Source organism: Acinetobacter pittii (genome assembly GCF_022449185.1).
GTDB classification, from domain to species: domain Bacteria; phylum Pseudomonadota; class Gammaproteobacteria; order Pseudomonadales; family Moraxellaceae; genus Acinetobacter; species Acinetobacter pittii_I.
Map to the genome: position 1 here is coordinate 1 of NZ_JAKUKO010000012.1, position 49,783 is coordinate 49,783.

A 49,783-nucleotide genomic window follows, 5' to 3' on the forward strand; every position below is an offset into this window, starting at 1 on the left:
TCGAGTAATTTAAACCAATCAATCAATGAAAATTATTTCGATTAATCAATCAGTAAAAATCCACACAAGTTGTTCTTCAATTCTCTTAATGATTTTTCTGCTCTTCGTCAGAGACAGAATTCAACGCAATACAAAGCTTTCATCTTAACCCTGTAAGCTAAGATATTCTCGTGTATCGCGTCGGGATGAGTGCATTATAGGGAAAAAAAACTGGTACGCAAGCACTTTTATAAATATGCACGTTCGACCGATTCTTTTTCAGCCAAATAAAATCTCAAAAATAAACAAATAATTGATTTATATAGTTAATTTATTTTTGGAGAGTTTTAAACTTTATATCTACTATCTTTATAGACTGTTTTGGTACGTTTTGATGCATGCCATAGTTAGATGTAGGGACCTGAACAATACGGTCAACCACATCCATTCCTTTAATTACTTTTCCAAAAACTGCGTAACCCGCATTACCCGCAGAACGATTTAAAAAATTATTATCTGCAACGTTTATGAAAAACTGACTAGTAGCTGAGTCAGGATTTGCAGTACGAGCCATCGCCAACGTTCCGCGTGTGTTAGCAATTCCATTTCTAGCTTCATTTTTGATAGGTGCTCGCGTAGTCTTTTCCTGCATATTTGCAGTAAGTCCACCGCCCTGCACCATAAAACCAGGAATTACGCGGTGAAATATCGTATCTTTATAAAAGCCTGACTTTATATAGTCTTTAAAATTCTTCACACTGTTTGGTGCTTTATCATCATAAAGTTGTATTTCAATGTTGCCTAAATTTGTTTGCATTTCAACTAAAGTGTCAGCCCAGACTGAATGGCTGCTTATACCCAAACAACATAACATTAATAATTTTTTCATATCTTCCTACAATAAAATGCAAAACTTAATGATGAAGGATAAATTTAATCATCTATATAAAAGAATTCTAGTGAGTATTTATTATCTTTTATTTAGTACTTTATATTTTAGATTTGAGTATTAGTCCACGTTCCACGTGAAACATGGACTAAGCTTTTGTTTAACTATTTTTATCCCAGAACTTTCTGAAGTTCTTACTGATCTCGATAGTATATCTTTTTGCCTTTTTAGAAATAGGTGTCAAATTTATAAAACCATGGGTTTGATCTGAATATTCTTCATAATGCATTTTGACGCCATTTTGTCTTAGCTTATAGCTATAAATTTTCGCTTCATCATGCAATACGTCATGACCAGCCGTAATCACGAAAGCTGGCGGGTTCTTTTTCAAATTACCATAGGTTGGAGAAATAATCGGATCGTCTAATTCTACATTATGCTGAGTTGCATAATATTGGGTAACATAATTGATATCATTATCTGTTAAAACCAATCCTTCATTATAGGCATAGAAAGAAGGATGTCGGCTTTTAAAATCAACTGTAGGGTAAATGAGAAGCTGTGCTTGTGGAGCATAAGGTTTGTTTACTGATCGTTGAGCCACAACCGTACTGATATTGCCGCCTGCACTATCCCCTGCTACAGCAAGACGATTTTTTAATATTTTTAGTTGTCTACGATTTTGATATACCCAAGCTAATGCATCTTCACATGATTGGATTAAATGTTGAGGTGAGACCTCAGGTGCAAGTGGATAATCAATACTGAGTACTTGTACTTTTGCATATTTTGCCAATATACGACAAACCTCATCATGAGTATCTAAACCACCCACAACGAACCCTCCCCCGTGATAGAAAACAATCAGAGGTAATTTTTTATTCGGTGAAGGATGATAGTGTCTTGCGAAAACAGTTCCACTTTGAAGCGGCAAACGAATGTCTTCTACTGAATCAATTTCAGTTGATTTCTGGCGTATAGCCAACATTTGTGTATCAAACTGCCGTCTAGACTCAATAGGATCTGAACCAATGAAACCAATACGTCCCTGTTTAATTTGTACGGCCATCATACATTTAGTAAACGAGTCGAGCTCTGGGTATTGGTAGGCATATCCAAGGATTTTGGCAAGTGATTCTTGAGCTAATCGAGGTAACTTATCAAGAGCTCGAGCAGCAGGCCCTTGGCCCTTATCTAGCAATGTTTGAATTTTTTGATTAAATGCTGTCATGCCTATCTCCATGAATTCCTCTTATCCTTCATATTTTCTACAGAATTCTTTGTTGTTTGACTATATTCGCATACAACTCATGTAATCAAGATACAAAGTAAAAACCAATCTACGCTAATCTGATTTATAGCAAATGTCATTAACAAATCTGTCGTTTAAAACAGGACTTTTTTGCCAATTATCGTTAACAGACAAAAGGAGATTGTGCTATGTCAGCAAAACTAGTTGTTACTTTATTAGCAACCAGTCTTTTAACTGTAGGTTGTGTTGCTTATACAGATGATCCTTATTACCGCGGTGGTTATGGTTACCATGATCATGATGATGATCGCTATGACCGCAATGATGGACGTCGCTATAGTGACTGGGAACGAAAACGTTGGGAAGAGCGTAAGAGAATATACGAACAACAACGTAAGGATGCTCGCGAACAGGATAGAAATCGTCGTGAGTGGGAAAAAAGACACCGTCAATGGGAGAAGAAAAGATTAGAAGATCGTGATCACAATCATAGAGATTATCATGATGATGACTAAAATCTATTGGAATATGGAAGCCCCAAAGAAAAAATCTCTTGGGGCTTTTTTGTTGAGAAATCCACATTCTCTTGACTATAGAATAATGAGTAGCAGCTCATTTCATATATAAATCGGCATCTTGAATATATGTACTCTATAATCTTTTAACTGTTCTTATCGCTAAGAATTACTGAGCAGTTGCAGAACCTGAAACAGAACCAGAAGCACCAGCATCAACTTGACCTGGTTGTGCTTGACCAGAAACACCTGCATCTACACCAACACCAGCTTGTACGCCAGATGGGCTAGCGCTAGTTTGAGCTGAACCTGATGCATTTAAGCCAGCTTCAGATGCACAACCAACAGCTGTAAAAGCAACACCAGCAAGTACTACAGAGATAAGACCTAATTTTTTCATAATCACTTTCCTTTCATTACGACAAACATTTAAATGCAAAGTTCATCTTCGCGCTGCCTATAATTCACAATTTTTTTTTCTGGCGTGCGTATCATTGGTTGTCTTTTGTAGTAATAGAAGTACAAATTGTGCAATTTTTTATTAAAACCTCTTCCTTAGCCTCACCTCTACCTTTTATATAGAAGCTATAACTTAAGCTTTTGTTTATTTTTATCAATTTCTAATTTTTATCTTAGCCTTTTACTCTCGTTAAAAATTTTCTCTTCATAGAAACGCTATATAAGGTGCGTAGAATGTTACAGAGACTTTTTACTTGAAAATGCCTTATTTCATAAAAAAAGCCGGGGATAGACCACGGCTTTTTAGAAAATTTATGGTGTTTCGATTTTAATTATGGCCATTGCATCTCACCTTTTACAACTTTTGCACCTAGTTCTAGGCTATCCACACTCTTTAATGTTGGATATTGTTTCTGCATGAGCTGACTTAGCTCACTCGCATTTTTACTTACTTTGACCGCTTTCTCATAGCTCTTGAGATAGTCGATAGAGAAGTTAACCGCATCCAAACCTTGTGGAGCTCCCTCAACCATATGAGCTGGAACAACAGTTTGAGGTTGGAGTGATTTAATACTTTCTAAAGCTTGAATCACTTCATTGCGATCTTTAACTTTTGGCGTATCTGCCATCCATAAATGAATACCTGAAGAGACAGGAATACCGCCTACAACTGCTTTTGAAGAAGGAATCCATAAATAAGTAAGTTCTTTCTTACCTTTAATCTCGATTGACTCATTCTCTAGTTTTAAAGTTTTAGCAGCATAAGCTTGAGGCACAATAATTTGGCTAGGCGCATTTGCACCCATTTGTGGGCCCCAGTATTTCACTTTAAGCGCTTGAGTATCTTGGATATGTTTAACAGTTTCTGGTGTTGCAATGATTTGTACATTTGGGAAGTATTGTTTAAATACATCTAAGCCAAAGTAATAGTCCGGATCGCCATAACTTACGAAAATTGTCTTTAATGTTTTACCGCTATCGAGAATATCGGCAGCAATACGTAATGCTTCAGATTTTGAGAATTGCGCATTTACCAACAGAACTTCTTTATCGCCTTCAATTAAAGTAGAAGTCACACCAAAATGTTCGGGTTTAGCCAAGAAACTTTGGATTTTCAAATCTTGCGCAAAAGCTGAGGAAGTTACTGTTAAAGCGGTAGCAGTTGCTAGGACTGAAGCAGTTAATTTAAAAAATTTCATTATGTATTCTCCAAATTCATGAGAAATACTTTAAATTGCAATTCTTGTAAGGTAAATGCACTAAATTAAGATAAACTGTTGCATATATTGTAATAATGATAAAGCATATGGACACATTAAAAGCCATACACGTCTTTGTTTCTATTGCTCAGCATGGCAATTTAACCAAAGCCGCCGAACATCTAAATTATTCCCGTGCGATGGTTTCTCGCTATCTTGAGCACCTAGAGTACACCTTCTCAACTCGACTATTTCAAAGAAATACCCGAAAAATATCTCTCACTCCAGCGGGTGAAAAAGCCCTACTCTACTGCGAGAATATTTTACAACAACAGCAACTTTTACAAGAGTTAGCCGCACCCGAACAACATAACGGTACGATTCGCTTTACCTGCGGTTTGTTTTTATTTCAATTAGGGGTCGGGGAATGTATCCGCCAATTTAAACAGCAACACCCACATATTCAATTTGATGTATATCTTACTGAAAATACTATGGATTTAATTGATGCTCAGGTCGATTTAGCCTTACGTATAACGCAAAAAGTTGCCGATGGTTTAATTGCACGACCTGTTTGTCAAATCGAATCTGTATTCTGCGCTCACCCGGATTATTTAAAGCAACATAGTCCCCTCTCCCACCCAAGGCAACTTATTCAACATGAATGTTTAGCCCACCATAGCCAACATCAATTTTGGACACTTTTTGATACTGAACAGCAACCTCAAAACTATCCTTTGAACGTTACCTTTAAAAGTAATGATGTAAATGCTGTTTATGACATGTGTGCACATGCTCAAGGTGTGGCAATGTTACCTACTTTATTAGTTAAAAAAGATTTAAAAGAAAAACGATTAGTTCCTTTATTTGAAAACTTTTCGGCTCCTGAGTTAAGTTTGTCTGTGGTATATGCTTCAAGACAACATTTGCCCAAAATAACTCAGGAATTTATTGCTTTTATGATCGAAAATTTAGATTTTTACTTAAAACCGCAAAATTAAAAGTTTTAAATTGCCGTGTACGCTTGAATTTTTAGGCAATGCCCATACTTCATCCCTATTAATGAATTACAGCATATGCATGGCAGTTCAGGTTTTACCCAGTAAATGCTGATGCCAAAAGGACTGTACATGTTTAAAAACCCATTTAAACGGAGATCATCAATGGCTAATGAGCAAAATGAGCAAGCTCAAGACATTCAACACGAGCAAGCAGAGCAATCTAATGAGCAAACTCAGGCTGAAGGTGTAGAGCAAGCAAACGACGTTACCGTTGAATCTTTACAAGCGCAAATCACCAAATTAGAAGAAAGCCTAAAACTTGAAAAAGCACGTACTGCAAATGCAGTTTACGAAGCACAAAAAAGTGTAGAGCGTATTCAACGTGAGTCTGACAAGCATAAAGAGACTGTGCTTGAAAAATTTGCAAAAGAGTTACTAGATTCGGTTGATAATTTAGAGCGCGCAATTCAAGCGGCTGGTGATGAAGAAACGCCAGTACTTGAAGGTATTAAACTGACCTTGAAGTCGCTGTTAACCACACTTGAAAAATTTGGTGTTGTAGAAGCTGATACGAAAAATGGCTTCAATGCGGATTTACATCAAGCTGTAGGTATTGATCCAAATGCTAAAGCGAATGAAATCGGTAGCGTTTTACAAAAGGGCTATACATTAAACGGTCGCTTATTGCGCCCAGCTATGGTTATGGTTGGTCAATAAATAATTTTTTGAGAGTTTTTAGATTTTTTTTCGCTAAAACGCTTGAAAAAAATAGATTCACTCTCATATCGGATAACAAGCAAAAACATTGCAAAAGAATTTTTGAGGAAAACGTCACATGGCAAAAATTATTGGTATTGACTTAGGTACTACCAACTCATGCGTTGCTGTACTTGAAGGCGATAAAGTAAAAGTAATCGAAAACGCTGAAGGCGCACGTACAACTCCATCGATCATTGCTTATAAAGATGGCGAGATCTTAGTAGGTCAAAGTGCTAAGCGTCAGGCAGTAACTAACCCGAAAAATACATTATTCGCTATCAAGCGTTTAATTGGTCGTCGTTATGAAGATCAAGCGGTACAAAAAGATATCGGTCTTGTACCTTATAAAATCATCAAAGCAGACAATGGCGATGCTTGGGTTGAAGTAAACGATAAAAAATTAGCACCTCAACAGGTTTCTGCTGAAATCTTGAAAAAGATGAAGAAAACTGCAGAAGACTATTTAGGTGAAACAGTTACTGAAGCAGTTATTACTGTTCCTGCTTACTTTAACGATGCTCAACGTCAAGCAACTAAAGATGCGGGTAAAATCGCTGGTTTAGACGTTAAACGTATCATTAACGAACCAACTGCTGCTGCGCTTGCGTTCGGTATGGACAAAAAAGAAGGCGACCGTAAAGTTGCAGTTTACGACTTAGGTGGTGGTACTTTTGACGTATCAATCATTGAAATCGCAGACCTTGATGGCGACCAACAAATCGAGGTGTTATCAACAAACGGTGATACTTTCCTTGGTGGTGAAGACTTTGATAACGCATTAATTGAATTCTTAGTTGAAGAATTTAAGAAAGAACAAAGTGTGAACTTGAAAAATGATCCACTTGCGTTACAACGTTTGAAAGAAGCTGCTGAAAAAGCAAAAATCGAGCTTTCTTCATCAAATGCAACTGAAATCAACCTTCCATACATCACTGCTGATGCAACTGGTCCTAAACACTTAGTGATCAATGTAACACGTGCGAAACTTGAAGGTTTAGTTGCTGATTTAGTTGCTCGCACTATTGAGCCTTGTAAAATCGCACTTAAAGATGCTGGTCTTTCGACTTCAGACATCTCTGACGTGATCTTGGTTGGTGGTCAGTCTCGTATGCCACTTGTACAACAAAAAGTACAAGAATTCTTTGGCAAAGAGCCACGTAAAGACGTAAACCCTGACGAAGCAGTTGCAATCGGTGCTGCGATTCAAGGTGCTGTATTGTCTGGTGACAAAACTGACGTTCTTTTATTAGACGTAACTCCATTAACTTTAGGTATTGAAACAATGGGTGGTGTATTAACACCAATCATTGAGAAAAACACGACGATTCCTGCGAAGAAATCGCAAGTGTTCTCTACTGCTGCTGACAACCAGCCTGCTGTAGACATTTCAGTTTACCAAGGTGAACGTAAGATGGCTCAACAAAACAAATTGTTGGGTAACTTCCAATTAGGCGACATTCCACCTGCTCCACGTGGTGTGCCACAAATTGAAGTATCTTTCGACATCAATGCTGATGGTATCTTGAAAGTATCTGCTAAAGATAAGAGCACTGGTAAAGAGCAATCGATCCAGATTAAAGCGAACTCAGGTTTGTCTGATGCTGAAATCGAAGCAATGATTAAAGATGCTGAAGCGAATGCTGAAGAAGATCGTAAGTTTGAAGAACTTGCAAAAGCGCGTAACGAAGCTGATGCATTAATTTCAAGCTCGAACAAAGCTGTTAAAGATCTTGGTGATAAAGTTACTGAAGATGAAAAAACAGCTGTAAGCACTGCCGTTTCTGAACTTGAAGCAGTAACAAAAGAAAATGATGTAGAAGATATCAAAGCGAAAACTGAAGCTTTACAAAACATCTTGATGCCTATCACTCAACGTGCTTATGAACAAGCGCAACAAGCTGGTGGTGCTGAAGGCTTTGATCCAAATGCATTCCAAGGTGGTGATGCGGGTCAACAAAAAGCAGATGATGGCGTTGTAGATGCTGAATTCACAGAAGTAAAAGATGACAAAAAATAATTTGTTTCTTTAATAAAAAACCGCGCTTAGGCGCGGTTTTTTATTGTTTACAAAAATTAACAATAAGTTTTTTAATGATATTATTCAAATATTTCTGTCAGAAAGATCAATCATAAAAACTAAATATTTAATTTTAAATAATATTTTTTTATTAAAAAACCAATATTATTTACTACATTAATTATTTGATTATTGCCAAGTCTGAGAACATCTTTTTTAATTTTTCGACCAATATCACAAAGCTCACCCACTTTCCTGTACTTTTTATCATTTTGACGAATTAAATTAAGTAGCTAACAATAAGATTTATTTATATTTTTTTATTTTGCCATGAAAAAATTTCTATGGTGGGGATTGAGCTTATGCTTATGTATGGGCTTACAAACAACACTTTTTGCTCAAAGCAATCTGCCAATTAAGTCATCTCATCAACCTTTAAAATACCGAATTGCCTTTATTGATCCACGGTTTCAACTCACTAAAGAACAATTAGTTGAGGTAAGCCAACAAGCTGCTGAAATCTGGCAAAAAGAAACTGGGAAGACCTATTTTATTTATGATTCACAGGCTCAATTGTCAATTAACTTAATCTATGATGATCATCAAATGCTTAAAGATGAACAACAAAACAATTTGGATGCACTTTTGCAAAAGCAGGAAGCTTGGCGCATTAAAAATGAAGAAATTGTTCTAAACAAACAGCAAGTTGCTCAACTATCAAGTGATTTAAACAAGAAAAAGGTCAGTCTAAAAGTTGAGTTTGAACAATATCAACAAGATGTAACTCGCTTTAATCAAGGAGAACAGCAGTACTCTAGTGCCAATAATTTAAAAGAATGGCAAAAACAACTAAAGCAAAAATCGGAAGATTTACAAAATGAATCCAACACTCTAAACCTTAAGATTCAATCACTTAACTTAAAAATTAAAGAGCTAAATCAAGAGCAAAGTGATTTAAGCGCTTTAAAAACACAATTCAAACTAGAGCAGAAAACGAGTATTCAACCCTTCCATAAAGGTTTATTCAGTCAAAACCAAATCCAGATTTACGGCTATGCTTCTTTAAATGACTTACGTTTGACCCTTGCTCATGAACTTGGGCATGCTTTAGGACTAAAACATACTAGCAACCCAAAATCTTTAATGTATCCCTATTTAAAAGAGCAAGATATTCATAACTTTAAATTAACAGATTCAGATTTAGATTTATTAGGTTCAATTTATAGACCAAATTAAGGAAAAATCGTTAAAGTTAAATGATTAAAAAAACTAAATAAAACGGAATATATTAAATTTTTTCTAAAAAATAATTTGGCATTTGGTAAAAAATAATGAGACTAAAGTCTCATTTATTTTCCTAATTTGTACATTTTTTGATTGATTTTTCATTTTATATTCTTATAATACGTTTTTTTTAAAATCTCCCCCCTTCAATTATGCGTTTAACATCTTTGTTATTAGGCGTAGCCTTTGCTTTTTCTAATTTTCAGGCTAATGCTAATCTTGCAACTCCAGCACATACTCAAATCCAGCAAAAAACAGGTCAACATTTGACTTATAAAATTGCTGATATTGATCCACGTTTTGGTTTAAGCCAAGACCAATTAATTCAAATTAGTCAACAAGCTGCGGACATTTGGAAACAAGGTACTGGACAGGATTATTTTACTTATGATCCAAATGCAAAGTTAGAAATTCGTTTAGTTTACGATAATAGTCAAAGCCGTTCTGAACAGCGTCAAAAAATTGCAGCTCAGTTCCAACAAGAACAGCAACGTGTAATTGATGAACAGCAACAAATTAAGCAATTGAAGCAAACTCTTGGTCAAACTCAGTCTGAGCTTGAAAATAAGAAGCAGATTTTGAATGGCAAATTGAAAAATCTTGACCAACTAATGATGGAGCTTAACCAAGGCAAATTAGCACCTGAATACAGCGCTAAATCTTTGGCTAAAACTCAGAAAGATTTGCAAAAACAAACTGTTGCTTTAAAGAAAGAAATTGCTGCATATAATCAGCAAGCTAAAGACTTAAATGTCAAAGTGACTCATTTTAATCAGATTAATAATGAGTTTAATAATTCATTGAACCAATTTAAGCAAAATGCTCAAGCGGATGTCTTTAAAAAAGGTATCTATAACGGCAAACAAATTGTGATTTATGAGTTTAAGTCTATTGATGATTTACGCTTAACGATTGCTCATGAGTTAGGACATGCACTTGGTTTAAAACATAGTGATCAACCAAATGCATTAATGTACTCAGTACGTAAAGATGGTGACAAAAAAATCACTGGAATTACTGATGCTGACCGTGATCTATTAAGTGCTTTACCTCAATAATTAAAAGCTTGATATAAAATGATATATCTATTTCTATTCAGATACATCGAAATTGATATCAAAGTCATGTTATTGTGGTCATAAGAGCTAACGAAAATAGAATGGAGATCAAGATGAGTTATTATCATATCCTGATTGAAGTAAATGATCATATCAGCACGATTGAACAAACTCGTGATATTGAACTGTTTGATATTATTGAAATTAAACCATACCTCCATTCTATTTTAATTCCCTTTTTCAATGAGCATGAAATCGAGCTTGAGGATGAAAATATCGAATATAAAGATATTCTTCATCTTGAAGTAAAACAGACTCTGTTACCGATTGAACATTTAATTGAAGAAGAGCAAAAGCAATTACCAAGTGATACTGATGTCACGATCACTGCGTATGAAATCTTTAATGATCGTGATTTAAGCCAAGATGTTACGTCAGTTATTTTTGATATTTTGGAAGCAGTTAAATTAGAGTAATCATCTTATATAAGTATCTATAAAAAAGGTCTGCATGAGCAGACCTTTTTTATTATTTCTAGTTTATTGCATCATTTTCTGAGCTTGTTCTTGACGGAATGCGCGTAAAATTTTCTGCCCTGCCCGTCCTGTTGGATTTAAACCTAAACGAGTCTGCTCCTGACGAATAGCTACGCGGGTTTTATCTCCAATAAGACCGTCAACTGCACCAATATCATAGCCACGATTAATCAAAAACTGTTGGATTTCACGACGTTCTGCACGTGAAGTTCCCGGATCATCAGTTGGCCAAGACGAAACAAATGGACCAGCACCTTTTAAACGATCAGATAAATGTGCAATCGCAAGTCCATAGCTTTCCGCAGCGTTATAGCTGTAGATAGCATCAAAATTCTTAAATACTAAAAATACTGGACCATTTACACCTGCAGGTGCCATTAAACCTGCTGAAGTACTGCTAGATAAAGCCCCTTGAACAAGTGGAGAACCATCAATTCGAGTAACGCCTCGTGCACTCCAACTATTTAAAGATTTCTTTGAACGTCGCCCTTCTCCATCAATTGACATACCCTGGGGAACTTTGACTTCAAAACCCCACGGCATTCCTGTTTGCCAACCTGCTTTATTTAAGAAATTAGCCGTTGAAGCCAGTGCATCAGCTGTACTCGACACTAAATCTCGACGGCCATCACCATCAAAATCAACAGCTAAACGTTCATAGGTAGATGGCATAAATTGAGTATGACCAAATGCCCCAGCCCATGAACCTTTCAGTTGGCCTTCGGTTAAATCACCACGTTGTAAAATACGCATAGTGGCAAAAAACTCAGTGCGGAAATAACTTTGTCGACGCCCTTCACAACTTAAAGTCCCGAGTGCTTGTAATAAAGGATATTTTCCAGAAATATCACCAAAATTACTTTCAACACCCCACACTGCTACAATTGTTTCCGGCGGCACACCGTAGGTTTGAGAAGCACGGTTTAAAACATCTCGATGTTGCGCCAGTTTTTGTTTACCAAGCTCAACGCGCTCTTCATCAACTAGACCAGAAAGATAATCCCAAATTGGTGTCGAAAATTCTGGTTGATAGTTTAATTTATCAATAACTGAATAATCTGGGATCAAGTTTTGAGTATAACGGTCATAAGTTGTACCCGATACTCCAGCAGCAATTGCTTGAGAACGTAAATTTGCCAAACAACTTTGGAAATTATTATTAGGCGTATAATCTTCGCTCGTCACTACTGGAACAGTAGCACTGCTAGATATTGTAGAACCATTAATTACGAGCTCTGCTTGAGCCTGAGTCATCGCCAAAAATACAGAGCCAACAATACAAGAAAAACGTCGCATATTATCCTAGTTCGATTTTTAAATTTAAATTTGTAAGTACCATACCATTATGAGTCCAAAATTTCAGAGAGAAAACGTAAATTTGAATTCATAATATCTACTTTAAATTCATTTCCCATGTTTTAAATTCAAATTTCTACTTTATTTTTGAATTTAAAATTCTCTAGATCCAAACTATTAGTTTTAAATTCAAAACCAATACTCAAGTTTAAATTCAAAAGTAATTCTTTAAATTTAAACTACAAGCCCTTCTTTATTGTGGATAACTTTATCCACAACAGAGCAAAAACACTTCTATTTCTCAATCCTATTCTATATCACCTTATTATTTATTATAGGTTGGAACCAATCACCACAGAAATTCGTATTTTTTTAAATTTAAAGATCAGCCAAAAATTTTAAATTCAAAACCCCATACCAATAGACTTCTATTTTTGAATTTAAAAAGGCACATCCAACCCTATCATTTAAATTTAAAAATACTTTTGTGGATAACTAATTTTAAATTCAAAAGCACCCAAAACAGTTATTTGTGGTTTTAAATTCAAATTACAGTAGCTTTTTTTAAATTCAAAAGTTTAAATCAGAGTTATCCACAAACATAAAATATGCATGTTCTATTATTTTTTAAATTTAAAAGATAAAAAAAGCGATCTGAAGATCGCTTTTTAGAGTATTAAATATACTTTTAGAGGGTCATATTTGCCTTTAAAGCGAGTGGTTCTGGCAAAATTTCTGCCAATTGACGGCATAAATTCGTCAATTCATTACTATCCACGGGCATTAAAGTGATATGGCCTAATTTGCGGCCAGCACGTTCAGACTTGTTATAAAGATGTAGATGAGCACCATTTAAGGCAAGTACATCTTCAGTTTTAGGATGCTGACCGATGATATTGATCATGACCGTTGGACGAACAACGTCTGTTGAACCCAATGGAAGACCTGCAACAGCTCGAATATGGTTTTCAAACTGGGAACAGACCGCGCCTTCAATTGACCAGTGGCCTGAGTTATGCACACGTGGTGCCATCTCATTTGCACACAAACCTTGTTCTGTTACAAATAGCTCTAGAGTCAGCACGCCAACATAGTTGAGATGATTCAGCAAACGTGTAATGTAGTCTTGAGCAACAGGTTGCAAAGCTTCACTATTTGGTGCCGGAACAATTGAATGCGATAAAATACCATTATGATGATGGTTTTCAGCCAGAGGCCAAGTTTTTACTTCACCATTTTGGCCACGCACCGCAATAATTGAAACTTCGCGAGAGAATTTAACAAAGCTTTCGGCAACTAGACTTTTTGCAGGACCAAGCTCAGCCCAAGCAGTATCAATCTGGTCTTCTGAACGAAGTACAAACTGGCCTTTGCCGTCATATCCACCAGTTGCAGTCTTAAGCACGATCGGTAAACCAAGCTCAGCCACAGCCTTTTTCAAGCTTTCTAAGCTATCTATAGCACGATACGGCGCAACAGGAATATTAAGCTCATCAAACAATGCTTTTTCTGACAAACGATTTTGCGCAGTTGCTAAAGCAACACGGGGAGGGTGCAATGTTTTAGTTTGTGTCAAAACATCCACATCCTCAACTGGCGTATTTTCAAACTCAAGACTGAAAACATCAGCACTTTCAATAAACTGCTTTAAACCTTGCTCATCTTGACTAGAAAAAACTTGGCCTAAAACACCTGCTGGACAATCTGTATTTGCTTCAAAAAAAGTACATTGAATATTTAATGGTAAAGCTGCTTGCGCCATCATACGGCCCAATTGCCCACCACCAAAAATACCGATAGTTTTATCCATTTCAGCCTCTTACACCTGACCCGGAATATTGTTGCTTGCAACTTTATCAGTTTGCGCAGCACGGAAATCAGCAACATTTTTTGCGATTTCTGGACGAGTTAAACCTAAGATTTGTGCAGCCATAATCGCAGCATTGGTCGCACCAGCTGGACCAATCGCTAAAGTACCCACTGCTATACCTGCTGGCATTTGTACGATTGAAAGTAATGAATCTACACCATTTAAAATTGATGATTTAACTGGTACACCCAACACAGGTAAGTCAGTTTTTGCGGCACACATACCTGGTAAGTGCGCAGCACCACCAGCGCCTGCAATAATCACTTGAATACCGCGATCACGCGCAGTTTCTGCATATTCAAATAAACGGTCTGGAGTACGATGAGCAGATACCACTTCCGCTTCAAATGGGACACCAAGCTGTTTAAGCATATTGGCAGTATGTTCAAGCGTTGCCCAATCGGACTGGGAACCCATGATAATTCCGACTAAAGGTTGGGTATCTGTTGCGACCGCGTTCATTGGCATTTCCAAAGCGTAAAAATGGTAAAACTCGACTTGTACCAAGCCAAGCATGAGAGAAAAAGATGAGGGAAATATTATAGCTGTTTTTTCACTCACCCCAAAGCCCAAGTTTATGAGGAAAAAGCATCAATCCGATGGATTTAACAACGATCTATCTGAAAACAGGATTCTGATTAATTTTACTGGCTTCTAAATACGAAATAAACACAACCAAATAGGCATAACATTGCCCATAAGTAATCGAGTTTAAAAGGTTGCTTAAACAAGAAAATCATAAAAGGTACAAACACGACCAATGTAACCACTTCCTGAGTGATCTTCATTTCACCGAGTAACCAGCCTTGTGCACTTAGCATACGAGTGGCTGGAATCATAAAACTGTATTCAAGTAAGGCAATAATCCAACCGAATAGAATCGCTTGCCAAAGTGGAGCATGGTGCAAAAATTTAAGATGCCCATACCATGCAAGTGTCATAAAGCAGTTAGAAATAATTAATAGCGTAAAAGCTAAAACCGTTGGGCTCAAAGGCACATCCTTCATCATCACGATGATTTAAGTATTTTAACGATACAAAACATTATAAAAGATAAAACTGTAATTCAGCTTAAATCTAAAAAATAAAGCTGTAGTTTTATTAGGGTCTCAAACACATAGAACAACAACGATTTTTGACTATCTTTTCGAGTTTAGCCTTGCTATCGTTGCTGGCAAATTTATCAATAATGCACACACAGCAATTCATCTTAATGTTGTGTACAAAAGCAGTGGAGAAGGCGAGCAATGCATCTGCATATCTTGGGTATTTGTGGCACTTTTATGGGCTCTTTAGCACTTTTGGCTCGTGATTTAGGACATAAGGTAACTGGTTCCGATTTAAACGTTTACCCACCGATGTCTACCCAGTTAGAAAATGCAGGCATTACACTCATGCAAGGCTATGACCGTAGTCATTTACAGCCTCATCCGGACTTGGTTATTGTCGGCAATGCCATGAAACGTGGTATTGATGCTGTTGAATATATGCTAAACGAAGGCCTGCCATATATTTCTGGTCCACAGTTCCTTGCCGATCATGTTTTACAAGGTAAACATGTACTTGGTGTCGCCGGTACTCATGGTAAAACCACGACTACCACCATGCTAGCTTGGGTACTTGATCAGGCTGGTTTAAATCCAGGCTTTTTAATTGGTGGTGTTCCACTTGGTTTTAGTGAAAGTGCTCGTTTAGGCGGTGGAAAATACTTCTGCGTTGAAGCCGATGAATATGACTCTGCTTTTTTTGATAAGCGTTCTAAGTTTGTTCATTATCATCCAAAAACGGCGATTTTAAATAACCTTGAATTTGACCATGCCGATATTTTTGATGACCTAGCAGCGATTCAAAAACAGTTCCATCATCTTGTGCGTACCATTCCAAGTGAAGGCCGCATTATTGCGCCAATTACTGAAACTCATATTGATGAAGTGCTTGAAATGGGTTGCTGGACACCAGTCATTCGTACAAGTTTAGAAGCAAATGAAAAAGCTGCTTTATCTGCCGAATTAATCTCAATTGATGGCAGCCATTTTAAAGTACTCGAAAATGGTCATATCGTTGGCGAAGTGAAATGGAGCATGACAGGGCAACATAGTGTAGCAAATGCTTTGGCAACCATTGCAGCCGCTCAACATGTAGGTGTTACGCTTGAACAAGCTTGTGAAGCTTTGTCTAACTTTGGCGGTGTGAAACGTCGTATGGAGTTACTCGGTACAGTCAATGGTATTGAGGTTTATGACGACTTCGCTCACCATCCAACAGCAATTGACACAACTTTAGATGGCGCACGCAAACGCTTAGGTGAACGCCGTTTATGGGCCATTATTGAACCACGTTCAAACACCATGCGTATGGGCAGTCATAAAGATGGCTTAGCACACTCAGCACGCTTAGCAGACGAAGTCATCTGGTATCAGCCAGAAGGCTTAGATTGGGATTTACAACCAGTGATTGAAGCTGCTTCTAACCATGCTCAAGTGAGCCGTTCACTTGATGAAATTATTGAGCGTATTGTCAATGAAGCAGGTGAGGGCGATGCCGTTGTGATTATGTCTAATGGTGGCTTTGGTGGCTTACATCAAAAATTAATGAGCACATTAAAAGCAAAAGCTGCTTAAATTTCGCTTTAGATGATTCAATAAAAAATGGGTTTCAAATTGAAACCCATTTTTTATCAGTGACTTTTAAATCTTTTCTGGCTCTATATTGGCCATGAATTTATTAGAAACCATTAAACGTAAACTATAGACAATGCCCATCGCAAAAACGCTATATCCCACGTTATTACAAATAAACGGAATACATAAAATAATGAGCGCTGTGATCGGGTAAAACCATTTCGTGATTCCAGATAAGCATTGGAACTCATAAAGTATCCAAATACAGGTGGTATAAAGCACTACACTCACCGCAACAACTATTCCCATATATAAATCAGAAATATGCGCATGATGGGTTGTAACATCCACGGCAGCACCTACTGCAGCAATACTCACAAAGACAAAATAATGGCCGTATCCCCAAACAAATGGGCGCACACCTTTAACATGATGGTGCTGTTCGCTACGGTCAAAATAAGCCCACCACATTGCGAACATCAACATCAATCCACCGACCATTAAGAAAATGGCAGGGATATTCATTGATTGAGCGGCTAAAGCATCACGTATGGCATTAAAACTACCGACAATCGACTCACCCAACACAATAATTGTGAGTAGGGCATAACGTTCTACAATATGATGAGGATGCCACGGCGTTGGAGAATATTTTTCTGCATAGATTGGAACAAATAATTCCACTACAACCAGAAATAAAAATAGAGGTATTGAAAGTACATGAGCAAAGTTAGCGACAAGCCAGCCAATTTGTACTAAGACTATACCTATTGCATAGCGATAAGCCGTAACTCGCCGTTCAGGATCATGTTTTGCTGCTCTGAGCCACTGAGTCACCAAGGCCATGCGCATAATCACATAACCGATAATGATTACATCAAAATCCTGACTACGAAATACATCAGGGATACCCGCCGCCATCACCAATGAACCTACAATCTGCACAAAGGTAAGGCATCGATACAATGCATCATCGTTATCGTAAGCCGAGGCAAACCATGAAAAATTCATCCATGCCCACCACAGCGCAAAAAATACCATCAGGTAGCTTGGTAATGCATGCCAGAGGTGATTTTCAATAATTGCATGATGTAACTGCTGACCCGCTGTTGCAATCGCGACCACAAAAATTAAATCGAACAATAATTCGAGTGGAGTCGCTGCTCTATGCTGCTGATCAGGATCTCTTGGGGATAGGGGCCTCAAGCTTAATTTTTTCTGTTTTTCTTGAGTAGTCATAAAATAACGTTCTCGAATAAAGTGCCAACACGTTAACACTTTAATATTAACACCCAGAACACGCATTAAAAATTATCTAGACCTGCTGTTTAATCTTTACTCACAAACAAACTATATTTCATTTTTGTGACAATTCTTTATCAAGACCTTAAGCTTAATTCTTTATCATAGCTCACGTTTTTGTTCTTGTTTGGAATATGAATGTCTTTAGAAACACTCAACCTTAGCTTATTCCATGTGATTAATGGGGCTCAGGATGCGAGTCAATTTATCATTCGTCTTGCTATCTTTTTTGCTAATGATCTCCTCTATATTCTCTTATTCATCCTTACATTTTTATGGTTTTATGGCGATCAAGATTTAAAAAATAGGGTCATTAAATCTGTCTTTTTAACCTGCGTATCACTTTTAGTCGGTTACGTTATTTCTCTGTTTTACCATCACGCAAGACCGTTTGTCATGGGTGTGGGTACGACTTTTATTGAACATGCACCAACAGCATCTTTTCCAAGTAATCATATGCTGATTTTCAGCACCATTGCTTTATCTTATTTGTTTGCTCAGCGCAAAATGATTGGAATTATTCTTTTATTTTTATCATTTGTAGTGGCGTGGTCACGTATTTATTTAGGTGTGCATTTCCCTTTAGACATGTTAGGGGCTTTTATTGTCGCACTACTAGTCAATACAGCAGGTTATTACTTCTGGAATGCTTACGGTACAAGTTTGACGGCATTCTGTATTCACCTTTATCAAATTATATGCAAACCACTTTTAGACCGCGGTTTGATTAAATAACCTATAGATTTTTTTTGCATTAAAACCACCACATTAAGTTCAGTTGCGTAATACAAAAAAATCTGCCATTCTATGTGAACTTGGATATGTTTTATCCAAAACAGAATTTAGTTTGACAAGGGGAGTAGCCTCCTCCAAACATAACAGCAATGTTATGTGTCAGATATCGTCAATACACTTTTATTAAAAAGTCGGTATCTGAGCATCGTGAAATTCATGATGTAGGCAAGACCTTGATCATGTTGATACAGATGTTTAATTCATCTGGCAACTGGTCGAGGTTTTTTTATGCCCAATTGCCGGATGTATGGAGGATTTATGGAAACAATCGGCAATTTATGGCTGTACATAGCATTCTTTGGCATAGTCATTGTCATGCTCCTGATTGACTTTTTAGGCTTTAAGCAAAAGCAAGATCAGGATGTCTCAATTAAGCAAGCTGCTTATTGGAGTGTAGCGTGGGTAAGCGTCGCAGCCCTATTTGGTGGTGGTTTATGGCTTTACCTACAACAAACAGTTGGGGTGACCTTAGCAAACCAAAAAACCATGGAATACTTTGCGGGTTACTTACTCGAAAAATCCCTCGCAATTGACAACGTTTTCGTCTGGTTAATGATTTTCGCAGCGTTTGCTATTCCAGCTGCACTACAACGTAAAATTTTGCTCTACGGCGTATTAGGCGCAATCGTACTGCGTACCCTCTTTATTTTTATTGGTGCATGGTTCGTTCAAGAGTTTTCTTGGGTACTTTATATCTTCGGTGCGTTCTTAGTATATACAGGCTTTAAGTTCTTAAAAGGCCAAGATGAAGAAACTAATATTGAAGATATCAAGCTCTTAAAATGGTTACGTAACCATATGCGTATTACACCACAGCTTGAAGGTGACAAATTCTTTGTACGTCAGAACGGTTTATTGTGGGCAACGCCGTTATTTCTAGTTTTGATTTTGGTTGAAGCCTCAGACGTGATTTTCGCAGTAGATTCTATTCCTGCTATTTTCGCGGTAACTAGCGACCCGTTTATTGTTTTAACGGCGAACTTAATGGCAATTTTAGGTTTACGCGCAATGTTCTTTTTACTTGCTGGCGCTGCAACTAAATTGCATTACTTGCCATACGGCTTAGGCATCATCTTATTGTTCATTGGTGCGAAAATGTTGTTGCTTGATGTATTCCACATGCCAATCTGGATCTCGTTAAGCTTTATCGTAATAGTATTAGCAATCACTGCTTACCTTTCTCTACGACACAACAAAAAGCAATTGCAGTCTTAATTCATCACAACAAGGCATCTACACGTGAGATGCCTTGTTATCTAAATTTTCAAAATAGACTGTACTTTAAAAAAACAGATTAATATTATATGCCAACTTAAAATTTATCTTTCCTAATCAGAAACATAATAGATAACAGCTATTCGGTATTTTATGCCGAACATACTTATTAAAATGTGTGGAGTCTCATGCGTTCTAAAAAAATTAATCTTGTCGTTGTCCCTCTATTACTCACGGCATGTAGCCATAATGATGGTCCTTTAGTACAAGACGTATATAACAACCAATATGACTGTGCTCGCGACTGGAATAATGAAACATGTAAACAAGAAAATAGCTCCAGTGGACATGGTTCTAGCTATGTTGGTGGTCGCTATTTAGGTCCTGCGTATTATCGAAATAATCGGGAAGTTTCTTTTCGTGGTAATACCTTACATCCTTACAGCAATTTGAGTGTAGGCCGACCAATTATTTCAAGCACAGCGAAAAGTTCATCTTTTTCATCCCCAATTCGTGGTGGTTTTGGCCGTAGCGGTTTTTCTTTCGGCGGCTAAGTCTTTAGGCATTCACTCAATATGAAAAGAAAAATATTTACTCCACGACCAGACTGGCAAGTGGAGCATCAAAATATTGGTTTTGATTATTTTAATTTACCTTCTCTCGATGGCTCAATTTACTGGTCGGAAGGAGTTGCGTATGAGTTTACCCTTAAACAGATTGAACAACTCGAAGATGCGGCAAATGAACTGCATCAGATGTGTTTATTGGTAGTAGGAGACCTCATTCAACGAGGAAACTATCCTGCTTACTTTCAAATTCCAGAAACAGCCATAAACCATATTGAACATTCATGGAAACAAAATGCTCCCATGCTGTATGGCCGCTTTGATTTCGCTTACGATGGGCGAAATATCAAAATGCTGGAATATAACGCCGACACACCGACTGGTTTACTTGAAGCTTCTGTCGCGCAGTGGCTGTGGATAGAACAAGTCTCGGGCATTGCAAACCGAGACCAGTTTAATAGCATTCATGAAGATCTGATTAAACGCTGGAAGACAATTTTACCGCGTGGTAGCCATGTGCATTTTGCTGCTTGTCAGGAAGCGGGAAGGGAAGACTGGGGCAATTTAGAGTATTTGATGGATACTGCTTATCAAGCTCATCTACAAGTTTCCGAGCTTTCTATGGAAAACATAGGCTGGAACGGGCAAGATTTTGTTGATCTGCATAATCGCCCCATTCAAAATATATTTAAACTTTATCCATGGGAATGGATCTGGGAAGAAGCATTTTCTCAATATATCCATCCACAAACACAGTGGATTGAACCTTGTTGGAAAATGTTACTTTCAAATAAAGCAATTTTGGTTGAGCTTTGGAAGCGTTATCCAAACCATCCATTGTTGGTCGAAACCCATACATATGACCCGCAACAAGCTTTGTCTGGCAAATGGGTGAAAAAGCCGATTTTGGCAAGGGAAGGGGCCAATATTCGAGTTTTACAAGATGGTCATGACCAAGGCGCGGCTTCTGGTAGCTTTTATTTTGATGACTATGACAAATATGGTTATGTCGTACAGAAATGGGTAGATACCCCATTATTTTCAGGACAACTACCTACACTCGGTTTATGGATGGTCGGACATCAATGTGCAGGCATGTCTATTCGTGAAGATTGCTATGACATTATTGGTAATGATGCTCACTTTGCAGCACATTATTTTGTCGAGTAATAAGTGCCTAGAGGTATTTTAAAAAGCACTTTTTAGGTGCTTTTTTATTGTGCCTTCCACGCAGTCAATCAGTGCGTTTTAAGTATATAGCGAATAATAATTTTTGGTTTTTAAAGCTAAATTAGAACAAAAATTCAAAAACATAATGACTTAATATCATGTAATTTAATACTTTTATTCTTATTTCTTTAATTAAAAATTAATATTGGCAAGCTCTTTGCATCTCCTAAAAAGAAAAAAGCCTAGATTTTAAGGGCTCGCGAGAGCCCTGATTTTTTTAAGGAGTGATGCCATGAATGCTATTCCAACTTTAACGCCGCTAGCAATGCCGTGTAACAGCAGTTTTGAAGCAAAAGATTGGGAAATTTTATCTACTCATTGGTATCCCGTCGCACGCACTCAAGATGTCTCTATTGCACCTCAACGAGTCACGCTACTAGACGTCAATATGGCATTATATAAAACAGAAAGTGGGGAAATTCATCTAGTTCGAGATATTTGTCCACATCGTGGGGTGCCATTAACCAAAGGTTGGGTGGATGGTGAGGAGATTGTCTGTCCTTATCATGGTCTACGCTATAACACTGAAGGGAAATGTACCCAAATACCAGCTCAGCCCGAACTGACTAAAATTTCTGATCGTTTTTCTCTGACCAAATTTCCAGTTGTGCAAAGATATGGCCTCATTTGGACCAGTATTCATGGTCGTGATATTGCTAAAGCCAATATTCCTGTATTAGATACTTGGGACCACGCAGAGCATCAATCAATTTTACCGCCTTTCGTGGATATTGGTGGTTCTAGCGGACGTCAACTTGAAGGGTTTATCGATGTCGCTCATTTTGCGTGGGTACATCACAATGCCTTTGCGAATCGCGATAACCCCATCGTCCCTAAATATCACACTGAACGTACCGACTATGGCTTAAAAACGGTCTATATCAGCAATGTCAGTAATTATCCACATGAACTAAAACATCTCGAGCCAGAAGGCTTTTTGTGGAAGCGCACCTTTGATGTCTATCCACCTTTTTCAGCCGTACTCACGGTCGATTTTCCAGAAGGTGGGGTCTTAAAAATTTTGAATGCCTGTTGTCCTATCTCAAGTAATAAAACCCGTTTATTTGTTCCTCTCACCCGTAACTTTGACCAAACAGGTGATTTAGAAAAGGTATATGCATTTAATGCCCAAATTTTTGCTGAAGACCAAGACATGGTCGAATCACAAAAGCCAGAAGACCTTCCGCTTGATTTAATGATGGAGGCACATTTTGAAGCAGACCGTTCATCAACGACTTATCGACGGATTTTAGCAGAATGGGGCCTAAGTAAACGTTATACCGTTTAAATCTTGGCTAAGTGGGGTACAATCAATCGAAAAAAGTGAAAATATAAAGGCTTTCCATGTCATTGATCGCAAATACCACCGTTGTGCGTGGTCGTTTTTTAGATATTCAACAAACTGTCTCTGAGCCAACTGATATTCCAAATCAAGTGCGTTATCTAGAAGATGGTGTATTGATTAGTGAACATGGAAAAATCAAATGGTTTGGTGCATGGGAAGACGCTCAACAGCATCTACCTGCTGGGGTTGAGATTCAACATTATCCAGAACAATTGATTGTACCCGGCTTTATTGATACCCATATTCATTTCCCGCAAACTGAAATGGTGGGAGCTTACGGCGAACAACTTTTAAGCTGGCTCAATACTTATACTTTCCCAACTGAAATCCAATTTCAGGACAAAGCATATGCAAGTGAAATTGCCCAGTTCTTTGTGCAAGAACTACTGAAACACGGTACAACCACAGCACTGGTTTTCTGTACAGTTCACCCCGAGTCTGTTGATGCCTTATTTGAAGCCGCAGAACACGTTCAGATGCGTTTAATTGCTGGTAAGGTACTTATGGACCGCAATGCCCCTGAAGCGCTTTGTGATACGCCAGAAACAGCTTACAGCGACACCAAAGCACTGATTGAGAAATGGCATGGTAAGGGCCGTGCTCTCTATGCGATTACTCCACGTTTTGCACCAACGTCTACACCTGAGCAATTAGAAAGAGCAGGGCAGTTAAAACAAGAATTTCCAGATGTTTATGTACATACCCATTTAAGTGAAAACAAAGATGAAATCGCTTGGGTGAAATCTTTATTTCCAGAACAAGCTGGCTATTTAGATGTTTATCAACATTATGGCCTGACTGGTAAACGTTCTGTATTTGCTCATTGCGTTCACTTAGAAGATCAAGAATGGCAATGTATGCATGATACGCAATCGGCTATCGCATTTTGTCCAACATCAAACCTGTTCTTAGGCAGTGGTTTATTTCCATTGAAAAAAACATGGGAAAAACAAGTGAAAGTGGGCTTGGGTACAGATATCGGTGCTGGTACATCATTTAGTTTACTGCAAACCGTTAACGAGGCTTATAAGGTTCAGCAGTTACAAGGTGATAAACTTTCAGCTTATGAAGCGCTCTATCATGCAACTTTAGGTGGAGCAAAAGCGCTTGATTTACAAGATCAGTTAGGTAACTTCAATGTCGGTAAAGAAGCAGACTTTGTAGTACTAAATCTTAAGCCAACAGCATTACAGGAACTTCGCCAGTCTAAATCTAAATCTGTTGAAGATTCACTGTTTGCATTATTCACTTTAGGTGATGACCGTAATATTGAGGCGACTTATATTTATGGAAACCGTGCTTATCAAAAAGAAACAGCCAAATAAAAAAGGCATTGTTAAGTTTTTGTTATTATTTGGAATATGTGCTATTGCGTTAAAGCGTGATCGACATATTCCGCAAAATGATAAAATTTCACAGCCATCAAAGGGTGCATGAAACGTCATTTTGCTTTAAAATTTTACCATTAACTCAGATTTTCGAGGTGTTGCTGGTCAACACCTTTTTTATTTTTTCTTTTATATCTTGTAGGAATCTGCCATGACTGTTGCAATGAGCATCATGATTTCAACCGAAGAAATTCAAGCAAAAGTCAAAGAGCTCGGCGAGCAAATTAACGCTCACTATGCAAATAGTGATAAAGAATTGGTCCTTATTGGACTACTTCGTGGTTCTGTTATTTTCATGGCAGACTTGTGCCGTACAATTACCAAACCGCATGAACTCGACTTCATGACAGTGTCTAGTTACGGCGGCGGTACGACTTCAAGTCGAGATGTTAAAATCTTAAAAGATCTTGATGGTGAAATTCGCGGTAAAGATGTATTGGTTGTTGAAGATATTATCGACTCAGGTAATACCTTAAGCAAAGTGATGGAAATGTTGCAAACTCGCGAACCAAATTCGATTCAATTGTGCACATTGGTGAGTAAACCATCTCGCCGTGAAATTGATCTAGAAGTGAAATTTTTAGGTTTTGAAGTTGAAGACAAGTTTATTGTAGGTTACGGTTTAGACTATGACCAGAAATATCGCCATTTACCGTTTATTGGTGAAATTGGTTTATAAATTTCAGAGAAATAGCACCGTAAGGTGCTATTTTTTTATATAAAACTTTAGATTTGAACAAAAAGGACACAAAAAGTCGCAATCTGCTACAGACAAAATAGACAGCTCTACCGCACGATAGAATATGAAGCAAAATCATTAACTTCATCAAAAAAACAACTGGAGAACAAATATGTGGTCACTTATTGTCGCTATTGTAGTTGGTTTCTTTGCTGGCTTAATCGCTCGTGCTTTGCATCCTGGGGATGATAAAGCAGGTTTCATCGTAACAACCTTGATTGGTATTGCAGGTTCACTTTTAGCCACTTATGGTGGTCGCTTACTTGGACTTTACGGCGAAAACTCAGCTGCTGGCTTTATCGCATCCGTGATTGGTGCAGTCATTATTCTTTTTATCTACAACTTGATTGCACGAAAAAGCTAAACTTTAATTCATTTATAAAAAAAGCACCTTATGGTGCTTTTTTTAAATTTATTTTAAAGACCTAACTCTTTCCATACGGCCTGAATTTCTTCAGCAGATCGTGCACCCACCAGTTTAAAGCCATTTGCAAAAATCAGGGTAGGAGTCCCATTAAAGCCTAGTTTTTTTCCTAGTTCCAAATTACGGTCAATGGGGTTTGGACAGTTCGTAACCGTTGGTTTAACGCCTTGCTGAATCAGTTTTTTCCATGAGTAAGATTGATTTGGTGCACACCAAACTTGTCTAGAAACAACAATAGACTGTGGTTTTAAAGGATAGATGAACGTGTAAATAGTCACGTCTTTAAGCTTGTCGAGTTCAGGTTCAAGCTGCTTACAATAAGGACAATTTGGATCAGAAAAAACTGCTAAAACATGCTGGCCATTACCTTTGACTGTTTTAATTGCATCTTTTAAAGGCAGCTGTTTCCAATCAATTGAGTTCTGTCCTAAAACTAGATCTTTGGTTAAGTTTTTCTGGTCTCTTAACCGAATCATAGAACCCACAAACATATGTTGCCCATCTTCACCAACATAAATGATTTGTTGATCAAGATTAGCGCTATATAGCCCAGGCATTTCAGTTTTCTGAATATTGCTAATTTTCAAATTAGGATATTGTTTTTTAATATTTTCCCTAACAGTATCTACATTAGCAAAACTCACACTTGTAGTTAAGCTAAATAATGCCAATATTCCTAATTTTTTAAGCATAAAACCGACTCACAGGTAGGAGAGGAGATCATTTTAATCAGTTCAGCTTTTGAAAACAGAACTGATTACCGAGTTATAACCAAACTCACACTCAGTTATGCCAATGTTTCACGTGGAACATAAATAGGTTTTAGAGTATTAATTTCTACCGATATATGCACAATTTCATCATGAATTGATAAAGCCTGACGAATCTGGTCTGCGGTTAAAGAAATATCATCAGTTTCGAGCGCCAAAATACAAGAAAACTTACCTTTCGCGACTTTCCAAACATGAATATCCGTAATTTCAATATGTTTAGGAAACTCAGCAATTACTTCACAGATCTCTTCAACTACCGGATGATCCATCTCTGCATCTAGAAGGGTTTTTCCTGTCTCTTTCATTAAGCCCAAAGACCATTTTGCAACTAAAATAGCACCTAAAATTCCTAAAAGTGCATCTAAAAAATCCCATCCGAAATATTTACCTGCAAAAAGAGCAATGATTGCAAAAACGGAAGTTACTGCATCTGCAACCACATGTAAAAATGCAGCTTTTTGGTTTAAATCATGATGATGATGCCCATGATCATGCTCGTGATGGTGATGGTGATGGTGATGGTGATGGTGCCCATCATCATGAAGTAACCATGCGCAAATCAAGTTAATCACCAAACCTAAAATTGCAATCGGAATAGCTTCATTATAAAAAATTTCAACTGGATTAAATAAACGTTGTATCGACTGAAAAGCCATAAAAATGGCAACAACCATCAGCAAAATTGCACTGCTATAACCCGCTAAAATCTCGATTTTCCAAGTTCCAAAACTAAATCGATGATCTTTGGAATAATGACGAGCTGCACGATAAGCAAAATAGGCCAAACCGAGTGCCAACATATGTGAACTCATATGCCAACCATCAGCCAGTAGTGCCATTGAATTGAAAAACCATCCACCGAATATTTCTAACACCATCATAGATGCCGTTAAAATCGTTGCAATCAAAATACGTTTTTGTGCAAGTGGATTTCCTTCATCAAACTGATGTTGATGATGACGTGATACACTATGATCCTGCATAATATTTAAACCCAATATACTCCCTACCAGTATATTGAATTATACAAGAGAACACAGATGAGTCACATTGGTCAGGATAAAAAAATAGTTAATCGTGTAAAACGACTGAAAGGACAAATCAACAGCATTGAGCATGCTGTTGAACAGCCAGATATTTCATGTATAGAAATACTACAACAAGTTGCTGCAATTAAAGGGGCAATAAACGGTTTGATGAGTGAATTAATGGAACAGCATTTACATCATCACGTGCTCAAAGACGCACAAATTGATCAAAATGAGCTAGATGAATTTTTAAAGGTTCTAAAGAGATACGGTTAACAAGGTGACTGAATGACACAGCGATGTGCATCATTCAGAATTTTGTAATTATTTTCCAATACAGAATGAACCAAAAATCTTGCCTAATAGGTCATCGGCACTAAAGTCACCGGTAATTTCACCTAAAGCATTTTGGGCAAGACGTAGTGACTCAGCAACCAGTTCACCTGCATTAAACACAACTAATTGCTCACGTGCTTCTGAAAGATAGAGCTGCGTGCGCTTCATTGCGTCTAAATGACGTGTTCTTGCAATAAAGGTGTCTTCCTCAGGGTGGAAGCCTGCATGCGCTGTAATCGCGTCTACGAGGCCTTGTACGCCCATCTCTTGTTTTGCAGAAACGGTTATATGACGGAAACCTTGAAAATCGCTTATTTCAGCTAATTGACCAGTTAAATCGCATTTATTACCAATTAACATTAAACGACGCGGTTCAATATGTTCCGCAAAATACTCTTGAGCGAGTTTTAATGGGTCATCACCTTGGTTTAAATCATAAACCAGCAATAACAAATCAGCTTGTTCAATTTCTTTGATTGCACGACGAATCCCTTCTTTTTCAACGATGTCACCTGTTTCACGAAGACCCGCTGTATCTGTTAAGGTGATTGGTAGACCATTTAAGCTAATTTTTTCATGTAAAACATCACGAGTTGTACCAGCAATATCGGTCACAATTGCACGCTCAACACCAGCAAGTGCATTTAACAAGCTCGACTTACCCGCATTTGGTTTACCCGCAATAACGACTTGTAGACCTTCACGGAGTAATTGCCCTTGTCGTGCAGAGGTTTGAACGGCATGTACAGACTGCTGAACGTCTTCAAGTAAAGCTAAAATTTTGCCATCTGCCAAGAAATCGATTTCTTCTTCAGGAAAATCAATTGCTGCTTCAACATGCAAGCGTAAATGAATCAGTTTTTCTAAAACGGTATTAATTTTTGTTGAAAAAGCGCCTTGTAAAGAGCGAACCGCAGAGCGTGCCGCAGCTTGCGAAGTCGCATCAATCAAGTCGGCAATCGCTTCCGCTTGCACCAAGTCCATCTTGCCATTTTCAAAAGCACGCATGGAAAATTCGCCGGCTTTTGCAGCGATTGCGCCAAGCTCAAATAGACGTCCAAGCAAGGCATTTTGGATGACTGGACCGCCGTGACCTTGTAGCTCTACAACATCTTCACCTGTAAACGAGTGAGGATTGGGAAAGCATAGAACTATCCCTTCATCCATAATTCTGCCATCAGCATCATAAAATTTACGGAAACCCGCCATACGCGCTTCTGGCAAGTTTTTTTGTGTCAGGTTTTGAGCAATTTCATAAGCCTTAGGTCCAGATAGGCGAATCACGCCCACACCACCACGCCCAGGTGGCGTTGCAATTGCGGCAATCGTGGTTTGACTTTGCATATTATTCACCTAAAAACCTAAAATCCAGCCAAAGAAAAATCCGCCTAAGATTACCATCTTAAGCGGATTTATTCAGCAAAAGTTCAACGATTAAGAAGCTGATTCAGTCTTATTGATACGACTTTTCTCAACGCTCTTATTAATAAACGACTGCTGTAAAATAGTAATACTGTTGTTCACAATCCAGTACAGTACGAGACCGGCAGGGAAGAACAACATAAATACCGTGAACATAATCGGCATAATGCGGAACACTTTTGCCTGCATTGGATCAGCCGGTTGTGGGTTCAACATTTGCTGTGCAAACATAGTAGCACCCATGATTAACGGCAAGATGAACCAAGGATCCATTGCTGACAAGTCTTGAATCCAGCCTAACCACGGTGCGTGACGTAATTCCACACTTTCCATGAGTACCCAGTACAAAGCAAGGAAAATTGGCATTTGTAGCAACAATGGTAAACAACCTGAAAGTGGATTTACTTGTTCACGTTTGTAAAGCGCCATCATTTCTTGCGAGAAGCGCATACGGTCTTCACCGAACTCTTCTTTCATGCGTTGCATTTCTGGTGCAATCACACGCATTTTCGCCATAGAACGATAACTTTTTGAAGATAAAGGCCACAAAATCAATTTTACTAAAATAGTAAGTAAGATAATTGACCAACCCCAGTTACCCACAATGCTATGGAAGAATTGAAGACCTAAGAACAAGAGCTTAGCAATTGGCCATAACCAACCATAATCAACAGTCTGATTTAAACCAACAGCTAAATCTTTTAATTCAGATTGTACTTTCGGACCTGAATAAAGTTTTGCATCCACTTCCATTGAAGTGCCTGCCGGAACATTAATCACTGGTGAGGTAAAACCAATGATATTCATGTGATCAGCAGATTGACGAGATTCAAGCTTAGCTACATAAGGCTGACCATTAGCTTGAGTCAGCTTAAGGTTTCCAGGAATCCAAGCACTTACAAAATAATGCTGAACAATCGCAACCCATCCACCTTTCGCTTCAGTATTTACTTTTTCTTCTGAGAAATTAGCAAATTTAAGCTTGTTGTAATGTGCATCAGGCGTTCCCCAAGCTCCACCTAAGAAAGTTCCTAGAGTGAAAATACCTTGAGAAGATTTACCTGGATCTTCAGAATTATCGCGCTTTAATTGTCCAAACATCTGACCTTGCCAGCTTTGTTGGCTACGGTTAATTACTTGATGTTTTACAACAATTGGATATTGACCTTGGGTAAAGGTAAAAGTTTTAATGATTTCAACGCCTTCAGGTGTTTTAAATACCATTGGAACGTTTAAAACTTTTTCAGATTGACCCTTTTGGTCCTGTACACCTTTAGCATCAGCCAAAGTATATGATGTCTTTTCAACAGCATATAATGGACGACCACCACGACTACTATCTGGTCCATTCAAACCAATTAAGCCAGATTGAGCAACATATGTACGCTTGGCATCATTTTCAAGCATAACAAAAGGTTGATCGCTGTCTTTGCTTTTGTCGTGTGAGAGTAATTCAATACGAACAATATCACCACCTTTTGGATTGATCCAAAGATGATAAAGGTCAGTTTGTACTGAAATAAGCTGTTGATTCACAGGTGCAGTTGCATCTGTGGTTTGTGACTGCGCAATATTTGCTTGTGGCACATCGGAAGCCACTGTTGCATTTTTAGCATTTGGCAAATCAGCAGATACTTCATGCGAACTTACAGCTGCCGCTTGTTGTTGCGGTGCAGTTGCAGCATTTCCATAATCTTTTTGCCAAGCCAAAATGAGCAAATATGCGGTGACAAACATGGCCCCGAGAATTGCAAACCTGGCCCATTGTTGCATATCTATTACCCCAAATGGTTAGAGAGATTTTGCTTCAGTAAACGATCACGAAAGGGTACAGCAACATGATGCGTTTGAGAATCTATTTGATGAAACGAAATAAAACGAATTGCTTTTGGCGGTACTGGATCATATCCAGATCCTCCCCACGGATGACAACGACATATCCGTTTAGAAGATAACCAAACGCCTTTTATCGCACCATGAGTTTGCAATGCTTCTATCGCATATTGGGAACAAGTCGGGATATAACGACAACGGGGTCCAAGAAGCGGACTAATCGCAATTTGATACAGTCGAATCAACCAACGTAGAAAACGGACCATTGGCTATCTCTTAATTCTGCGAGGTTGTGCCAACTTTAGAATGTTTTTTTGCTAAGCGCTGTAATTTTTGCCAAGCAAAGTCTAATTGTTGATATAGCTCAGCATTCGTAATCGTTTCTATACCAACTTTCGGCATCACCACAACATCTATGTCTGATCCAAAATTCGGCTGATGTAGACGAAAGCTCTCACGAGCAAGACGTTTTATTCGATTTCTTTCATGCGCTCGGCGCACTTTTTTCTTAGCAACAACAATACCCAAACGGCTTTTAGGCTGTTCGGTTAATTTTGCAAGAAATAAAAAATGGGGTTGATGCACTTTAAAAAGCGCACCATCAAATACACTTTTATAATCTGCAGCACAGCGTATTCGCACGTCTGTGCTAAAACTGTAAAGTGTCATCACACCCAAGTCTGGTCAGCGTAACAGTATTAAACAGTTAAGCTATGACGACCTTTTGCACGACGACGAGCTAATACTTGACGACCAGCTTTAGTTGCCATACGAGCACGGAAACCATGAACGCGTTTACGCTTTAATTCAGATGGTTGGAAAGTACGTTTCATATTGAAACTCCCAAAAATGATCTTTCTATAAAGGTCCGCGATTTTATTGTGCAATGTTTACGCTGTCAATGAAAAACCAAGAAAGTTTTGTATTTAACCCAAATTTTTAATCTCTTCTCTTCTTTTTATCACGGTCATAATTGAGTGCAATATATAGCTTTAAAAGTTATACACAAAGTAATTGTCTATTTTTATTAGAACTTTTAATATATACACACCTTATATACATATTTATCAACAAAACAAGATGCTATCTTGGTTTAGATTCACTGTATTTGAATTTAAATTCATATTTTGTAGTTATCCACAAAAGATCGCCACCCTATTAAATAAATTCAAATTTAGAAATTTAAATTTATTCTTATTAGGGATAACTTTTTCTGTGGATTTCTCACTTTTAAATTTAAAAAACATATATTTGAGTTGTTGATAACTCTGTTTTTACTATATTTATGGATTGTGGATAAGTTTATGTGTTAATTTATCCACAGGTTGTGCAAAAAGTTATGCACAAGCCATTTTGAATTTAAATTTATTCACAAGAGATTTCTTTTTAGACAAAATCAACCGAAATCGTCATGACAGATGTGGATAACTTGGTTAGAATGGCGACCCCTTCTCGTTAGGAAGGGTTGATCTTTAGATTATTTGAATTTAAAAACGCAGAAATAGGGGATACACATGCTTTGGACAGACTGCTTAACTCGCTTGCGACAAGAGCTCTCTGATAACGTCTTTGCGATGTGGATTCGCCCATTAGTTGCTGAAGAAGTAGAAGGAACACTGCGTCTTTATGCACCTAACCCTTATTGGACGCGTTACATTCAAGAGAACCATTTAGAATTAATTTCTATATTGGCCGAACAATTATCAGAAGGGCGTGTACGTCAGGTTGAGATTTTAGTTGATTCTCGTCCTGGTAGTATTTTGTCATCAGGTGAGCAGCCAGCAACTACAACTGCTGCTTTGCAAACTGCGCCCCAACAAAGTATTAAAGTAAAAAAAGAACCAGATTCTATTTCCAGTTCACCTACTACTAATAGTGTAGTGAACCCAAAAACACCGAAAAAGAAACTATTAAACCCCCAATTTACTTTTTCTTTATTTGTTGAAGGTCGTTCGAACCAGATGGCTGCTGAAACATGTAGAAAGGTATTAACACAATTAGGTGCTTCACAGCATAACCCTTTATTCTTATATGGTCCGACAGGATTGGGTAAGACTCACTTGATGCAGGCAGTTGGTAATGCTTTATTGCAAGCCAAGCCTAATGCACGGGTGATGTATATGACCTCTGAGAGCTTTGTTCAGGATTTTGTAAGTTCTTTGCAAAAAGGCAAAGTTGAAGAATTTAAGAAAAATTGCCGCTCTTTAGATTTATTGTTGGTCGATGATATTCATCTTTTAGCAGGTAAAGAAGCAAGTTTGGTTGAATTCTTCTATACATTCAATGCATTACTTGATGAATCTAAACAGATTATTTTAACTTCAGACCGTTATCCAAAAGAATTGACCGAGTTAGATCCGCGGTTGGTTTCTCGCTTTTCTTGGGGACTTTCAGTAGGCGTTGAACCGCCAGATATTGAAACTCGTATCGAAATTCTATTGAAAAAAGCCGAAAATAGCGGCGTTGATTTACCTCGAAATTGTGCATTATTTATTGCACAACAAGTAGTTGCCAACGTACGTGAACTTGAAGGCGCACTCAATAAAGTCGTCGCAATTTCTCGTTTTAAAGGTGCACCAATTGATCTTGATGTTGTCCGCGAGTCTTTAAAAGATGTGTTGGCAATCCGTGCACGTACAATTAGTGTAGAAAATATCCAACGTGTGGTGAGTGAATATTTCCGTATTCCTTTAAAAGAATTGGTAGGACCAAAGCGGACTCGAATCTATGCGCGACCACGTCAGTTAGCAATGGGACTTGCTCGTGAATTAACTGGTGATAGTTTTCCCGAAATTGGAATGGCTTTTGGTGGACGTGATCATAGTACAGTGATGCACGCATGCGAAAAAGTAGTAAGTCTACGTGAAGAAGATCCGATTTTTGACGAAGACTATAAAAATTTACTGCGTCTACTCCAGAGTTAATGAAATGATAAGACGTTGTTGCAAAGTCTACGTAAGTGCAGCATAGTACACAGCTAAAAAATGAAATATTTGCTCCAAGTTGCTAGAGGAATGAATCGTGCGTTTGAAAATCGCTAAAGAAAGCTTACTCAATGTTTTATCGCATGTTGTCGGTGCAGTAGAACGTCGTCATACATTGAATATTCTTTCAAACGTCAAAATTCAGACTAATGCTCAGGCACTCACCATTACCGGTTCTGATTTAGAAGTTGAGCTTGTTGCCAGTACTGTTTTAACAGAAGGGGCATGCATTGAAGCAGGTGAAACAACTGTTCCTGCTCGTAAGTTGATGGAAATTTGTAAATCATTGCCTACAGCTGCATTGATTGACTTACAAATTACTGAAGATCAAAGATGTATTTTAAAATCTGGTAATAGCCGCTTTGTATTAGGTACTTTACCGGCAGAAGATTATCCATTATTGACCACTGAAAATAGTCAAGGTACACAAGTACAAGTCACTCAACGGGAGTTAAAGCGTTTATTTGAAAAAACGGCTTTTGCTATGGCCGTACAAGATGTACGCTTCTATTTAACGGGTACTTTATTAGAAATTGATGAAAATCAATTACGTGCAGTAACAACAGATGGTCACCGTTTAGCACTATGTGAAATTACTGCTTCTTCTACATCATCTCAATTGGTCCAAGCAATTGTGCCTCGTAAAGCTGTTGGTGAATTACAGCGTTTACTTAGCATTGAAGATGAACAATTAACGTTGCTGATTGGTCGTGAATTGTTAAATGTCACAATTAATACGCCAAGTCGTGACAAAGAGCAGGGCGATATCACTGTTCGTTTTACGACGAAATTAATTGATGGAAAATTCCCTGATTATCGTCGTGTAATTCCACGTGGTGGCGATAAACATGTGTTAATTAGTCATGATGTGTTCAAACAATCATTACAACGCGTCGCAATTTTGAGTAATGAGAAGTTACGTGGCGTTTTCTTGAATTTTAATCAAGATTCTTTACAGCTACGTGCAAATAACCCTGAACAAGACGAAGCGATTGAAGATTTAGCGATTCAGTATCAAAACATACCGCTTGAAATGTCATTTAATGCACAATATTTGCTGGATGTTTTAGGTGTGCTTGATGGTGATGATGTAAATATGAGCATGACTGAGGCAAATCAATCTGTATTGGTTCAAGATCCGGCACATCCTGATCAAACCTATGTCGTTATGCCGATGCGTGTATAATCTGGCTATCTAATATGCATCTTACGCGTTTAAATATTGAACGTGTGCGTAATTTAAAAACGGTTGCACTCCAAGGGTTGCAACCGTTTAATGTATTTTATGGCGCTAACGGTTCAGGAAAAACTTCAATACTGGAAGCAATCCATTTGCTTGCAACAGGGCGGTCGTTCCGTACCCACATACCTAAAAATTATATTCAATACTCTGCTGAAGATGCGATTGTTTTCGCGCAATCTGCAACTGAAAAAATCGGTATGCAAAAGTTAGCCTCTGGTGAGCAGTTGATGAAGGTCAATGGCGATACAGTGGCTACACAAGGACAACTCGCTAAACTGCTGCCTTTGCAGCATATTGATCCACAAAGTACAGATATTATTGATCATGGGGCGAAACCTCGGCGCCAGCTTTTAGATTGGCTGATGTTCCACGTGGAACCTGAGTTTTATTTTGCTTGGCAATATTATTCTCGTGCATTAAAGCAGCGTAATACTTTACTTAAAACCAGACGGAATATTTCTCTAGCGGATTTAGAGCCGTGGAATAAAATGTTGAGTGATTATGGTGAAATTTTACACTCTCAGCGTTTAAGTATTGTGGAACAATGGAATGTCTTTTTTCAAAATGATTTAAGTCAATTGCTACCTGATCTAGAGATTGAACTGGAATATAGTCCCGGTTTTCATACAGAGCAGGGACTCATGCAAGACTTGCTGAATCAACACCAAAAAGACGTCGAACGACGCTATACCGAATATGGCCCACATCGTGCAGATTTACGCTTAAAAACCCCGTTTGGACATGCTGATGTAGTTTTATCAAGAGGTCAGAAAAAACTCTTGATTATTGCCTTAAAACTGTCACAAATTGCAATGTTACATGCGAGTAATAAGGAAACTGTGGTATTATTAGATGATCTGACAGCAGAATTAGACTTAACCGCACAACAACGTTTAATTGAACGATTAAGCCAACTTGGTAGCCAGGTTTTTATGACAACTTTAGATCATGCATCGGTAAAAAAACACTTACATGATCTGTCTATTTCATATCAATTATTCAATGTTGAATCCGGTCAAGTTAGTCTTGCTTCACCATAATTTTTTGATGTTACCCATCTTTGAATAAACCTATATTTGCTAGGGAGAAACCATGAGTTCAGAGTCTCAATCAGCCTCTCAAACAGAACAAACCAATGAAAAGGCTTATGATTCCTCTAGTATTAAAGTATTACGTGGATTAGATGCAGTTCGTAAACGTCCGGGTATGTATATTGGGGATACAGACGACGGTACCGGTTTACACCATATGGTATTCGAGGTTGTCGATAACGCAATCGATGAAGCTTTAGCTGGGCATTGTGACGAAATTATTGTCACGATTCACGAAGATGAATCGGTAAGTGTTTCTGATAATGGCCGTGGTATTCCAACCGATATCCACCCTGAAGAAGGGGTGTCTGCAGCGGAAGTAATTCTTACGATCTTGCACGCAGGCGGTAAGTTTGACGACAACAGCTATAAAGTTTCAGGTGGTTTGCACGGCGTAGGTGTTTCAGTTGTAAATGCGCTTTCAAGTAAATTGCATTTAATTATTAATCGCGCTGGCCAAGTGCACGAACAAGAGTATCACCACGGTGATCCGCAATATCCATTACGTGTGATTGGTGAAACGGATAGCAGTGGTACAACTGTACGTTTTTGGCCAAGTGAACTAACTTTTAGTCAAACTATTTTTAACGTTGAAATTTTAGCGCGTCGTTTAAGAGAGCTTTCATTTTTAAACGCGGGCGTGCGTATTGTTTTACGTGATGAACGTATTAACCTTGAGCACGTATATGACTACGAAGGTGGTTTATCTGAGTTTGTAAAATACATTAACGAAGGTAAAACTCATCTAAACGAGATTTTCCATTTCACTGCTGATACAGAAAACGGTATTGGTGTAGAAGTTGCATTGCAGTGGAATGAAAGTTATCAAGAAAACGTGCGTTGTTTTACCAACAATATTCCTCAAAAGGATGGCGGTACTCATTTAGCAGGTTTCCGTGCGGCTTTAACACGTGGTCTTAACCAATATCTTGAAAATGAAAACATTCTCAAGAAAGAAAAAGTCAATGTGACAGGTGATGATGCCCGTGAAGGTTTAACCGCGATTATTTCGGTCAAAGTACCTGATCCGAAGTTCTCTTCTCAAACGAAAGAAAAACTAGTATCGAGTGAAGTAAAACCAGCGGTTGAGCAAGCAATGAACAAAGAGTTCTCTGCTTACTTACTTGAAAATCCGCAAGCTGCAAAATCGATTGCAGGTAAAATTATTGATGCTGCGCGTGCACGTGATGCCGCACGTAAGGCGCGGGAAATGACACGTCGTAAGAGTGCACTTGATATTGCAGGTTTACCGGGTAAATTGGCTGACTGTCAGGAAAAAGACCCAGCACTTTCTGAATTATATCTAGTCGAGGGTGACTCTGCTGGTGGTAGTGCTAAGCAAGGTCGTAATCGTAAAATGCAGGCTATTTTACCGTTGAAAGGTAAAATCCTGAACGTTGAACGTGCACGCTTTGACAAAATGATTTCTAGTCAGGAAGTGGGTACTTTAATCACTGCACTTGGCTGTGGTATTGGTCGTGAAGAATATAACCCTGATAAGCTTCGCTATCATAAAATCATTATCATGACCGATGCCGACGTCGATGGTTCTCACATCCGTACCTTGTTGTTAACGTTCTTCTTCCGTCAAATGCCGGAATTGGTTGAGCGTGGGCATATTTATATTGCTCAGCCACCTTTGTATAAATTGAAGAAAGGTAAGCAAGAACAATACATCAAAGATAATGATGCGTTGGAAACTTATCTCATCTCAAATGCAATTGATGAGCTATCTCTGCATACCAATGCTGAAGCACCTGCAATTACTGGTGAAGCACTGGCGAAAGTGATTCAGGACTATCAAGTTTCACAAAAGAGCTTACAGCGCTTAACTTTACGTTATCCGGCAAGCTTATTGGACGCTTTACTTGAAGTAGAGGCATTCAAGAGTGATCAAAACCATGATGAAGCTTATGTACAACAATGGGCAGATCAAGTACGCGATATCATTACCAGATTACAGCCAAGTTTACGTCCAGAAATCTCTTTAGAGGCATTTGAGCGTGAAAATGCTCAAGGTGAAAAATCTGCGCATTATTGGCCGCGTATTACTGTCTATGTTCATAATCTGCCGCATGCGTATTTACTTGATGCAGCTTTATTGAATTCAGCTGAATATGCACGTTTATTGAAAAACTCGAAGAGTTGGTTCACTTTACTTGAAGAAGGTGCTTTTTTACAAAAAGGTGACCGCCGTATTCAAGTGGCTAACTTCCATCAAGTTTGGCAACATATTTTGCAAGATTCACGCCGCGGTATGATGATCCAACGCTATAAAGGTCTTGGAGAGATGAATGCTGAACAGCTGTGGGAAACAACAATGGATCCTGAAAACCGTAATATGTTGCAGGTGACAATTGATGATGCGATTGAAGCAGATCGTATGTTCTCTTGCTTAATGGGTGATGATGTTGAACCACGTCGTGCATTCATCGAAGAGAATGCTTTAAATGCGGATATTGATGCTTAATTCTTAAGATGATTCTAAATCAGTCTAGGGAGAGAGTGATGAGTCAGAAATTATTAGCTAGTCTATTAATTTCATGTGTGTTTTTAGGAAGTTCTACTGTTTGGGCAGCAGACCTAGAAACGAATATGAAAACTTTAGCTAAGAGTACTAAAGCATTTGCTGAAGCGAAAGATGCTGATAACGTGAAAAAACAGCTTGTGGTAATACGTGAAGCCGCAGTTTCTTCTAAGCAATATTTGCCGCATAAACTCGAAGGTTTGCCATCAGAAAATTTAAAGGTAAAAGAGTATCAAGCTGGTTTAGATCAGCTTGTTGCCGAAATTGATAAAGTAACTGTTTTAGTTGAGCAAGGACAATTAGATCTAGCCAAAACTGAAGCAATTAATTTAGTCAAAATAAGAAATGAAAATCATAAAAAATTTAGATAATTGATTTTTTATGGTAAAGGGCTAATCATCATTAGCCCTTTTTTGTATCCGAAAAAAGTATTTTGTTTAACAAGTAAACTATTCGAAGTTATATTCTCTATGTGGTACTTACTAATAACAATAGGAAATATAATTATGAAAAAGATTTATAAACTTGTATTTGGTAGCATTGTTTTTGTCACTAGTGTATTTCAATTACATGCTGCGATAACCCCCACCTTTTATGGAAAATTAGTATTTCATCGTTATAGTGATTATGAGGCATGGGACAGTAGGCTTTATCTTTATAACTTCACAACACAGCAAACCACATTACTCGGCGCAAATTGGAAAATTGACCATATGATGAATGGCCATTTTTCTCCAGATGGAAAATGGTTAACTTTTATGGGAGTGAATTCTGGGCAGCATTATGGTGATGCATGGGATGTATATGTGTGGAAAGTCGGAAGCACTGAGTTACCCATTAACTTAACTCAGGGTAATAATAAGCGCGATGAAGATCCTAAATTCATAGATAACCAACGTATTATTTTTAAACAAAATGGCGATCTAAAAATCATTAAAATGACGGATCGTACGATGACTTCTGTGACTCAAAATGGTTGGGATATAGAAGAATCGATGCCTTATCCGATAGTGAATACCACCCAAATTTTGTATGCGAAAGGTGCTGGAAATAATTCTAGAATTTTCAGTATTGATCAGTCGGGTGCTTATGATACACAGCTGACTAATATCGCTTCATATTATCCAGTATGGTGGCAAGGAAGTCGGTTCTTATATGTGCGCTGGTATAGCCCAACAAATCCTCATGACCAGATCTATATTTATGATATGGCTAATAAAAAAACTATACGTTTGCCATTTAACAGCATTAATTATGATGTTTCCGATCCAGCGCCTTTAAATCAGCGATATATGGTGGTGTCTCTTGCAGGACAAACAGGGGGACGAGGCGGATACGATTTATATATTGCAGACAGCTTATCAAGCAATGTTTGGCCTTTACCGATAAATACTAATTTAAATGAATTAGGGGCTTTTTATACGCCTTATTAACAAATAAAAAAGCCGATTAAGAAATCGGCTTTTTTATTTTAGAAAATGGATTAATCAAAAGAAGCTTCCATTTCTTCTAACTCCATCATGAGTTCTAAAAGCTGCTCTTCGTGTTGCTCAAGTTTAGCTTTCAGCTCTGTCTGCTCATTCATAAGTTTGAGTAGATCATCCTTACGTGCAGCCTCATATAAAGATGTGTCTGCTAAGGATTCTTCAATTTTGGCGAGCTGTGGTTGTAGCTTTTCAATTTGTGATTCAACCTTTTCAATATTTTTACGAATAGGTCGAGTCTGTTCACGACGGCGAGCGGCTTCTTTACGCTGTGCTTCTTTATCAACTTTAGCAGGCGCTGGAGCGGCAGAGGACGAATTATTCTGTGCGACAGCAGTCTGAGCATTGATTTGTTGCTGACGGGCTTCACGTAGCCATTTAGCATAGTCCTGTAAATCACCCTCGAACTCAGTACATTTACCGCCGTGTACTAAAAGAAGCTCATCACATACACTTGCAATAAGTTGACGTTCGTGGGAAACCAGAACAACTGCACCTTCAAAATCTTGTAATGCCATGCTTAGTGCATGACGCATATCAAGATCTAAATGGTTTGTTGGTTCATCGAGAATTAAAACATTTGGACGCTGCCATACAATGAGTGCTAGGGCTAAACGAGCGCGCTCTCCACCAGAAAAGCTTTCACATGGCGTATCCATGCGTTCACCACTAAAGCCAAAACTACCTAAGAATGAACGTAGAGTGGCTTCACTAATTTGTTTATCTGCTATACGTGCAAGCTGTAGCATTGGGCTAGCGTGACCATCTAAAGCATCCATTTGGTGCTGCGCGAAGTAACCAATATTAAGCAGCTCGGAAGCTTTACGTTCACCTGCCAAGAGTGGTAAATCACCCACCAAGCTTTTAATCAATGTTGATTTACCTGCGCCGTTCATACCCAGTAAACCAATACGTGAGTTTGGTGTAATTTGTAATCTGATTTTTTCAGCTATCTGTTTATCACCATAACCAATGCTGGCATTGTCTAAAGTCAGCAATGGTGAACTCATTTTAGTCGGTTCACGAAAACTAAATGTAAACGGCGTATCTACATGGGCTGGTGCAAGTTGCTGCATGCGCTCAAGTTGTTTAATACGACTTTGTGCCTGACGAGCTTTAGTCGCTTTTGCTTTAAAACGGTCAATAAACTTTTGTAAGTGAGCACGAGTTTCTTGCTGCTTCTCAAAAGCTTGTTGTTGCTGGGCAAGACGCTCACTACGCGTGGTTTCAAATGTAGAGTAGTTCCCCGTGTAAAGCGTGAGTTCCTGATTTTCAATGTGAAGAATGTGATCTGTAATCGCATCTAAAAAGTCGCGGTCATGCGAAATTAGAATGAGTGTACCTTCATAGGCTTTAAGCCAATCTTCTAACCACAGAATTGCATCCAAATCTAAGTGGTTTGTTGGTTCATCCAGTAAGAGTAGATCAGAACGACTCATCAATGTACGCGCCAAATTTAAACGCATACGCCATCCACCCGAGAAGCTCTCAACGTTCAAACGTAATTGATTTTCTAGAAAGCCAAGACCTGCCATGAGCTGTGCAGCTTTAGAGGGCGCTGAATAACCATGAATTTCATCGAAGCGGCCATGCAATTTAGCCAGTTCAAAATCAGTCAGTTGATCTGGTTGAGCAAGCTTATTTTGAATATCCCAAAACTCTTCATCACCTGAAAGAACAAAATCAATTGCAGGCATATCTAGGGCTTTTACTTCTTGCGCCATATGCGCCACGGTCCAGCCTGAAGGACGAGTAAGTGAACCTTCATCTGCACCTAAACTTCCAAGTAATGCAGCAAATAAGGTCGATTTACCTGCACCATTTACCCCAGTTAGACCAATCTTCCAACCTGGGTGTAATTGCATAGACGCTTTTTGAAATAGAACACGTCCACCGCGGCGTAAAGAAACTTGGTCAAATTGAATCATCTTATTGTATCGAGGTGAGTTAGGGATGCTGTATTTTAAAGAGAACTGCCGATGAAAACAAAACTTTCCGGATTTTAGTGAGCAGGTATTAATAATCAGATATATCCAGACATTCTAAATTTTGCTATTCATCCGAAATTTTCAAAATATTTAACAAGATAGAATACTTTTAAAAAAATATGGCTAAAATAAAAACAGTTTAAAATTTGGTTGATTAATGAGTTGCTAATAAAACTAGACTAAGGAAAGTCAAATGAAAAAAAGATTGGGGATGATTGGCGCAGCATTTTGCTGTGCTGTGGGGACAGTGCATGCAGGGCAAAATGTCTGTGTGTTTGATTTATTGGGCAAGTCAGGTGAATCCTATAAAATGATGGAAGAGTGGGCGCTTGCAGCGAAAGAATGGCAAGCAGATATCACTTTAATTCCATTTCAAGATGAAGGCTTAGTTGACCGTAGACTGCGTGAAGGAAAATGTGACGCCGCTTATATGACCTCGATGAGGGCGCGAAATTATAATAAATTTGCAGGTTCGATTGATGCGATTGGAGGGGTAACCAGTAATGCAATCGCCCAAAAAGCTATTAGTTATGTTTTAGATAAGCGTAATAAACATCGTATGGTCACTGCACAAAATGGAAGCAATTACGAGGTCGTTGGTATTGTTCAGATTGGATTGGCTTATTTATTTGTGAGAGATAAAAACCTCAACTCAATTGAAAAAGTACGTGGGACCAAATTTGCTATTTTGCAATATGACGCGGCACAGAAAATTATGGTGGAAAGCGTTGGCGCTCAGCCTATTCCTTCAGAAATTACCGATTTTGTGAAAAAGTTTAATAGTGGGCAAGTCGATGCAATTGCGGCACCTGCTTATGCTTATAAACCTTTAGAGATTGGTAAAGGAGTGGGACTGAAAGGGGCAATGTTTACTTTCCCCGTAGTTAACGTTACGGGTGATTTAATTGCCCGAAGTGATAAGTTCCCCACAGATTTCGGTTTAAAGTCACGTGCTTGGTTTATACAAAAATTACCTCAGAATTTTGCCATGATAAAACGGCTGGAAATGGGCGTACCCTCAAAAATTAAAATTAATTTTTCAGCAGAAGACAAAACTAAGTATCAAAAAATTTTACGTGAAGGTCGCCTCAGCTTAACAAAACAAGGTGTATACGATGCAACAATGATGAGTGTGCTAAAGCGTGCCCGCTGTACTGTTGAACGAACAAATTTTGAATGTACGCTTAATGGAGAGTAGTTTGTTTTTTGAACACAAAAACGCTACATATATTTCAAAGCTGAATATGGATATGAAAATTGTGAATATAAAAAATAACTTACGTAAAATCAGCTATTTTTTCTACTAATAAATAATTTATGTCTGACAAACAATGATCTAAAGGAATAAAAAAAATCGAGTAAAAGCTCTATTTTTTTCTAAAAAACATGATTAATATCTGTGTTTGAAAGGAAACTTCAAACAAAAAAATCTGTTCCGTGGAAGGATGAAGAAAATGAAAAAAATCGTACTTGCTATGGCTGCCGCTTCTGTTGTAGGTTTTTCTGCTTCAGCGCAAGCAGCGAGTACCGTATGTGTATTCGACCTCTTAGGAAAAGCAGGCGACTCATATAAAATGATGGAAGAGTGGGCTCTTGCTGCAAAAGGCTGGGGCACTGAAATTAACCTAGTACCTCGTCAGGACGAGGCTGTTGCTGATAATGATTTTAAAGCGGGTAAATGTGATGCTGTAGCAATGACAGCAATGCGCGCACGCCAATATAACAAATTCGCAGGATCTATCGACTCACTTGGCGGTGTTCCAAATAACCAAATCGCTCAACGTGCAATTAGTTATGTATTAGATGCGCGTAATGCAGCAAAAATGACCACTAATATGGGTGGTAAAAAATACGAAGTTGCTGGTATTTCTCCGTTAGGTTCAGCATTCATTTTCGTACGCGACAAAAACATCAACTCTGTTGAAAAAGCTGCGGGTAAAAAATTCGCTGTACTTGGCTATGACGATGCACAAAAAATTATGGTGCAACGTGTAGGAGCTCAAGCAGTTCTTTCTGATATTTCAAACTTTGCTGCTAAATTCAACAATGGTCAGGTAGATATGGTAGGTGCGCCTGCTTATGCTTATAAACCATTAGAATTAAATAAAGGTTTAGGCGCAAACGGTGTAATGTGGAACTTCCCTGTATTACACGTTACAGCAGATCTAGTATTACGTTCTGATAAATTCCCAGCTGGTTTTGGTCAAAAATCTCGTGACTGGTTTGTTAAACAGTTACCTAAGAGCTTTGCAATGATCAACCGTTTAGAAGCGCAAATTCCTGGCAAATACAAAATGAACTTAAGTGCAGAAGACAAACTTAAGTATCAAAAAATGTTGCGTGATGGCCGTATGGACTTAACTAAACGCGGTGTTTACGATGCTGGAATGATGTCTGTACTCAAAAAAGCACGTTGTTCTGTAGACAAGGCTAACTTTGAATGTTCAATGCCTGGTGAATAATCCTAATTTTTTTCAGAAAGCCTAGACCGAGTTCTAGGCTTTTTGTTTTGTATGTGCTGTCAATTCTGCCATTGTGGTTGGTTAGAAAGACGTTAAGCTAAATTTAGATAAAAACTTCATAAGGAAACATGAAGGTATAAAAATGGATCAAGGACTTCTGTGATTAAAATAATTGCTAATAGGTAGGTTAATCGCTATCTATTTTTCATGGAAATAAAATCATAAAAGCAAATTCGGTCTATACAAATATTCCAACATGATTTTTATATGAAGCCTATCCGATTCATACCTGATCGGTGTGAAATTTCTTGGTATCGAAAAACAAAAATTCCACAAGGAAAGGAAAAAGAATATGCAATTTTCCAAAACGCTATTACTTGCGATGGGACTTACCACAGTTTCTTTTGCAGCTCAGGCTAAACAAACAGTATGTGTTTTTGACTTCGTTGGAAAAAATGGCGATGTATATGCACTAATGAAGGATTATCAACTTGCCGCTAAAAACTGGGGAGCTGATATCGAGCTTAAAGTAAACCAGAATGAAGCCGTGATTGCTGAAGATTTTAAAGCGGGTAAATGTGATGGTATTAGCGTGTCAGGAATGCGTGGTCGCCAATTTAACTCATTTACAGGTTCATTAGACGCGATCGGGGCGATTCCTGACCTCAAGCTTGCTGTAAAAGTGATGCAAGGTTTAGCGAGTCCGACTTTTAGTAAATATATGGTTAATGGTCGCTATGAGGTTGTCGGTGTTATTCCGGTTGGTGATGCTTACCTTTTAGTAAATGACCGTAGCATCAATACAGTAGCGAAAGCTGCTGGTAAAAAAATCGCTGTGCTTGACTATGATGAAGCACAAAAAATTATGGTTCAGCAGGTCGGGGCGCAGGCGGTTAGTGCTGATGTCACAAATTTCGGTGCGAAATTTAATAACCATCAAGTTGATATTATTGGTGCGCCAGCAGCAGCATTTAAACCTTTAGAACTACAAAAAGGTTTAGGCACAAAAGGTGCGATCGTGAATTATCCGATTTTACAGGTCACAGGAAATATTATTATCCGTCCTGATAAGTTCCCAGCTGGTTTTGGCCAGAAATCTAGGGAATGGGTTTCGGGTCAGCTACCACGTGCTTTTACCATCTTGGGTAAAATGAAGGCTGATATTCCACAAAAATACTGGATGGATGTCCCGGCAGCCGATAAACCAGGTTACCAAAAGCTCATGCGTGAGTCTCGAATTAACCTTACACAACGCGGTGTGTACGATAAACGCATGATGAAACTACTATGGCAATTCCGTTGTAAGCAAGATGCTAAAAACTTCGAATGTGGTTTACAGGATGAGAATTACAAATAATCTTGATAAAAATACTCAAGATTCGCTTTAAACTTCGAAGACAGACCCTATATTGATTATGCTATACTCAATATAGGTCTTTTTTATTTTGAAAGGCACAGCAAAATCCGAGGAACAATCATCATGAATGCCCAAGCTCTAGTTTTGACAGATAATGCTGCCAATAAGGTACGCCAACTCCGTGATAGTGAAGGGAATGACGATCTCATGTTACGTGTATATGTAACAGGAGGCGGGTGTTCAGGGTTTTCGTATGGCTTCAATTTTGCTGAAAGCGTAAACGAAGATGATGCAGAATTCGTAAATGGCGATGTAAAAATGCTGGTTGACTCACTTAGCTACCAATACCTTATTGGTTCAGTAGTTGACTATGTAGAAGGTCTTGAAGGTTCACGCTTTATTGTACAGAACCCAAATGCGACAACCACCTGCGGTTGTGGTTCTTCATTCTCGATTTAAAAGAATTTTAAAACTTAAAAAACCTCTCTAATTAGAGAGGTTTTTTTATAAGAATATTTCAACAATTAAGGAAGCTGAAACTGACAAAATAAATCATACCGCCGTGATTGTTCCTAGGATTCTGAAATCCGAAGCACCTGTTACTGCTGGTAAATTACCACTTAAACCATCTACAAAACGCATTGCTAACCATGCAAATGCTGTAGCCTCAACCCAAGTAGGGGAGAGCCCTAAAACATCTGTAGGTTGAACAGACCAATTGTGCTTACGAAGACGCCAGCGTAATTGTTCTAATAAATAAGAGTTATAAGCACCACCACCACATACATATACTTCACCTGTTTCCATATCAGAGCGATAAATCGCTTTTTGAATAGCGCGCACAGTAAGCTTTAATAGGGTAGCTTGGATGTTTTCAGGGGTATCTTCTAACTCATCGTAAGTTAAATCATTACGCCAATCGATTAACTGATCATCTAGCCAGTCAATATTGAAATCTTCACGTCCTGTGCTCTTAGGTGGTTCTTTAGAAAAATACTCATGCGCATGAAGACGATCGAGTAAAGAGCGGATAGGATGACCATAAGCAGCCCAATCACCATTTTCATCATATGGATGACCTGTATGACGATGGCACCACGCATCCATCAAAATATTTGCAGGACCTGTATCAAAACCAAATACGCCGTCACTGTTATTGGCAGGCAGCATACTCACATTAGCAATACCACCCAAATTCAAAATTACACGATGAATACTTGGATGTTGAAATAATGCTTGATGGAAAGCCGGAACCAATGGCGCGCCTTGGCCGCCTGCTGCCATATCTCTACGACGGAAATCAGAAACAACCGGAATCTGAGTGATTTCAGTAATGATGTTGGGGTCGCCAATTTGTAGCGTAAATCCATGTTCTGGACGATGTCGAATGGTTTGTCCATGTGAACCAATCGCTTTTATTTGGCTACGGTCTAATTGGTGCTTTTCAATGAGAGTATTAATCCCGTGGCCAATCATTTGGGCCAGAGCAACATCAGCTTTACCCATACGGTCAATTTCGTTGTCATCAGGTAAAGTCAATGCCATAAGCTCATCACGTAATTCGGGTTCGAATGGAACTGTAAGAGTGGCATGAAGCTGTAGTGGCTCAAATGAAGCCGCTACAATATCCACACCATCCATACTAGTACCAGTCATTACGCCGATATAGATTGCGCTCATATGCAACTTCCCCTGCAAGACGCTGAAAAAATGTTAGTATATCGCACAAATTGAATAACTGATGTGTTTAGGTTTTGTGATGTCAAATTTCTTGCCCGCCGAAGAACAGCTTGCCCTCATCCAACGAGGCACGCACGAAATTATTTCAGAAGAAGATTTACTGAAAAAGCTTAAAGAGAATCGCCCTCTTAAAATTAAAGCTGGTTTTGACCCTACAGCACCAGATTTACATTTAGGACATACGGTTCTTATTAATAAACTAAAAACTTTCCAAGACTTGGGCCATGAAGTTACCTTCTTAATTGGTGACTATACAGCGATGATTGGTGACCCAACTGGTAAAAGCGCAACTCGTCCACCGTTGTCACGTGAACAAGTAGAAGCCAACGCTAAAACTTATCAAGAGCAAGTTTTCAAGATATTAGATCCGAATAAAACAAAAGTACGTTTTAACTCAGAATGGTTTAATCAAAAGTCTGCTGCTGACCTGATCCAATTAGCAAGTCAGCAAACCGTATCACGCATGTTAGAGCGTGATGACTTTACTAAGCGTTATAGCAACCATCAGCCGATTGCAATTCATGAGTTTTTATATCCTTTAGTTCAAGGTTATGACTCAATTGCGCTTGAAGCTGACGTTGAGTTAGGCGGTACAGACCAGACCTTTAACTTACTTATGGGTCGTACTTTACAAAGCCGTTATGGCCAAGAATCTCAAGTGTGTATCACCGTGCCGATTCTAGAAGGTCTAGATGGCGTAAATAAAATGTCTAAATCTTTAGGTAACTATATTGGTGTATTTGATACACCAGGGGCAATGTACCAAAAAGTTTTATCAATGCCAGACTCTTTAATTGAACGCTATTTCGATTTATTAAGCTTCAAATCTCTTGATGAGATCAAAGCTTTATTAGATGAAATTGCTGCTGGTCGTAATCCGCAGGAAGTAAAACGTATCCTTGCGCTTGAGCTAGTTGAACGCTTCCATGATGCAGAAGCAGCTGCTAATGCCCACAAGAGTGCTGGTAACCGTATTACAGAAGGTGAAGTACCTGAAGACACACCAGAAGTGACTATTTCACTTGGTGAGTTTGGAGGAGAAATCTTCATTGCTACGATTTTACGTGTAGCAGGCCTAAATCCGAATGCAGCTGCGGCAAAAGATGCGGTAGCTCGTGGTGCGGTAAAAGTTGACTGGAATGCCGTTGATGCAGGCTTCTCTGTAAAAGAAAAAGGAAGCTTTATTATTCAATCAGGTAAAAAAGCAATTGCACGTGTAATTTTCACTGACTAATAAAAAAGTTATAGATTAAAAAAGCAGGAGTAATCCTGCTTTTTTTATTTCTGGATCACAAAACCAATTAAGCGTTCCACGTGGAACCATGTAAACATAATTAATAATAAATGAAGTAAGTTAAAAGTAAGAAGAAATATAGCTGGGAATAGAGTGTTTACTCTATTATTTCTTTGGAATTAAGAGACTATATATGTCTATAAACTCTATTAAAGACATAAAAAATTAAAAATGTCCTAAATTCTTAAATATAAAAACTAATAAAAGGTAGTGAAAATGCCTAAAAAAAAGTCATATATATCACTTTTTTCGCAAAATAGTAGAAAAAAACGGCACTCAAATGGAAAAGGCTGAAATACCCCTTGCAAAGAGAATGAGATGGTCTATAATGCACATCCATCGGCGGTGATGCAGATAGAAACTTGTTGAAAAACAGTTACTTGTGATTAAGTTGATTGCTTTAAGTGATGAATTTGATGGTAAGTTGGTTTGAGAGATAAGTTTTAAAAATATCGAAATTACCTGTTGACTTTTAAGAGATT

At 38.3% G+C, this 49,783-nt stretch carries 45 protein-coding genes and 1 pseudogene; 28 read left to right on the plus strand and 18 right to left on the minus strand.

Annotation, left to right across the window (positions count from 1 at the left end; genetic code table 11):
- Positions 1–310 precede the first annotated feature (310 nt).
- Together MKX14_RS17760 and estA are read right to left on the minus strand one after the other, a co-directional pair.
- Complete coding sequence (locus tag MKX14_RS17760) at positions 311–868, minus strand: peptidylprolyl isomerase (RefSeq protein ID WP_060466619.1); 558 nt, start codon at positions 866–868, stop codon at positions 311–313.
- 160 nt (positions 869–1,028) lie between these two features.
- Positions 1,029–2,099 carry an alpha/beta hydrolase gene (gene estA / locus MKX14_RS17765; protein ID WP_240283115.1) on the minus strand — a complete coding sequence of 357 codons (1,071 nt, stop codon included), beginning with the start codon at positions 2,097–2,099 and terminating at the stop codon, positions 1,029–1,031.
- A 209-nt stretch (positions 2,100–2,308) separates the two neighbouring features.
- Here estA and MKX14_RS17770 point away from each other — a divergent pair, with 209 nt between their 5' ends.
- Positions 2,309–2,635: a hypothetical protein gene (locus MKX14_RS17770; RefSeq protein ID WP_167564287.1), complete on the plus strand. Its 327-nt coding sequence runs from the start codon at positions 2,309–2,311 to the stop codon at positions 2,633–2,635.
- A gap of 169 nt (positions 2,636–2,804) precedes the next feature.
- On the opposite strand, the gene MKX14_RS17775 is transcribed toward MKX14_RS17770, so the two are convergent.
- Positions 2,805–3,035 (minus strand): hypothetical protein, encoded by a 231-nt coding sequence (locus tag MKX14_RS17775; protein ID WP_000733015.1) that lies wholly within the window; start codon positions 3,033–3,035, stop codon positions 2,805–2,807.
- Positions 3,036–3,426: 391 nt separating this feature from the next.
- Complete coding sequence (locus tag MKX14_RS17780; protein WP_068615208.1) at positions 3,427–4,293, minus strand: MBL fold metallo-hydrolase; 867 nt, start codon at positions 4,291–4,293, stop codon at positions 3,427–3,429.
- A 107-nt stretch (positions 4,294–4,400) separates the two neighbouring features.
- On the opposite strand from MKX14_RS17780, the gene MKX14_RS17785 reads away from it, so the two are divergent.
- The 6 genes and pseudogenes from MKX14_RS17785 (at position 4,401) to MKX14_RS17810 (ending at position 10,888) form a co-directional block, all read left to right on the plus strand.
- The gene (locus MKX14_RS17785) at positions 4,401–5,294 is read left to right on the plus strand and encodes a LysR family transcriptional regulator (protein ID WP_228260230.1); all 894 of its coding nucleotides are present in this window, start codon (positions 4,401–4,403) and stop codon (positions 5,292–5,294) included.
- A gap of 162 nt (positions 5,295–5,456) precedes the next feature.
- On the plus strand, positions 5,457–6,011 hold the full coding sequence (grpE, locus tag MKX14_RS17790; protein WP_002115470.1) for a nucleotide exchange factor GrpE: 555 nt from the start codon (positions 5,457–5,459) through the stop codon (positions 6,009–6,011).
- 118 nt (positions 6,012–6,129) lie between these two features.
- A complete protein-coding gene (gene dnaK, locus MKX14_RS17795; RefSeq protein ID WP_240283116.1) occupies positions 6,130–8,070 on the plus strand; it encodes a molecular chaperone DnaK in 1,941 nt (646 codons plus the stop codon).
- A gap of 330 nt (positions 8,071–8,400) precedes the next feature.
- Complete coding sequence (locus tag MKX14_RS17800) at positions 8,401–9,306, plus strand: matrixin family metalloprotease (RefSeq protein ID WP_240283117.1); 906 nt, start codon at positions 8,401–8,403, stop codon at positions 9,304–9,306.
- Between the two features lie 137 nt (positions 9,307–9,443).
- Positions 9,444–10,412, plus strand: a pseudogene (locus MKX14_RS17805) (M57 family metalloprotease).
- Between the two features lie 101 nt (positions 10,413–10,513).
- Positions 10,514–10,888: a hypothetical protein gene (locus MKX14_RS17810; protein WP_014207668.1), complete on the plus strand. Its 375-nt coding sequence runs from the start codon at positions 10,514–10,516 to the stop codon at positions 10,886–10,888.
- 63 nt (positions 10,889–10,951) lie between these two features.
- On the opposite strand, the gene MKX14_RS17815 is transcribed toward MKX14_RS17810, so the two are convergent.
- From MKX14_RS17815 to MKX14_RS17830, 4 genes are all read right to left on the minus strand, one after another.
- Entirely contained in the window at positions 10,952–12,244 is a 1,293-nt protein-coding gene (locus tag MKX14_RS17815) for a lytic murein transglycosylase (RefSeq protein ID WP_240283118.1), read from the minus strand.
- A gap of 688 nt (positions 12,245–12,932) precedes the next feature.
- On the minus strand, positions 12,933–14,054 hold the full coding sequence (purK, locus tag MKX14_RS17820) for a 5-(carboxyamino)imidazole ribonucleotide synthase (protein WP_240283119.1): 1,122 nt from the start codon (positions 14,052–14,054) through the stop codon (positions 12,933–12,935).
- A 9-nt stretch (positions 14,055–14,063) separates the two neighbouring features.
- On the minus strand, positions 14,064–14,576 hold the full coding sequence (gene purE / locus MKX14_RS17825; RefSeq protein ID WP_000994663.1) for a 5-(carboxyamino)imidazole ribonucleotide mutase: 513 nt from the start codon (positions 14,574–14,576) through the stop codon (positions 14,064–14,066).
- Between the two features lie 182 nt (positions 14,577–14,758).
- Positions 14,759–15,121 carry a DMT family protein gene (locus MKX14_RS17830; protein ID WP_075384089.1) on the minus strand — a complete coding sequence of 121 codons (363 nt, stop codon included), beginning with the start codon at positions 15,119–15,121 and terminating at the stop codon, positions 14,759–14,761.
- A gap of 240 nt (positions 15,122–15,361) precedes the next feature.
- On the opposite strand from MKX14_RS17830, the gene mpl reads away from it, so the two are divergent.
- On the plus strand, positions 15,362–16,735 hold the full coding sequence (gene mpl, locus MKX14_RS17835; RefSeq protein WP_240283120.1) for a UDP-N-acetylmuramate:L-alanyl-gamma-D-glutamyl-meso-diaminopimelate ligase: 1,374 nt from the start codon (positions 15,362–15,364) through the stop codon (positions 16,733–16,735).
- Between the two features lie 66 nt (positions 16,736–16,801).
- Here mpl and MKX14_RS17840 read toward each other — a convergent pair whose 3' ends face one another.
- Complete coding sequence (locus MKX14_RS17840; protein ID WP_240283121.1) at positions 16,802–18,040, minus strand: low temperature requirement protein A; 1,239 nt, start codon at positions 18,038–18,040, stop codon at positions 16,802–16,804.
- Between the two features lie 135 nt (positions 18,041–18,175).
- Between MKX14_RS17840 and MKX14_RS17845 the strand changes: the two genes are divergently transcribed.
- The 8 genes from MKX14_RS17845 (at position 18,176) to MKX14_RS17880 (ending at position 25,679) form a co-directional block, all read left to right on the plus strand.
- The gene (locus tag MKX14_RS17845) at positions 18,176–18,772 is read left to right on the plus strand and encodes an undecaprenyl-diphosphatase (RefSeq protein WP_240283122.1); all 597 of its coding nucleotides are present in this window, start codon (positions 18,176–18,178) and stop codon (positions 18,770–18,772) included.
- Positions 18,773–19,090: 318 nt separating this feature from the next.
- Positions 19,091–20,047, plus strand: a complete 957-nt coding sequence (terC, locus tag MKX14_RS17850) for a TerC family protein (protein ID WP_046812936.1) — start codon at positions 19,091–19,093, stop codon at positions 20,045–20,047.
- A gap of 188 nt (positions 20,048–20,235) precedes the next feature.
- Positions 20,236–20,601, plus strand: coding sequence for a hypothetical protein (locus MKX14_RS17855; protein ID WP_046812937.1), 366 nt, complete (start codon positions 20,236–20,238; stop codon positions 20,599–20,601).
- 21 nt (positions 20,602–20,622) lie between these two features.
- On the plus strand, positions 20,623–21,783 hold the full coding sequence (locus tag MKX14_RS17860; RefSeq protein ID WP_240283123.1) for a glutathionylspermidine synthase family protein: 1,161 nt from the start codon (positions 20,623–20,625) through the stop codon (positions 21,781–21,783).
- Between the two features lie 292 nt (positions 21,784–22,075).
- Positions 22,076–23,131 carry an aromatic ring-hydroxylating oxygenase subunit alpha gene (locus tag MKX14_RS17865; RefSeq protein WP_240283124.1) on the plus strand — a complete coding sequence of 352 codons (1,056 nt, stop codon included), beginning with the start codon at positions 22,076–22,078 and terminating at the stop codon, positions 23,129–23,131.
- 56 nt (positions 23,132–23,187) lie between these two features.
- On the plus strand, positions 23,188–24,513 hold the full coding sequence (gene guaD, locus MKX14_RS17870; RefSeq protein ID WP_240283125.1) for a guanine deaminase: 1,326 nt from the start codon (positions 23,188–23,190) through the stop codon (positions 24,511–24,513).
- Positions 24,514–24,727: 214 nt separating this feature from the next.
- Positions 24,728–25,255: a hypoxanthine phosphoribosyltransferase gene (gene hpt / locus MKX14_RS17875; protein WP_004795560.1), complete on the plus strand. Its 528-nt coding sequence runs from the start codon at positions 24,728–24,730 to the stop codon at positions 25,253–25,255.
- Between the two features lie 172 nt (positions 25,256–25,427).
- The gene (locus MKX14_RS17880) at positions 25,428–25,679 is read left to right on the plus strand and encodes a GlsB/YeaQ/YmgE family stress response membrane protein (RefSeq protein ID WP_000269732.1); all 252 of its coding nucleotides are present in this window, start codon (positions 25,428–25,430) and stop codon (positions 25,677–25,679) included.
- A gap of 53 nt (positions 25,680–25,732) precedes the next feature.
- On the opposite strand, the gene MKX14_RS17885 is transcribed toward MKX14_RS17880, so the two are convergent.
- Positions 25,733–26,431, minus strand: a complete 699-nt coding sequence (locus tag MKX14_RS17885) for a DsbC family protein (protein ID WP_240283126.1) — start codon at positions 26,429–26,431, stop codon at positions 25,733–25,735.
- 95 nt (positions 26,432–26,526) lie between these two features.
- On the minus strand, positions 26,527–27,510 hold the full coding sequence (dmeF, locus tag MKX14_RS17890; protein ID WP_240283127.1) for a CDF family Co(II)/Ni(II) efflux transporter DmeF: 984 nt from the start codon (positions 27,508–27,510) through the stop codon (positions 26,527–26,529).
- Positions 27,511–27,552: 42 nt separating this feature from the next.
- On the opposite strand from dmeF, the gene MKX14_RS17895 reads away from it, so the two are divergent.
- The gene (locus MKX14_RS17895) at positions 27,553–27,816 is read left to right on the plus strand and encodes a metal/formaldehyde-sensitive transcriptional repressor (RefSeq protein WP_046812942.1); all 264 of its coding nucleotides are present in this window, start codon (positions 27,553–27,555) and stop codon (positions 27,814–27,816) included.
- A gap of 48 nt (positions 27,817–27,864) precedes the next feature.
- Here the strand turns inward: MKX14_RS17895 and mnmE are convergent, their stop codons facing one another.
- From mnmE to rpmH, 5 genes are all read right to left on the minus strand, one after another.
- Positions 27,865–29,220, minus strand: a complete 1,356-nt coding sequence (mnmE, locus tag MKX14_RS17900) for a tRNA uridine-5-carboxymethylaminomethyl(34) synthesis GTPase MnmE (RefSeq protein WP_108008815.1) — start codon at positions 29,218–29,220, stop codon at positions 27,865–27,867.
- Between the two features lie 90 nt (positions 29,221–29,310).
- Positions 29,311–31,071 carry a membrane protein insertase YidC gene (gene yidC, locus MKX14_RS17905; protein WP_240283128.1) on the minus strand — a complete coding sequence of 587 codons (1,761 nt, stop codon included), beginning with the start codon at positions 31,069–31,071 and terminating at the stop codon, positions 29,311–29,313.
- A gap of 5 nt (positions 31,072–31,076) precedes the next feature.
- Positions 31,077–31,397, minus strand: a complete 321-nt coding sequence (gene yidD, locus MKX14_RS17910; RefSeq protein ID WP_003656027.1) for a membrane protein insertion efficiency factor YidD — start codon at positions 31,395–31,397, stop codon at positions 31,077–31,079.
- Between the two features lie 10 nt (positions 31,398–31,407).
- Positions 31,408–31,800, minus strand: a complete 393-nt coding sequence (rnpA, locus tag MKX14_RS17915) for a ribonuclease P protein component (protein ID WP_005063921.1) — start codon at positions 31,798–31,800, stop codon at positions 31,408–31,410.
- A gap of 29 nt (positions 31,801–31,829) precedes the next feature.
- Positions 31,830–31,964 carry a 50S ribosomal protein L34 gene (gene rpmH / locus MKX14_RS17920; RefSeq protein ID WP_000831329.1) on the minus strand — a complete coding sequence of 45 codons (135 nt, stop codon included), beginning with the start codon at positions 31,962–31,964 and terminating at the stop codon, positions 31,830–31,832.
- A 681-nt stretch (positions 31,965–32,645) separates the two neighbouring features.
- Between rpmH and dnaA the strand changes: the two genes are divergently transcribed.
- The 6 genes from dnaA to MKX14_RS17950 all read left to right on the plus strand — a co-directional run bounded on the left by dnaA (position 32,646) and on the right by MKX14_RS17950 (position 40,409).
- Complete coding sequence (dnaA, locus tag MKX14_RS17925) at positions 32,646–34,055, plus strand: chromosomal replication initiator protein DnaA (protein WP_002115442.1); 1,410 nt, start codon at positions 32,646–32,648, stop codon at positions 34,053–34,055.
- Positions 34,056–34,152: 97 nt separating this feature from the next.
- Positions 34,153–35,301 carry a DNA polymerase III subunit beta gene (gene dnaN / locus MKX14_RS17930; protein ID WP_002115478.1) on the plus strand — a complete coding sequence of 383 codons (1,149 nt, stop codon included), beginning with the start codon at positions 34,153–34,155 and terminating at the stop codon, positions 35,299–35,301.
- Positions 35,302–35,315: 14 nt separating this feature from the next.
- Entirely contained in the window at positions 35,316–36,398 is a 1,083-nt protein-coding gene (gene recF, locus MKX14_RS17935) for a DNA replication/repair protein RecF (RefSeq protein WP_240283129.1), read from the plus strand.
- A gap of 52 nt (positions 36,399–36,450) precedes the next feature.
- Positions 36,451–38,919 carry a DNA topoisomerase (ATP-hydrolyzing) subunit B gene (gene gyrB, locus MKX14_RS17940; RefSeq protein WP_032063553.1) on the plus strand — a complete coding sequence of 823 codons (2,469 nt, stop codon included), beginning with the start codon at positions 36,451–36,453 and terminating at the stop codon, positions 38,917–38,919.
- Positions 38,920–38,954: 35 nt separating this feature from the next.
- Positions 38,955–39,347 carry a cytochrome b562 gene (gene cybC, locus MKX14_RS17945; RefSeq protein WP_240283130.1) on the plus strand — a complete coding sequence of 131 codons (393 nt, stop codon included), beginning with the start codon at positions 38,955–38,957 and terminating at the stop codon, positions 39,345–39,347.
- Positions 39,348–39,482: 135 nt separating this feature from the next.
- On the plus strand, positions 39,483–40,409 hold the full coding sequence (locus MKX14_RS17950; RefSeq protein ID WP_240283131.1) for a hypothetical protein: 927 nt from the start codon (positions 39,483–39,485) through the stop codon (positions 40,407–40,409).
- A 50-nt stretch (positions 40,410–40,459) separates the two neighbouring features.
- Here the strand turns inward: MKX14_RS17950 and yheS are convergent, their stop codons facing one another.
- The gene (gene yheS / locus MKX14_RS17955; RefSeq protein WP_108008821.1) at positions 40,460–42,388 is read right to left on the minus strand and encodes an ATP-binding cassette domain-containing protein; all 1,929 of its coding nucleotides are present in this window, start codon (positions 42,386–42,388) and stop codon (positions 40,460–40,462) included.
- 253 nt (positions 42,389–42,641) lie between these two features.
- On the opposite strand from yheS, the gene MKX14_RS17960 reads away from it, so the two are divergent.
- From MKX14_RS17960 to erpA, 4 genes are all read left to right on the plus strand, one after another.
- Complete coding sequence (locus MKX14_RS17960) at positions 42,642–43,646, plus strand: putative solute-binding protein (RefSeq protein ID WP_108008823.1); 1,005 nt, start codon at positions 42,642–42,644, stop codon at positions 43,644–43,646.
- 256 nt (positions 43,647–43,902) lie between these two features.
- Positions 43,903–44,910, plus strand: a complete 1,008-nt coding sequence (locus MKX14_RS17965) for a putative solute-binding protein (RefSeq protein ID WP_046812949.1) — start codon at positions 43,903–43,905, stop codon at positions 44,908–44,910.
- A gap of 352 nt (positions 44,911–45,262) precedes the next feature.
- Positions 45,263–46,267: a putative solute-binding protein gene (locus MKX14_RS17970; RefSeq protein WP_031949370.1), complete on the plus strand. Its 1,005-nt coding sequence runs from the start codon at positions 45,263–45,265 to the stop codon at positions 46,265–46,267.
- 123 nt (positions 46,268–46,390) lie between these two features.
- On the plus strand, positions 46,391–46,726 hold the full coding sequence (gene erpA / locus MKX14_RS17975) for an iron-sulfur cluster insertion protein ErpA (RefSeq protein ID WP_002115421.1): 336 nt from the start codon (positions 46,391–46,393) through the stop codon (positions 46,724–46,726).
- Between the two features lie 93 nt (positions 46,727–46,819).
- On the opposite strand, the gene anmK is transcribed toward erpA, so the two are convergent.
- Positions 46,820–47,947, minus strand: coding sequence for an anhydro-N-acetylmuramic acid kinase (anmK, locus tag MKX14_RS17980; RefSeq protein WP_078224205.1), 1,128 nt, complete (start codon positions 47,945–47,947; stop codon positions 46,820–46,822).
- A gap of 61 nt (positions 47,948–48,008) precedes the next feature.
- On the opposite strand from anmK, the gene tyrS reads away from it, so the two are divergent.
- On the plus strand, positions 48,009–49,241 hold the full coding sequence (tyrS, locus tag MKX14_RS17985) for a tyrosine--tRNA ligase (RefSeq protein ID WP_206239791.1): 1,233 nt from the start codon (positions 48,009–48,011) through the stop codon (positions 49,239–49,241).
- Positions 49,242–49,783 lie beyond the last annotated feature (542 nt).

What these genes read in the sequence shown, in the direction of transcription:
- MKX14_RS17760 (WP_060466619.1), bottom strand. Translation starts at nt 868, where the DNA reads ATGAAAAAATTATTAATGTTATGTTGTTTGGGTATAAGCAGCCATTCA.
- estA (WP_240283115.1), bottom strand. Translation starts at nt 2,099, where the DNA reads ATGACAGCATTTAATCAAAAAATTCAAACATTGCTAGATAAGGGCCAA.
- MKX14_RS17770 (WP_167564287.1), top strand. Translation starts at nt 2,309, where the DNA reads ATGTCAGCAAAACTAGTTGTTACTTTATTAGCAACCAGTCTTTTAACT.
- MKX14_RS17775 (WP_000733015.1), bottom strand. Translation starts at nt 3,035, where the DNA reads ATGAAAAAATTAGGTCTTATCTCTGTAGTACTTGCTGGTGTTGCTTTT.
- MKX14_RS17780 (WP_068615208.1), bottom strand. Translation starts at nt 4,293, where the DNA reads ATGAAATTTTTTAAATTAACTGCTTCAGTCCTAGCAACTGCTACCGCT.
- MKX14_RS17785 (WP_228260230.1), top strand. Translation starts at nt 4,401, where the DNA reads ATGGACACATTAAAAGCCATACACGTCTTTGTTTCTATTGCTCAGCAT.
- grpE (WP_002115470.1), top strand. Translation starts at nt 5,457, where the DNA reads ATGGCTAATGAGCAAAATGAGCAAGCTCAAGACATTCAACACGAGCAA.
- dnaK (WP_240283116.1), top strand. Translation starts at nt 6,130, where the DNA reads ATGGCAAAAATTATTGGTATTGACTTAGGTACTACCAACTCATGCGTT.
- MKX14_RS17800 (WP_240283117.1), top strand. Translation starts at nt 8,401, where the DNA reads ATGAAAAAATTTCTATGGTGGGGATTGAGCTTATGCTTATGTATGGGC.
- MKX14_RS17810 (WP_014207668.1), top strand. Translation starts at nt 10,514, where the DNA reads ATGGAGATCAAGATGAGTTATTATCATATCCTGATTGAAGTAAATGAT.
- MKX14_RS17815 (WP_240283118.1), bottom strand. Translation starts at nt 12,244, where the DNA reads ATGCGACGTTTTTCTTGTATTGTTGGCTCTGTATTTTTGGCGATGACT.
- purK (WP_240283119.1), bottom strand. Translation starts at nt 14,054, where the DNA reads ATGGATAAAACTATCGGTATTTTTGGTGGTGGGCAATTGGGCCGTATG.
- purE (WP_000994663.1), bottom strand. Translation starts at nt 14,576, where the DNA reads ATGAACGCGGTCGCAACAGATACCCAACCTTTAGTCGGAATTATCATG.
- MKX14_RS17830 (WP_075384089.1), bottom strand. Translation starts at nt 15,121, where the DNA reads ATGAAGGATGTGCCTTTGAGCCCAACGGTTTTAGCTTTTACGCTATTA.
- mpl (WP_240283120.1), top strand. Translation starts at nt 15,362, where the DNA reads ATGCATCTGCATATCTTGGGTATTTGTGGCACTTTTATGGGCTCTTTA.
- MKX14_RS17840 (WP_240283121.1), bottom strand. Translation starts at nt 18,040, where the DNA reads ATGCGTGTTCTGGGTGTTAATATTAAAGTGTTAACGTGTTGGCACTTT.
- MKX14_RS17845 (WP_240283122.1), top strand. Translation starts at nt 18,176, where the DNA reads ATGTCTTTAGAAACACTCAACCTTAGCTTATTCCATGTGATTAATGGG.
- terC (WP_046812936.1), top strand. Translation starts at nt 19,091, where the DNA reads ATGGAAACAATCGGCAATTTATGGCTGTACATAGCATTCTTTGGCATA.
- MKX14_RS17855 (WP_046812937.1), top strand. Translation starts at nt 20,236, where the DNA reads ATGCGTTCTAAAAAAATTAATCTTGTCGTTGTCCCTCTATTACTCACG.
- MKX14_RS17860 (WP_240283123.1), top strand. Translation starts at nt 20,623, where the DNA reads ATGAAAAGAAAAATATTTACTCCACGACCAGACTGGCAAGTGGAGCAT.
- MKX14_RS17865 (WP_240283124.1), top strand. Translation starts at nt 22,076, where the DNA reads ATGAATGCTATTCCAACTTTAACGCCGCTAGCAATGCCGTGTAACAGC.
- guaD (WP_240283125.1), top strand. Translation starts at nt 23,188, where the DNA reads ATGTCATTGATCGCAAATACCACCGTTGTGCGTGGTCGTTTTTTAGAT.
- hpt (WP_004795560.1), top strand. Translation starts at nt 24,728, where the DNA reads ATGACTGTTGCAATGAGCATCATGATTTCAACCGAAGAAATTCAAGCA.
- MKX14_RS17880 (WP_000269732.1), top strand. Translation starts at nt 25,428, where the DNA reads ATGTGGTCACTTATTGTCGCTATTGTAGTTGGTTTCTTTGCTGGCTTA.
- MKX14_RS17885 (WP_240283126.1), bottom strand. Translation starts at nt 26,431, where the DNA reads ATGCTTAAAAAATTAGGAATATTGGCATTATTTAGCTTAACTACAAGT.
- MKX14_RS17895 (WP_046812942.1), top strand. Translation starts at nt 27,553, where the DNA reads ATGAGTCACATTGGTCAGGATAAAAAAATAGTTAATCGTGTAAAACGA.
- mnmE (WP_108008815.1), bottom strand. Translation starts at nt 29,220, where the DNA reads ATGCAAAGTCAAACCACGATTGCCGCAATTGCAACGCCACCTGGGCGT.
- yidC (WP_240283128.1), bottom strand. Translation starts at nt 31,071, where the DNA reads ATGCAACAATGGGCCAGGTTTGCAATTCTCGGGGCCATGTTTGTCACC.
- yidD (WP_003656027.1), bottom strand. Translation starts at nt 31,397, where the DNA reads ATGGTCCGTTTTCTACGTTGGTTGATTCGACTGTATCAAATTGCGATT.
- rnpA (WP_005063921.1), bottom strand. Translation starts at nt 31,800, where the DNA reads ATGACACTTTACAGTTTTAGCACAGACGTGCGAATACGCTGTGCTGCA.
- rpmH (WP_000831329.1), bottom strand. Translation starts at nt 31,964, where the DNA reads ATGAAACGTACTTTCCAACCATCTGAATTAAAGCGTAAACGCGTTCAT.
- dnaA (WP_002115442.1), top strand. Translation starts at nt 32,646, where the DNA reads ATGCTTTGGACAGACTGCTTAACTCGCTTGCGACAAGAGCTCTCTGAT.
- recF (WP_240283129.1), top strand. Translation starts at nt 35,316, where the DNA reads ATGCATCTTACGCGTTTAAATATTGAACGTGTGCGTAATTTAAAAACG.
- gyrB (WP_032063553.1), top strand. Translation starts at nt 36,451, where the DNA reads ATGAGTTCAGAGTCTCAATCAGCCTCTCAAACAGAACAAACCAATGAA.
- MKX14_RS17950 (WP_240283131.1), top strand. Translation starts at nt 39,483, where the DNA reads ATGAAAAAGATTTATAAACTTGTATTTGGTAGCATTGTTTTTGTCACT.
- yheS (WP_108008821.1), bottom strand. Translation starts at nt 42,388, where the DNA reads ATGATTCAATTTGACCAAGTTTCTTTACGCCGCGGTGGACGTGTTCTA.
- MKX14_RS17960 (WP_108008823.1), top strand. Translation starts at nt 42,642, where the DNA reads ATGAAAAAAAGATTGGGGATGATTGGCGCAGCATTTTGCTGTGCTGTG.
- MKX14_RS17965 (WP_046812949.1), top strand. Translation starts at nt 43,903, where the DNA reads ATGAAAAAAATCGTACTTGCTATGGCTGCCGCTTCTGTTGTAGGTTTT.
- MKX14_RS17970 (WP_031949370.1), top strand. Translation starts at nt 45,263, where the DNA reads ATGCAATTTTCCAAAACGCTATTACTTGCGATGGGACTTACCACAGTT.
- erpA (WP_002115421.1), top strand. Translation starts at nt 46,391, where the DNA reads ATGAATGCCCAAGCTCTAGTTTTGACAGATAATGCTGCCAATAAGGTA.
- anmK (WP_078224205.1), bottom strand. Translation starts at nt 47,947, where the DNA reads ATGAGCGCAATCTATATCGGCGTAATGACTGGTACTAGTATGGATGGT.
- tyrS (WP_206239791.1), top strand. Translation starts at nt 48,009, where the DNA reads ATGTGTTTAGGTTTTGTGATGTCAAATTTCTTGCCCGCCGAAGAACAG.